Source organism: Lactococcus petauri (genome assembly GCF_002154895.1).
Classification (GTDB): Bacteria; Bacillota; Bacilli; order Lactobacillales; family Streptococcaceae; genus Lactococcus; species Lactococcus petauri.
Map to the genome: position 1 here is coordinate 1 of NZ_MUIZ01000007.1, position 55,089 is coordinate 55,089.

Annotated in this window: 60 protein-coding genes, 7 tRNA genes and 1 riboswitch; of the genes, 59 read left to right on the forward strand and 8 right to left on the reverse strand. The window is 38.2% G+C overall.

Features of this window, described 5'->3' with window-relative positions; genetic code table 11:
* Positions 1-53 precede the first annotated feature (53 nt).
* The 6 genes from BZZ03_RS09900 to BZZ03_RS09925 all read left to right on the forward strand — a co-directional run bounded on the left by BZZ03_RS09900 (position 54) and on the right by BZZ03_RS09925 (position 601).
* Positions 54-126 (forward strand) — tRNA-Val (locus BZZ03_RS09900).
* A 39-nt stretch (positions 127-165) separates the two neighbouring features.
* Positions 166-246: transfer RNA gene (locus tag BZZ03_RS09905), tRNA-Tyr, on the forward strand.
* A gap of 7 nt (positions 247-253) precedes the next feature.
* Positions 254-324, forward strand: a tRNA-Trp gene (locus BZZ03_RS09910).
* Between the two features lie 11 nt (positions 325-335).
* A tRNA-His gene (locus tag BZZ03_RS09915) sits at positions 336-408 on the forward strand.
* 7 nt (positions 409-415) lie between these two features.
* Positions 416-487 (forward strand) — tRNA-Gln (locus tag BZZ03_RS09920).
* Between the two features lie 30 nt (positions 488-517).
* Positions 518-601, forward strand: a tRNA-Leu gene (locus BZZ03_RS09925).
* A 92-nt stretch (positions 602-693) separates the two neighbouring features.
* On the opposite strand, the gene BZZ03_RS09930 is transcribed toward BZZ03_RS09925, so the two are convergent.
* On the reverse strand, positions 694-3,300 hold the full coding sequence (locus tag BZZ03_RS09930) for a cation-translocating P-type ATPase (protein ID WP_086583187.1): 2,607 nt from the start codon (positions 3,298-3,300) through the stop codon (positions 694-696).
* A gap of 128 nt (positions 3,301-3,428) precedes the next feature.
* Here BZZ03_RS09930 and BZZ03_RS09935 point away from each other — a divergent pair, with 128 nt between their 5' ends.
* From BZZ03_RS09935 to BZZ03_RS09960, 6 genes are all read left to right on the forward strand, one after another.
* Entirely contained in the window at positions 3,429-3,905 is a 477-nt protein-coding gene (locus BZZ03_RS09935; RefSeq protein WP_019291465.1) for a DUF536 domain-containing protein, read from the forward strand.
* Positions 3,906-4,121: 216 nt separating this feature from the next.
* The gene (gene gap / locus BZZ03_RS09940; protein ID WP_003133076.1) at positions 4,122-5,132 is read left to right on the forward strand and encodes a type I glyceraldehyde-3-phosphate dehydrogenase; all 1,011 of its coding nucleotides are present in this window, start codon (positions 4,122-4,124) and stop codon (positions 5,130-5,132) included.
* Between the two features lie 139 nt (positions 5,133-5,271).
* Positions 5,272-6,222 carry a DUF6287 domain-containing protein gene (locus BZZ03_RS09945; RefSeq protein ID WP_086583188.1) on the forward strand — a complete coding sequence of 317 codons (951 nt, stop codon included), beginning with the start codon at positions 5,272-5,274 and terminating at the stop codon, positions 6,220-6,222.
* 49 nt (positions 6,223-6,271) lie between these two features.
* Positions 6,272-6,613, forward strand: a complete 342-nt coding sequence (locus BZZ03_RS09950; protein ID WP_019335732.1) for a zinc ribbon domain-containing protein YjdM — start codon at positions 6,272-6,274, stop codon at positions 6,611-6,613.
* An 87-nt stretch (positions 6,614-6,700) separates the two neighbouring features.
* Positions 6,701-8,707, forward strand: coding sequence for an ATP-dependent DNA helicase RecG (gene recG / locus BZZ03_RS09955; protein ID WP_086583189.1), 2,007 nt, complete (start codon positions 6,701-6,703; stop codon positions 8,705-8,707).
* Between the two features lie 35 nt (positions 8,708-8,742).
* Complete coding sequence (locus tag BZZ03_RS09960) at positions 8,743-8,997, forward strand: hypothetical protein (RefSeq protein WP_086583190.1); 255 nt, start codon at positions 8,743-8,745, stop codon at positions 8,995-8,997.
* Between the two features lie 40 nt (positions 8,998-9,037).
* Here BZZ03_RS09960 and mnmE read toward each other — a convergent pair whose 3' ends face one another.
* Positions 9,038-10,402: a tRNA uridine-5-carboxymethylaminomethyl(34) synthesis GTPase MnmE gene (mnmE, locus tag BZZ03_RS09965; protein ID WP_019335735.1), complete on the reverse strand. Its 1,365-nt coding sequence runs from the start codon at positions 10,400-10,402 to the stop codon at positions 9,038-9,040.
* A 130-nt stretch (positions 10,403-10,532) separates the two neighbouring features.
* Here mnmE and BZZ03_RS09970 point away from each other — a divergent pair, with 130 nt between their 5' ends.
* From BZZ03_RS09970 to rpiA, 4 genes are all read left to right on the forward strand, one after another.
* Entirely contained in the window at positions 10,533-11,243 is a 711-nt protein-coding gene (locus BZZ03_RS09970) for a pseudouridine synthase (RefSeq protein WP_086583191.1), read from the forward strand.
* A gap of 2 nt (positions 11,244-11,245) precedes the next feature.
* Positions 11,246-11,971: an ABC transporter ATP-binding protein gene (locus BZZ03_RS09975; RefSeq protein WP_086583192.1), complete on the forward strand. Its 726-nt coding sequence runs from the start codon at positions 11,246-11,248 to the stop codon at positions 11,969-11,971.
* Positions 11,961-13,052 carry an ABC transporter permease gene (locus BZZ03_RS09980; RefSeq protein WP_086583193.1) on the forward strand — a complete coding sequence of 364 codons (1,092 nt, stop codon included), beginning with the start codon at positions 11,961-11,963 and terminating at the stop codon, positions 13,050-13,052. The genes BZZ03_RS09975 and BZZ03_RS09980 overlap by 11 nt, the downstream gene beginning before the upstream one ends.
* Before the next feature lie 76 nt (positions 13,053-13,128).
* Positions 13,129-13,800, forward strand: a complete 672-nt coding sequence (rpiA, locus tag BZZ03_RS09985; protein WP_061414897.1) for a ribose-5-phosphate isomerase RpiA — start codon at positions 13,129-13,131, stop codon at positions 13,798-13,800.
* Positions 13,801-13,824: 24 nt separating this feature from the next.
* On the opposite strand, the gene BZZ03_RS09990 is transcribed toward rpiA, so the two are convergent.
* On the reverse strand, positions 13,825-14,277 hold the full coding sequence (locus BZZ03_RS09990; protein ID WP_019291474.1) for an NUDIX domain-containing protein: 453 nt from the start codon (positions 14,275-14,277) through the stop codon (positions 13,825-13,827).
* 119 nt (positions 14,278-14,396) lie between these two features.
* On the opposite strand from BZZ03_RS09990, the gene mreC reads away from it, so the two are divergent.
* From mreC to BZZ03_RS10020, 6 genes are all read left to right on the forward strand, one after another.
* Positions 14,397-15,254: a rod shape-determining protein MreC gene (gene mreC, locus BZZ03_RS09995; RefSeq protein ID WP_019291475.1), complete on the forward strand. Its 858-nt coding sequence runs from the start codon at positions 14,397-14,399 to the stop codon at positions 15,252-15,254.
* Positions 15,255-15,256: 2 nt separating this feature from the next.
* Positions 15,257-15,763 carry a rod shape-determining protein MreD gene (mreD, locus tag BZZ03_RS10000; protein ID WP_019291476.1) on the forward strand — a complete coding sequence of 169 codons (507 nt, stop codon included), beginning with the start codon at positions 15,257-15,259 and terminating at the stop codon, positions 15,761-15,763.
* A gap of 141 nt (positions 15,764-15,904) precedes the next feature.
* On the forward strand, positions 15,905-17,275 hold the full coding sequence (locus tag BZZ03_RS10005) for a CHAP domain-containing protein (RefSeq protein WP_086583194.1): 1,371 nt from the start codon (positions 15,905-15,907) through the stop codon (positions 17,273-17,275).
* 180 nt (positions 17,276-17,455) lie between these two features.
* The gene (locus BZZ03_RS10010) at positions 17,456-18,685 is read left to right on the forward strand and encodes a coiled-coil domain-containing protein (protein ID WP_086583195.1); all 1,230 of its coding nucleotides are present in this window, start codon (positions 17,456-17,458) and stop codon (positions 18,683-18,685) included.
* A 211-nt stretch (positions 18,686-18,896) separates the two neighbouring features.
* Positions 18,897-20,027 carry a molecular chaperone DnaJ gene (gene dnaJ / locus BZZ03_RS10015; RefSeq protein ID WP_029343495.1) on the forward strand — a complete coding sequence of 377 codons (1,131 nt, stop codon included), beginning with the start codon at positions 18,897-18,899 and terminating at the stop codon, positions 20,025-20,027.
* A gap of 72 nt (positions 20,028-20,099) precedes the next feature.
* Positions 20,100-20,627: a YqeG family HAD IIIA-type phosphatase gene (locus BZZ03_RS10020; RefSeq protein ID WP_019291480.1), complete on the forward strand. Its 528-nt coding sequence runs from the start codon at positions 20,100-20,102 to the stop codon at positions 20,625-20,627.
* A 174-nt stretch (positions 20,628-20,801) separates the two neighbouring features.
* Here BZZ03_RS10020 and zwf read toward each other — a convergent pair whose 3' ends face one another.
* Together zwf and BZZ03_RS10030 are read right to left on the reverse strand one after the other, a co-directional pair.
* The gene (gene zwf / locus BZZ03_RS10025) at positions 20,802-22,289 is read right to left on the reverse strand and encodes a glucose-6-phosphate dehydrogenase (RefSeq protein WP_086583196.1); all 1,488 of its coding nucleotides are present in this window, start codon (positions 22,287-22,289) and stop codon (positions 20,802-20,804) included.
* 23 nt (positions 22,290-22,312) lie between these two features.
* Complete coding sequence (locus tag BZZ03_RS10030; protein WP_019291482.1) at positions 22,313-22,492, reverse strand: hypothetical protein; 180 nt, start codon at positions 22,490-22,492, stop codon at positions 22,313-22,315.
* 109 nt (positions 22,493-22,601) lie between these two features.
* Here BZZ03_RS10030 and BZZ03_RS10035 point away from each other — a divergent pair, with 109 nt between their 5' ends.
* From BZZ03_RS10035 to BZZ03_RS10055, 5 genes are all read left to right on the forward strand, one after another.
* Entirely contained in the window at positions 22,602-23,447 is an 846-nt protein-coding gene (locus BZZ03_RS10035; protein ID WP_019291483.1) for a sulfite exporter TauE/SafE family protein, read from the forward strand.
* The gene (locus tag BZZ03_RS10040) at positions 23,444-23,812 is read left to right on the forward strand and encodes a DUF1634 domain-containing protein (RefSeq protein ID WP_086583197.1); all 369 of its coding nucleotides are present in this window, start codon (positions 23,444-23,446) and stop codon (positions 23,810-23,812) included. The genes BZZ03_RS10035 and BZZ03_RS10040 overlap by 4 nt, the downstream gene beginning before the upstream one ends.
* Before the next feature lie 47 nt (positions 23,813-23,859).
* Positions 23,860-23,942, forward strand: a tRNA-Leu gene (locus BZZ03_RS10045).
* A gap of 52 nt (positions 23,943-23,994) precedes the next feature.
* Complete coding sequence (locus tag BZZ03_RS10050; protein WP_019291485.1) at positions 23,995-24,201, forward strand: hypothetical protein; 207 nt, start codon at positions 23,995-23,997, stop codon at positions 24,199-24,201.
* A 10-nt stretch (positions 24,202-24,211) separates the two neighbouring features.
* Positions 24,212-25,096: an NAD(P)-dependent oxidoreductase gene (locus BZZ03_RS10055; protein ID WP_086583198.1), complete on the forward strand. Its 885-nt coding sequence runs from the start codon at positions 24,212-24,214 to the stop codon at positions 25,094-25,096.
* A gap of 39 nt (positions 25,097-25,135) precedes the next feature.
* Here the strand turns inward: BZZ03_RS10055 and argS are convergent, their stop codons facing one another.
* Positions 25,136-26,824 (reverse strand): arginine--tRNA ligase, encoded by a 1,689-nt coding sequence (gene argS / locus BZZ03_RS10060; RefSeq protein WP_019291972.1) that lies wholly within the window; start codon positions 26,822-26,824, stop codon positions 25,136-25,138.
* Positions 26,825-27,198: 374 nt separating this feature from the next.
* Between argS and argR the strand changes: the two genes are divergently transcribed.
* The 12 genes from argR (at position 27,199) to BZZ03_RS10120 (ending at position 38,868) form a co-directional block, all read left to right on the forward strand.
* Entirely contained in the window at positions 27,199-27,645 is a 447-nt protein-coding gene (gene argR, locus BZZ03_RS10065) for an arginine repressor (RefSeq protein ID WP_086583199.1), read from the forward strand.
* A complete protein-coding gene (locus BZZ03_RS10070; protein WP_019293298.1) occupies positions 27,635-27,976 on the forward strand; it encodes a YlbF family regulator in 342 nt (113 codons plus the stop codon). Before argR ends, BZZ03_RS10070 begins: the two co-directional genes overlap by 11 nt.
* Positions 27,977-28,085: 109 nt before the next feature.
* Positions 28,086-30,593, forward strand: a complete 2,508-nt coding sequence (gene mutS / locus BZZ03_RS10075) for a DNA mismatch repair protein MutS (RefSeq protein ID WP_086583200.1) — start codon at positions 28,086-28,088, stop codon at positions 30,591-30,593.
* Between the two features lie 69 nt (positions 30,594-30,662).
* A complete protein-coding gene (locus tag BZZ03_RS10080) occupies positions 30,663-31,328 on the forward strand; it encodes a hypothetical protein (protein WP_086583201.1) in 666 nt (221 codons plus the stop codon).
* 170 nt (positions 31,329-31,498) lie between these two features.
* Positions 31,499-33,385, forward strand: a complete 1,887-nt coding sequence (gene mutL / locus BZZ03_RS10085) for a DNA mismatch repair endonuclease MutL (protein ID WP_086583202.1) — start codon at positions 31,499-31,501, stop codon at positions 33,383-33,385.
* Between the two features lie 19 nt (positions 33,386-33,404).
* Positions 33,405-34,367 carry a glycosyltransferase gene (locus BZZ03_RS10090; RefSeq protein ID WP_061414920.1) on the forward strand — a complete coding sequence of 321 codons (963 nt, stop codon included), beginning with the start codon at positions 33,405-33,407 and terminating at the stop codon, positions 34,365-34,367.
* Positions 34,367-34,957, forward strand: coding sequence for a Holliday junction branch migration protein RuvA (gene ruvA / locus BZZ03_RS10095; RefSeq protein ID WP_019335753.1), 591 nt, complete (start codon positions 34,367-34,369; stop codon positions 34,955-34,957). Before BZZ03_RS10090 ends, ruvA begins: the two co-directional genes overlap by 1 nt.
* 37 nt (positions 34,958-34,994) lie before the next feature.
* The gene (gene ruvB / locus BZZ03_RS10100) at positions 34,995-35,993 is read left to right on the forward strand and encodes a Holliday junction branch migration DNA helicase RuvB (protein ID WP_019291964.1); all 999 of its coding nucleotides are present in this window, start codon (positions 34,995-34,997) and stop codon (positions 35,991-35,993) included.
* A gap of 95 nt (positions 35,994-36,088) precedes the next feature.
* Positions 36,089-36,523 (forward strand): low molecular weight protein-tyrosine-phosphatase, encoded by a 435-nt coding sequence (locus BZZ03_RS10105; protein WP_019291963.1) that lies wholly within the window; start codon positions 36,089-36,091, stop codon positions 36,521-36,523.
* Between the two features lie 86 nt (positions 36,524-36,609).
* Positions 36,610-36,975 (forward strand): MerR family transcriptional regulator, encoded by a 366-nt coding sequence (locus tag BZZ03_RS10110; RefSeq protein WP_003133119.1) that lies wholly within the window; start codon positions 36,610-36,612, stop codon positions 36,973-36,975.
* A 56-nt stretch (positions 36,976-37,031) separates the two neighbouring features.
* A complete protein-coding gene (glnA, locus tag BZZ03_RS10115; RefSeq protein WP_019291962.1) occupies positions 37,032-38,372 on the forward strand; it encodes a type I glutamate--ammonia ligase in 1,341 nt (446 codons plus the stop codon).
* Between the two features lie 64 nt (positions 38,373-38,436).
* Positions 38,437-38,868 (forward strand): hypothetical protein, encoded by a 432-nt coding sequence (locus BZZ03_RS10120; RefSeq protein ID WP_086583203.1) that lies wholly within the window; start codon positions 38,437-38,439, stop codon positions 38,866-38,868.
* On the opposite strand, the gene BZZ03_RS10125 is transcribed toward BZZ03_RS10120, so the two are convergent.
* Entirely contained in the window at positions 38,861-39,130 is a 270-nt protein-coding gene (locus BZZ03_RS10125; protein WP_019293319.1) for a chorismate mutase, read from the reverse strand. The genes BZZ03_RS10120 and BZZ03_RS10125 overlap by 8 nt on opposite strands.
* Positions 39,131-39,269: 139 nt before the next feature.
* On the opposite strand from BZZ03_RS10125, the gene BZZ03_RS10130 reads away from it, so the two are divergent.
* From BZZ03_RS10130 to dnaX, 5 genes are read left to right on the forward strand one after another with little or no spacing between them, the layout of a single operon-like run.
* Positions 39,270-39,536 (forward strand): DUF2089 family protein, encoded by a 267-nt coding sequence (locus BZZ03_RS10130; RefSeq protein ID WP_019335757.1) that lies wholly within the window; start codon positions 39,270-39,272, stop codon positions 39,534-39,536.
* A gap of 1 nt (position 39,537) precedes the next feature.
* Positions 39,538-39,831, forward strand: a complete 294-nt coding sequence (locus BZZ03_RS10135; RefSeq protein WP_086583204.1) for a hypothetical protein — start codon at positions 39,538-39,540, stop codon at positions 39,829-39,831.
* A 56-nt stretch (positions 39,832-39,887) separates the two neighbouring features.
* Complete coding sequence (locus BZZ03_RS10140) at positions 39,888-40,367, forward strand: GAF domain-containing protein (protein WP_003133125.1); 480 nt, start codon at positions 39,888-39,890, stop codon at positions 40,365-40,367.
* Positions 40,368-40,379: 12 nt separating this feature from the next.
* Positions 40,380-41,000 carry a protein kinase family protein gene (locus BZZ03_RS10145; protein WP_086583205.1) on the forward strand — a complete coding sequence of 207 codons (621 nt, stop codon included), beginning with the start codon at positions 40,380-40,382 and terminating at the stop codon, positions 40,998-41,000.
* A 12-nt stretch (positions 41,001-41,012) separates the two neighbouring features.
* Positions 41,013-42,671 carry a DNA polymerase III subunit gamma/tau gene (gene dnaX / locus BZZ03_RS10150; protein ID WP_086583206.1) on the forward strand — a complete coding sequence of 553 codons (1,659 nt, stop codon included), beginning with the start codon at positions 41,013-41,015 and terminating at the stop codon, positions 42,669-42,671.
* Between the two features lie 32 nt (positions 42,672-42,703).
* On the opposite strand, the gene BZZ03_RS10155 is transcribed toward dnaX, so the two are convergent.
* Entirely contained in the window at positions 42,704-44,167 is a 1,464-nt protein-coding gene (locus tag BZZ03_RS10155) for an amino acid permease (protein ID WP_019291956.1), read from the reverse strand.
* A gap of 75 nt (positions 44,168-44,242) precedes the next feature.
* A riboswitch (Lysine riboswitch) is annotated at positions 44,243-44,419 on the reverse strand.
* Between the two features lie 214 nt (positions 44,420-44,633).
* On the opposite strand from BZZ03_RS10155, the gene BZZ03_RS10160 reads away from it, so the two are divergent.
* From BZZ03_RS10160 to BZZ03_RS10235, 15 genes are all read left to right on the forward strand, one after another.
* Positions 44,634-44,846 carry a hypothetical protein gene (locus tag BZZ03_RS10160; RefSeq protein WP_019291955.1) on the forward strand — a complete coding sequence of 71 codons (213 nt, stop codon included), beginning with the start codon at positions 44,634-44,636 and terminating at the stop codon, positions 44,844-44,846.
* Between the two features lie 185 nt (positions 44,847-45,031).
* Positions 45,032-45,325 (forward strand): 30S ribosomal protein S6, encoded by a 294-nt coding sequence (gene rpsF / locus BZZ03_RS10165; protein WP_003133129.1) that lies wholly within the window; start codon positions 45,032-45,034, stop codon positions 45,323-45,325.
* 37 nt (positions 45,326-45,362) lie between these two features.
* Positions 45,363-45,857, forward strand: a complete 495-nt coding sequence (gene ssb, locus BZZ03_RS10170) for a single-stranded DNA-binding protein (protein ID WP_017369521.1) — start codon at positions 45,363-45,365, stop codon at positions 45,855-45,857.
* A 119-nt stretch (positions 45,858-45,976) separates the two neighbouring features.
* A complete protein-coding gene (gene rpsR, locus BZZ03_RS10175; RefSeq protein WP_003133134.1) occupies positions 45,977-46,222 on the forward strand; it encodes a 30S ribosomal protein S18 in 246 nt (81 codons plus the stop codon).
* A 478-nt stretch (positions 46,223-46,700) separates the two neighbouring features.
* A complete protein-coding gene (locus BZZ03_RS10180) occupies positions 46,701-46,991 on the forward strand; it encodes a WXG100 family type VII secretion target (protein WP_086583207.1) in 291 nt (96 codons plus the stop codon).
* Between the two features lie 43 nt (positions 46,992-47,034).
* A complete protein-coding gene (locus BZZ03_RS10185) occupies positions 47,035-47,454 on the forward strand; it encodes a hypothetical protein (RefSeq protein WP_143466339.1) in 420 nt (139 codons plus the stop codon).
* Positions 47,451-48,686: an alpha/beta hydrolase family protein gene (locus tag BZZ03_RS10190; RefSeq protein WP_086583209.1), complete on the forward strand. Its 1,236-nt coding sequence runs from the start codon at positions 47,451-47,453 to the stop codon at positions 48,684-48,686. The genes BZZ03_RS10185 and BZZ03_RS10190 overlap by 4 nt, the downstream gene beginning before the upstream one ends.
* Positions 48,658-48,975: a hypothetical protein gene (locus BZZ03_RS10195; protein ID WP_086583210.1), complete on the forward strand. Its 318-nt coding sequence runs from the start codon at positions 48,658-48,660 to the stop codon at positions 48,973-48,975. The genes BZZ03_RS10190 and BZZ03_RS10195 overlap by 29 nt, the downstream gene beginning before the upstream one ends.
* A 2-nt stretch (positions 48,976-48,977) precedes the next feature.
* Positions 48,978-49,238: a hypothetical protein gene (locus BZZ03_RS10200; RefSeq protein WP_086583211.1), complete on the forward strand. Its 261-nt coding sequence runs from the start codon at positions 48,978-48,980 to the stop codon at positions 49,236-49,238.
* Positions 49,239-50,509: 1,271 nt separating this feature from the next.
* Positions 50,510-51,361, forward strand: coding sequence for an ACP S-malonyltransferase (locus tag BZZ03_RS10210; RefSeq protein ID WP_086583213.1), 852 nt, complete (start codon positions 50,510-50,512; stop codon positions 51,359-51,361).
* Positions 51,358-52,080 carry a 3-oxoacyl-ACP reductase FabG gene (fabG, locus tag BZZ03_RS10215; protein ID WP_086583214.1) on the forward strand — a complete coding sequence of 241 codons (723 nt, stop codon included), beginning with the start codon at positions 51,358-51,360 and terminating at the stop codon, positions 52,078-52,080. The genes BZZ03_RS10210 and fabG overlap by 4 nt, the downstream gene beginning before the upstream one ends.
* On the forward strand, positions 52,073-52,366 hold the full coding sequence (locus BZZ03_RS10220; RefSeq protein ID WP_086583215.1) for a phosphopantetheine-binding protein: 294 nt from the start codon (positions 52,073-52,075) through the stop codon (positions 52,364-52,366). Before fabG ends, BZZ03_RS10220 begins: the two co-directional genes overlap by 8 nt.
* Before the next feature lie 2 nt (positions 52,367-52,368).
* Positions 52,369-52,851 carry a 3-hydroxyacyl-ACP dehydratase FabZ gene (fabZ, locus tag BZZ03_RS10225; RefSeq protein WP_086583216.1) on the forward strand — a complete coding sequence of 161 codons (483 nt, stop codon included), beginning with the start codon at positions 52,369-52,371 and terminating at the stop codon, positions 52,849-52,851.
* Positions 52,848-53,753, forward strand: coding sequence for an ABC transporter ATP-binding protein (locus BZZ03_RS10230; protein WP_086583217.1), 906 nt, complete (start codon positions 52,848-52,850; stop codon positions 53,751-53,753). Before fabZ ends, BZZ03_RS10230 begins: the two co-directional genes overlap by 4 nt.
* Before the next feature lies 1 nt (position 53,754).
* A complete protein-coding gene (locus BZZ03_RS10235) occupies positions 53,755-54,642 on the forward strand; it encodes an ABC transporter permease (protein ID WP_086583218.1) in 888 nt (295 codons plus the stop codon).
* Positions 54,643-55,089: the final 447 nt, after the last annotated feature.

Here is a 55,089-nt window from a genome sequence, read left to right on the forward strand (position 1 = left end):
CCGGAAGTAGTTGGGGGTTGCCCCCTGCGAGATAGGGTAAATGCCAAGTGATTGGGAGTTTAGCTCAGCTGGGAGAGCATCTGCCTTACAAGCAGAGGGTCAGCGGTTCGATCCCGTTAACTCCCATTGAATATGTTATAATATATTCAATGACAATTAAATATCGGAAGGGTAGCGAAGAGGCTAAACGCGGCGGACTGTAAATCCGCTCCTTCGGGTTCGGGGGTTCGAATCCCTCCCCTTCCATAGTTTTACGGGCATAGTATAAAGGTAGTACAAAGGTCTCCAAAACCTTTGGTGTGGGTTCAATTCCTGCTGCCCGTGTTTGTATTATGGCGGATGTGGTGAAGTGGTTAACACACCAGCTTGTGGCGCTGGCACTCGCGGGTTCGATTCCCGTCATCCGCCCTTTTAATGGGGTATAGCCAAGCGGTAAGGCAAGGGACTTTGACTCCCTCATGCGTTGGTTCGAATCCAGCTACCCCAGTTCAAATATTTTATTTGAGAAAAGTCTGTTGCCGAAGTGGCGGAATAGGCAGACGCGCCAGACTCAAAATCTGGTTCCTTCACGGGAGTGCCGGTTCGACCCCGGCCTTCGGCATAAAATAAAAGATCTAAGTATTCTTAGGTCTTTTTTGTTTTTATCTAAATGTAAAAACCACTTTCACAAAAAGTAAAAGTGGTGTAATATGTTTAGGCAAGAAAAGTTTTGTTGAGTTTTTTGATAATGAACTTTTCAATTTCTATCACGATGAAAATCATGAGAGAGAGGAGTATAGCGATAAGCCAGTGTGTTGTTGTGAGAGGCACTACATCAATGAATGTTCGTAAGGGTGTAAGTGTGAAGACAAAGGTTATGATTAAGGATATAATGGTTGTCCAGAAAATTGTTTTATTTGAATATAAACCATCTTTAAATATAGAATCGTTACTCCGAGCATTAAAGATATGGTAGGTTGAAGCGAGGGCAAGAACGAGAAATGTCATCGATTGTCCGACTTGCATACTTGGAGTAGTTCCCGCTATCTCTACAAATCTACCAAGATAGAATCCGATAAGCGAAATAATGATAAAGGTTGTGGAGGATGTGAGAATACGTTGTGAAACACCTCTAGAGAAGAGACTTTCGTTTACATCGATTGGTGGTTTTTTCATAATATACTTATCAGAGGTTTCTCGACTTAAGCCAAATCCAGGAATACCATCTGCGAGAACATTAATATAGAGAAGCTGCATACCTGTAAGTGGCAGACCCCAACCAATAATAGCCCCAAATAGCATAATAAGGATTTCGGCAACATTGGCAGAAAGAAGATAATAAATTGTTCTTTTAATATTAATGTAAACACGGCGGCCTTCAGCAATTGCACTCACAATAGTTGCAAAGTTATCGTCGGCTAAGATGATGTCAGAGGCATTTTTTGCCACTTCTGTTCCGGCGATTCCCATTGCGGTTCCGACATCTGCTGCTCGTAGAGAGGGAGCATCATTGACACCGTCACCGGTCATGGCAACTATATGTTTTTTATCTTGCCATGCTTTCACAATCCGGAGCTTGTCTTCAGGCGAGACACGTGCATAGACTGAAATTTTTTCAATCTTTTCCTTGAGGTCCTCATCCGTCATGTTTGCCAAGGTAATGCCGTCTACGACCAAGTCTCCTTCACGATAAATATCAAGTTCCTGTGCGATTGCTTTAGCAGTTAAGGCATGATCCCCTGTAATCATTACAGGAATAATTCCAGCAGTACGGGCTTCGGCTACAGCATGTTTACTTTCGGGCCTTGGAGGATCAATCATTCCAATTATTCCTAAGAATGTTTGGTCTTCTTCCAAGCTTTGATGGTTTTCTGGAATCTCTTCAATTACTTTGTAGGAAAGTGCGAGGACACGCAAGGCATTTTCTGCAAAGGTGTCGTGAATATTATGTGCTTTGCTAAAGTGATTAGGGACAAGCCGATCAAAGGCTCCTTTTGTAATAACCAGGTAGCCCCCGCTTTCGTTAGGTACAACAACCGTCATTTTTTTTCTGGTCGAATCAAAAGGAAGTTCTAAGAGACGCGGGGGATTTTTATCAGGATGATAAGAGTTATGTGCGATAAGGAAGTTGATGATGGCTGTTTCTGTTGGATCGCCGTGTGTGACCCATTTCCCCTCGTCTTTTACGGCTGTTGCATTAGATACTAAACCAAACTTGTAAATTAAATCTTTTTCTTTATCAGAGAGTTGGTCCTTATGCCAAATATCTTCTCCCTGTACCCAGAGTCTTTGAATAGTCATCTGGTTTTGAGTAAGTGTTCCTGTTTTATCGGAAGCAATGACCGAAGCATTTCCCAGGGTTTCAACAGCAGGAATGTTACGAATAATGGCTTTTTTATATGCCATATTTTCTACACCATAAACGAGTGATAAGGTCACGATGACAGGAAGAGTTTCCGGCACGGCAGCAATACCAAGAATAACAGCCGTCATCATATTTTCACTGAAGGGAATGCCACCGTGCAATAAGTTGACAATAAAGATGATTGCCCCTGCACCAAAAGCAATTGCAGCAAGGCGTTTTGCCAGAGAATCAATACGTTTTTGTAAAGGTGTTTTCCCTTTAACCTGGTCTTCTAAAAGTTGGGCAATTTGTCCCATCTGACTTTTCATTCCTGTAGCTACAACAATTCCCTGAGCTGTACCGTTAAGCACATTTGTTCCCGAGAAAACCATGTTCACTTGGTCTCCCAAAGGCACATCTTCGAGGATCTCACGTGAAGCATCTTTTTCTATTGGTTCAGACTCTCCTGTTAGGGAGGATTCATCGACTTGTAAGCTATTTGCTGAAAGGAGACGAACATCAGCACCAACCTGTTCTCCAGCGCTCAGTTGAAGCAAATCACCGACAACCAATTGCTCAGAAGGAATTGTGCTGAGCTTCCCTTCACGTATAACCGTAGAATTTGGAGCCGATAATTTCTTGAGGGCGGATAAGGCGGTTTCGGCACGTTCCTCTTGCATGTGAGCAACGATAACATTGATGACCACGATTAACAGAATAACGATTGGTTTGGTGAAGTTTCCAGTATCCATCGATAGGTAAAAAGCAGGAACTGAGACAATGATTAAAACAAGATTCATTACCTCAAGTAGATGTTTCAAAAGCTTTTGAAAAATACTTTTTTCTTTGGCTTCTTGAAAAACATTGCTGCCGTATTTGGCTCGGTGAGCAGTAACTTGTTTTTTATTTAAACCCTCTGAAGCGCTTGTTTTATAGTACTCTTTAATCTTTTTTATATTACTTTTCTTATAATTCATAAATCCTCTATTCTACTTTTGTCATATTTATAAAATGTTTTATAATAGAATTATAATATTTTTATCATTTATTACAAAACGATTTAGCATTCAGAAAAAGCTGTATAAATAGCTAAAAATGTGGTATTATGGTAGATATGGAAACGAAAACAGTAAGTGAACTTGCAGAACTTTTTGGTGTGACTCGCCAAGCGATGAATAAACGCATCAAGCAGCTAGACGAGCAATATGTAGAGAAAAATGAAAAAAATGTTACTGTAATTAATGAAGGCGGTATTCATGAACTTGAACGCCTTTATGGCAAAGTTGTGACAGCGCAGGCGGAAGTTGTTGATGGTAAAGATGAAACACAAGAACTTTCAACAGCGCCAACGGACACAGCTGTTTTTGAGTTGGTTTCAAACCTGATGAAAGATAAGAATGCAGAAATTGACCGTCTAAATCAGCAATTGATGGCTAAAGATGCACAAATTGCAGAAAAAGATAAGCAAATCAACCGTCAACAAGAACTGATGGAAAAATCTTTGAGTGATAATAATCAGTTTTTACTTGAAATGAAGGCTGAGTCAGAAAAAGGCTTCTTTGCCAAACTTTTCGGAAAATAATAACAGTGGCAAAACTGTTATTTTTTATTAGAAATATAAGGAAGTAGACAAATGTAAACGTTTTCCTCTTCGTTCCCACGGTTGTGCCTATTTTCCGGCTTTTATGTTTGCAAAATCTCAAAAAAGTGTTAAAATGTAAGAGTAAGTTAAATGATTAACTTAGTGATAGAGAATTTCTCTATAAACAAAATTTTAAACCTATAAGGAGACTTACTCATGGTAGTTAAAGTTGGTATTAACGGTTTCGGACGTATCGGTCGTCTTGCTTTCCGTCGTATTCAAAACGTTGAAGGTGTTGAAGTAGTAGCAATCAACGACCTTACAGATCCAGCAATGCTTGCTCACTTGTTGAAATATGACACAACTCAAGGTCGTTTCGACGGTGAAGTTGAAGTTAAAGATGGTGGTTTCGAAGTTAACGGTAAATTTGTAAAAGTTACTGCAGAAGCTAACCCAGCTAACATCAACTGGGCTGAAGATGGTGCAGAAATCGTTCTTGAAGCAACTGGTTTCTTCGCAACTAAAGAAAAAGCTGAACAACACTTGCACGCTAACGGTGCTAAAAAAGTTGTTATCACAGCACCTGGTGGAAACGATGTTAAAACTATCGTTTTCAACACTAACCACGAAATCTTGACTGGTGAAGAAACAGTTATCTCTGGTGCATCATGTACTACTAACTGTCTCGCGCCAATGGCTGATGCTTTGAACAAAAACTTCGGTCTTAAAGTTGGTACAATGACAACTATCCACGGTTACACTGGTGACCAAATGACTCTTGATGGCCCACACCGTGGTGGTGACTTCCGTCGTGCACGTGCTGCAGCTGAAAACATCGTACCTAACTCAACAGGTGCTGCTAAAGCTATCGGTCTTGTATTGCCAGAATTGAATGGTAAACTTCAAGGTCACGCACAACGTGTACCAGTTCCAACTGGTTCATTGACAGAACTTGTATCAGTTCTTGATAAAGAAGTTACTGTTGAAGAAGTTAATGCAGCTATGAAAGCAGCATCTAACGAATCTTACGGTTACAACGAAGATGAAATCGTTTCATCTGATATCGTAGGTATCTCTAACTCTTCACTCTTTGACGCTACTCAAACTGAAGTTACTACAGCTGACGGCGTTCAATTGGTTAAAACAGTTGCTTGGTACGATAACGAAATGTCTTACACATCTAACCTCGTTCGTACACTTGAATACTTCGCTAAAATCGCTAAATAATTCTGTTATTTAACGTTAGAAACAGAGAAGCTTAGCTCCTCTGTTTTTTGTTGTCTTTATTTTTTAGAGCGTCTTTGAGATTTTTTTCATAATATAGTACACTATAGGGAGTAGTGGTTGAGAAAGCAGGAATTGGATTATGGATAAAAATTCGAAAAAGCGAAGAGTTATTTTTGGAAGTATCCTTACGGGTCTTTTACTTGTTGGCATAGCTATATTCCTGATTGTTGTTGTCTATTCAACACCTAAAAAAGATACCTCGCGGGCTTTAAATCATCATAAAACTTCAGAAAGTTCAATGATGAAGATGAGTTCAACTCAAGGGAGTAAATCAGATACGATACAGACAGCTTTAACGGAATGGAAGGGTTTAGCTCTTAACCAACAAATTGCTTTATTGGCTCAGTCCTATGCTAAATTAAATCCTCAGTCCACAATTTTATCATCGGACCATATGGCAATGACAGGGGATATTGATGATGGTACAATAGAGTGGTATGATTCAAACAAAATTATCCATAAGGTTAATGTGAAAATTAACCAAACGATGATTAAATATAACTACATCAATGCTGAAACATGGGAAACAGAAGAGCAAGTAACAAAGATAGATACGGTTCTTGCAGATTATTTTGAAACCCCCACAGCTAAACAAGTTACTGAAGAAATAGCTGCCAGGCTAATCGATTCTGCCAGATTGACAAGCTTAAATGCTGAGATGAATTTAGAACAAATTGCTCAAGGTGATTATTCAAGTGTGCAAGGCACTTGGAAAAATTTGGCAGGCAGCACACTAACTTTTGAAACTAATCAGTGTTACATAGTGGAGGGTGAACAGAAAACCAGACTTATTCTGACTACTCTATCAGCAGATAATCCGCAAAATCAAGGATTCCTTATGGTAAATAGCAATCCTGAAGGCTCTCTTGCTGGAGCGGGGCTCTCCTTTATTCCAACAGGTTATGATTGGGCAGATACAGACAAAGCGAAACTTCGTATTTGGTTGTCCAACACTTTTGGTCCAAGTGCGCACTTACCAGAGGGACAAAGATTAGGAATACAAAAAGCAATTTACTATAAAGTAGATTAAACACATAATAAACAATACCAACAATAAAAAAACAGAAAATGGAGAAATAATGGAAACACCTAAATGCCCAACTTGTTCAAGTGAATATACTTATGAACTCTCAGACACGACATTTGGATGCTCAGAATGCGGCAACGAATTTACACAAGCAGATTTAGAAGCAGATAAATTTGTTGTGCTTGACAGTGTCGGACAACCTTTAGCTGATGGGGATGCTGTAATTATCATACAAGATCTTCCAGTAAAGGGAATGCCAAAGTCCATTAAAAAAGGTACAAAAGTTAAAAACATACGTATCAATGAATTTGGGAAAAATGAACACTATATTGATTCAAAAATTGATGGTTTTGGGGCCATTGGATTGAAGGGATCTGTTGTCAAGAAAGCATAAGCAATAGAAAAATGACCTTCTGGTCGTTTTTTTTATTTGAGTATAAAGGAGAAGGTAGTAAAACAGCTTTTCTGCTATAATGAACTTATGAAACTAACAGACAGTATACAATACCTGAAAGGTGTCGGACCTAAATCTTTTGAAAATTATCAAAAGCTTGGCATTTCCACAATACAGGATTTATTGCTTTATTTTCCTTTCCGTTATGAAGATTTTGCTGGACGCTCCATTTTTGAGTTAGTAGATGGAGAAAAAGCAACGGTGATTGGTGAAGTGGTAACACCCGCTAATGTCCAGTATTATGGATTTAAACGCAACAGACTTACTTTTAAACTCAAACAAGGGGAAGCTGTAGTTGCTGTGAGCTTTTTTAATCAGCCCTATTTAGCGGATAAGATTGAGGTTGGAAAAGAGGTTGCGGTTTATGGCAAATGGGAACAAAAAAAGCAGCAACTGCTGGGCATGAAAATATTAACACAAGCAGAAGATGGCTTTTCCCCCGTGTATCATCTTACCGCAGGGATGAAGCAATCCAGCTTGGTGAAAACAATTCAAATGGCTTTTGAGAGTGGGCTTTTATCGGAATTAAACGAGAATCTGCCAGACTATTTATTGAAAAAGTACCGATTGATGCCTCGGCAGGAAGCGGTACGTGCCATGCATTTTCCAGATGATATGGAGATGCACAAGCAAGCTTTAAGGCGCGTGAAGTTTGAAGAACTCTTTTACTTTCAACTGAAGTTGCAGGCTTTGAAACATAAAGAGAAAGCACAACGCTTTGGACGAAGGGTTATTTTTGACCAGCGGTTGATGGAAGAAAAAATTAAAAATCTTCCTTTTGAACTGACAGGAGCCCAACAAAAATCCTTAGACGAAATTTTAGCAGATATGTCTTCAGCTTACCATATGAACCGTCTTTTACAAGGTGATGTCGGTTCAGGGAAAACAGTTGTTGCTAGTTTAGCAATGTATGCAGCAGTCTTATCTGGGCTTCAAGCTGCTATAATGGTTCCGACTGAAATTTTAGCGCGACAACATTTTGCTAACTTACAAAATCTTTTTCCTGAACTAAAAATTAGTCTTCTTGTTTCGGGATTAAAAGTTGCGGAGCGAAGAGCGATACTAGAAAGTTTAGCAAGTGGTCAGACACAAATGGTTGTGGGAACGCACGCTTTAATTCAGGAAGGGGTTGATTTTTATGATTTGGGGCTGGTCATTACCGATGAACAACATCGCTTTGGGGTTAACCAACGGAAAGTCTTACGCGAAAAGGGTCAAAATCCTGATGTACTTATGATGACTGCGACACCAATTCCTCGGACCTTGGCGATCACAGCTTTTGGTGATATGGATGTCTCCATTATCGACGAATTACCTAAAGGGCGGCAACCGATTACGACCAGATGGGTAAAACACGAGCAACTTCCAGAGGTCTTGAAATGGATAAAAGAAGAACTGGTACAGCAGGCACAAGTTTATTTTATTTCGCCACTTATTGAAGAATCAGAAGCTTTAGACTTAAAGAATGCTGTAGCTCTTTATGAAGAACTGAACCAGTATTTTGGCGAAGAAACAGGCATTGGTTTACTGCATGGTAAGATGAAAAATGAAGAAAAAGACCAGATTATGCAGACTTTTAAGGCAGGGGATTTGTCGGTTCTGGTTTCCACAACGGTTATTGAAGTTGGTGTGGATGTGCCAAATGCAACGATTATGGTGATTATGGATGCGGATCGTTTTGGGCTCTCTCAGTTGCATCAGTTAAGAGGCCGTGTAGGACGGGGGAGTAAGAAGTCCTATACGATTCTCGTTGCCAATCCCAAGACAGAATCAGGTAAAAACCGGATGAAGATAATGTGTCAAACGCAGAATGGTTTCCGTTTAGCTGAAGAAGACCTGAAGATGCGCGGATCCGGAGAAATATTTGGCGTACGTCAATCAGGTTTACCAGAATTTCTAGCAGCTGATATAATGAATGACTACAATATTTTAGAAGTGGCACGTCAAGAAGCGCAGGAAATTTTTAAAACACCTGACCGTCCAGAATATCAGATGATGCTTGCAGACTTGGATGTTGACGGTGGTTTTGATTAACGTTTCAATTATGAATTCAAGAAAGGATGATAAAAATGGGACTTTTCTTAGCATTTCTAGGTGGTGGACTTTCTTTGCTGAACTTTTCTGCCGAATGGCGGTTTCTTTCCTTGCAGCTTATTTTCACTCTCCTTTCCTTAAGTAGTATGTTCACCTATAAAGGAAAGCGCACAAGAAGATCCTATGAAGGAGATGGCACAAGTATCTTCACCTTTGGCTTTGCTTTGTGTTTCCTTTCATTTATCGGATCAGCATCGATTCTTCTGGCCTTATTCATGGGCTGGCAGTGAATAAAAAAACATAAGTGGAATATCTCCTACTTATGTTTTTTTATTTTCCTAAGCAGAACTGGCTGAAAAGCTGAGTAATCAGTTCATCCGGTGCAGCTTCTCCGGTTATTTCACCAAGCAATTGCCAACAGCGCGTGACATCCACTTGGATGAGGTCCACAGGAAGTCCCATCGCCAAGCCTCTATTTGCTTCCTTCAAGGCATCTAAAGCTTGTTCGACTAGGCCGATATGACGTGCATTGGAAAGAGTAGTTGCATCTTTTGTTTCAATTTCCCCAGAGAAAAATAGCGCGCGTATTTGTTTTTCGACGGCATCAAGATTTTCATTTTTTAAGGCAGAAATTCTGATAAAGTCTTTAGGGAGTTTTTCGAGCTCAATTTTTTCTGGTAGATCGGTCTTGTTCAACAAGACGATACGGTTTGTCGAAGAAGAAAGTTCCAACAATTCCAGATCTTTGGGAGTTAAAGGTGACGAAGCATCAAGCACAAGTAAGACCAAGTCGGCTTCTTCTAAGGCTTTTTGACTACGCTCAACACCGATCTTTTCGACGATATCCTCAGTTTCTCGTATACCAGCAGTATCAATTAACTCAAGGGGCACACCACCAATATTGGCAAACTCTGTGATAACATCACGTGTTGTTCCGGCTATGTCGGTAACAATGGCTTTTTCCTCACGTAAAAGTTGATTGAGCAAACTTGATTTACCAACATTTGGCCGGCCAATAATTGCTGTTCTCAAACCTTCACGCAGAATCTTACCGCGTTTAGCTGTGGCAAGAAGTGTTTCCAGAAGTTGTTCAAAATGGGCTGTTTTTTCCAGAAGCATTTGACTTGTCATCGTTTCAACGTCATCATATTCGGGATAATCAATATTGACTTCCACTTGCGCGAGCGATTCTAAAATTTCTTGACGAATATTGTTAATCAAGTTAGAGAGGCTTCCATCGAGCTGTTTTACAGCAATATTGGCTGCCTGATCTGTTTTAGCACGAATCAAATCCATTACGGATTCGGCTTGCGCCAAGTCAATACGTCCATTTAAAAATGCACGTTTAGTAAATTCACCTGGTTCAGCGAGGCGAGCGCCAGAGCGCAGCAGGAGTTGCAAAATTTCTTGGGTGACAGCAATTCCGCCGTGTGTGTTAATTTCCACAAGATCTTCACGCGTAAAGGTTTTTGGAGCTTTCATTACAGAGAGCATAACTTCATCAACGAGACGGTCCTCGTCAAAGATATGACCATAGTTGATGGTGTGTGAAGCAACTTTATCGAGATCTTTCCCTTGAAAGACCTTTTTAGCGATTGAGACAGCATCGCTACCAGACAATCGGACGATAGCAATTGCTCCTTCACCTAAAGGCGTGGAGATGGCTGCTATAGTATCAAATTCTTTTGTTATCATATTTTTATCCTAATTACTAATTTCAGTATGCCCTATTATATAACAAGTCGTCATAAAAATAAAGATTCGTTAACTCTTTCTTAAAGGTTTATCTTATCCATATTAAGCAAAATTCTAGTAAAATAAGAGTATGAGATTGGATAAATATTTGGCGGAAGCCGGGCTGGGATCACGTAAAGAAGTTAAGGTGATTCTCAAGACAGGAAAAGTGACAGTGAATGATCAGAAGGTGAAAGACGGCAAACTACATGTTGAGCCAGATAAAGATTCTATAAATTATGATGGGCAACCCATAGGCTATCAAGAATTTTATTATTACCTCCTTAATAAACCCGGTGGTGTTGTTTCGGCAACGAAGGATAATAAGGACAAAACAGTTGTCGAATTATTAAAGGGAAAAGATTTTCGCGAAGATCTTTTCCCTGTAGGGCGCTTAGATAAAGATACAGAAGGCCTTCTGTTGCTTACAAATGATGGGCCACTGAGCCATAATCTTCTGAGCCCTAAAAAACATGTAGAAAAAGAATATTTTGCTCAAATCCAAGGCCAGGTTACACAAGAGACTGTTCGAGAATTTGCAGCAGGTTTGACCTTGAAATCTGGAGAAAACGTCAAACCAGGTCAACTTTTTATTGAGAAATCAGAGGAGAATAAAAGTGAAATTCGCCTGATTATTCATGAAGGTAAATTTCATCAGGTCAAACGAATGTTTGAAGCTGTAGGGATGAAGGTAACTTATCTCAAACGGTTACGTATGGGAAGTTTAAGATTGGATCCGGAATTAACTAAGGGAGCATACCGTCCGCTCACAGAAGAGGAAATTTTAAAACTCAAGGAGTAGCTATGGAAGAAATAGTTTCTGTAAAAAATCTAAGTGTCCAATTTGAAAAAGAAGAGGTTTTAAAAAAACTATCTTTAAGTCTCTTTGCAGGAGAAATTGTTGGACTCATCGGTCCTTCAGGTTCGGGAAAGTCAACTTTTATGAATGCATTACTCGGGATTGTTGCTCCTAATAGTGGAGAAATCAAACTACTTGATATCTCGATTCTTAACCGCAAAGTGATGCGCAAAATTGGCTATATGGCACAGTCGGATGCCTTGTTTACAGAACTTACAGGGAAACAAAATATGGAATTTTTTGGAGCCCTGCAAGGAAAAATAAGTGAAGAGGAGCTGCTCAAAGCTGCTCAAACCGTTGGGTTAATATCAGCTTTGTCCAAGGCTGTTTCGAAATATTCTGGTGGAATGAAGCGTCGCTTATCTTTAGCAATTGCTCTCCAGACGGGTGCTCCTCTCTTATGCCTAGATGAGCCCACAGTTGGTATTGATCCAGAACTTCGACAGGAAATATGGACAGAGCTTAAGCGACAAGCAGAGATGGGCAAAGCTATTCTCTTGACGACACACGTAATGGAAGAGGCAGAGCGGTGTGATCGAGTTGTTTTATTAAGAGACGGGCACTTTGTGGCCCAAGGAAGTCCTGAAGCCCTTAAATCCCAGTTTCATGTTACTACTGTGGAAGAGGCATTTATTCAAGCAGCTCAAGCAGGTGATTATGATGAGAATTAAAGCAATTTTTAAACGTATACTGCTACAAAGGTTGAGAGATAAACGAAGCTTGGCTTTACTTTTCTTTGCTCCCCTTGGCATTATCAGTCTTTTATATTTTCTTCTTCAAGTTCCTTCGGATATAAAATATCGTGTGGGTCTACAAGAAAACCAACCTGTTTTAGCACAAGTTCTCAAGCAGAACGAAAAACTAAAAGTGATTGAAATAGAAGAAACGTTAAATACTCGAGAAACAGTAAATACTCACAATTTAGATGCTCTGATACAGCTGGTAGGAGATGAAATAGAAGTAACTTATGCAAATAGAGATACGTCAAAAACACAGGCACTTACTCAGATGATTGGACAAATTGCTCAAAAGATCCCAGCGAGTATGCGAGAAAACCAAGCAAAAAGTTCTGCAGAAAAAGTGCCGCAAGCCTCGTTAGAAACACTAGCTCTGAACATAAAAAGTCATTATCTTTATGGTGACAGTTCCCTGAGTATGTTTGATAATTTAGCGCCACTGCTGGTAAGTTTCTTCGTTTTCTTCTTTGTCTTTTTAATATCAGGCATTTCACTTGTTAATGAACGAAGCAGTGGTACAGTTATGCGAATGCTGGTTACACCTGTAAGACGTACTGAAATTGTGGCAGGTTATACTTTAGCCTATGGTTTCCTCGCACTACTTCAAACAAGCTTAATTGTACTTTGGACACGTTATGTTTTACAAATGCAGATTTTGGGGAACTTTATATTAGTCTTGTTGATTAATTTGTTGATTGCTCTGATTGCGCTGTTGATTGGACTTTTGTTGTCTGCCCTTGCGAAAACTGAATTTCAATTTATTCAGTTTGTTCCGATAGCTGTCGTACCACAATTCCTTTTTTCAGGTATTATTAATGTCGACACAATGGCAGCGCCCTTACGCTGGATTGCACATCTTATGCCTCTGTATTATGGCGTTGATGCACTTCAAAAAGTAGTGAAACAAGGCGAAGGTTTCTCTCAAATTGGAAACAACCTGTTTATTTTAGGAATGCTTGCTCTTGTATTTTATGTAGCTAATGTAGTGGCTTTGAAAGGTTTAAGAAAAACTTAGATATTCAAATAAAAAGCGAGTTATTTTCGCTTTTTTGTTATAATGATTGAGAAGAGTATTTGAAGGGATTTTACAAATGGAAAATTTAAAAAAACAAGTAGGTATAAAAGCAGCTGAGTACGTGAAGTCTGGTATGATTGTTGGATTGGGAACAGGTTCAACGGCAGCTTTCTTTGTGGAAGAATTGGGGCGCCGTGTTAAAGAAGAAGGTTTAGATATTGTTGGAGTAACGACGTCAAATGTAACCAGTCAGCAAGCTGCAAGTCTTAATATCCCTTTAAAATCAATTGATGAAGTGGATTATGTTGATTTGACAGTAGACGGTGCAGATGAAATTGATACAGCCCTTAATGGTATTAAAGGTGGTGGTGCGGCCTTGCTGATGGAAAAAATCGTTGCAACATATTCTAAAGATTATATTTGGATTGTTGATGAAAGTAAACTTTCAGAAAATCTTGGCAGTTTTAAAGTTCCTGTCGAAGTTATCCCTTACGGCTCAGAGCAGTTGTTCCGAAAATTTGCAGCGGCTGGTTATGCACCAACATGGCGGATGAATGCCCAAGACAAGCTCATCACTGATATGCAACATTATATTATTGATTTGCATATTGAGAAGATTACTGAGCCAGAAAAGCTGGCTGAAGAGCTTGATTTAACAGTGGGAGTTGTCGAACATGGTTTGTTTAATAACATGGTCAAAAAAGTTATTGTTGCAGGACAAGGCGGAGTTAAACTTATAGAAAAATAAAAAGAAGGAGTGTGCTCCTTCTTTTTATTTGTTCTTAAGCCATTGTTCTACGCCCCACTTATGAGAACCGCGCTTGAGTTTAACCAAAGCAGTCGGAACGTCAAACCAGAAAATTTTATTGAAATCCTCAAGAGGAGCCTGATCAAAATGAACTTCCAAAGTCTCGTAGATATAAGCAGGATTGCAAAAATATTTATCCCGATGTGAGCTATAAAAATATTCGTCGGCCTGTCCGAAATAACGTCCTAAAGTCGCAGTCGCACCTAACTCTTCCAGAAGTTCTCTTTCTAAGGCGCGAGCATGGTTTTCATCTGCTTCAATTTCTCCACCAGGGAGAAAAAAGGCTCCGTTTGGTGCTTGCACAAGACAGATTTGGCTCTTGTTTTCACGTGAAACAATACCATACACTCCATAGCGGTATTGGTAATCAACTCCGGCTATTTTTTCACCGAAGACTGGAATTTCTTGTTGTGTCATATTTACGGACCTCCGATATAATTTTATAGAAGAAAATTTAATTATATTCTATCAAAAAGTTGACAATTTTGATAAAATAAAGAGGCTAAACAAAGCTCTTGCGAAGGGAAATATGAACAGTGAAAAAATTCAATCTTAGTAAAATGATTATTATCGCCTTAATTATTGTTATTTCAGCATTTACAGCAATCTTCATCTCGGCTGATAATTTTAAAAATAATAAAAATCCATCAACGATGACACAAATTATTAATGATGGTACAGGAACCATAGACAGAATCATTGGTGCACCAATCCGCTTTGTTCAAGACAAAGCCAATCAAGTGGGCAATCTTTTTGATACATACAAGCAAAATCAGTCCCTAAAAACGCAGGTGGCAGACTTAAGTAGTTCAAAAAATAACCAAGAAAGTCTAGAAGTTGAAAATAAAGAATTAAAAGAAGCATTGAAGCTTCAAGAAACATTGACAGACTATAAGAGTATTTCTGCAAATGTGATTACCCGTAATCCGGCCAGTTGGGCAGATACGCTCGTAATTGATAGCGGCAGTAAACAAGGCATCAAAAACCGTCAACTCGTCATGGCTAATGGGGGTGTTATTGGGCGTGTAAGTCAGGTAAACGAAAATTCCTCTAAAGTTTCCTTGTTGAGCTCCGATAAAGGTATTGACGCTAAAATCCCCGTTCGCCTTGGTAGCCCGAGTGATCCAGTAAATGGACTTCTTGCGAGTTATGATGATGATCAGAATGCTTATGTTGTCACTTCTTTAGTAGGGGAAGGTAATATCGAAAAGGGAAGCCAAGTTGTTACTAGCGGTCTTGGAGGTGATTCGCCGCGTGGTCTCTTGCTTGGAACCGTAATTGATGTTAAAGAAACAGATCAAGGCTTGAACCGTAAAGTATATGTGAAACCTGCCAGCAATTTGTATGATATCCGGTTTGTCTTTGTGATTCAAGGCATGATTGGAGGCAACTAAATATGAGTCGTTTTAGCTTCCAGTTTTTTAGTCCCTTATTTCTTTTTTTCCTACTCTTGCTTGATGGGCAGCTGACGCATTTCTTTACGGCTTTGTCTGGTGGAAGTATTATGCCTGTAAGCCACTTGTTGCTCATTTTTATGGTATATACTGTGACACAGCACCGTCATAGCTATGTTCTTATCGTAGGTGTTCTTTTGGGAATTATCTATGACAGCTACTTTTTGGGAATTTTTGGTATTGCAAGTTTGATTTTACCTCTTATTGCTCTTTTCGTTTATCAAATCCAAACGGTTGTCTTTACCAATCGTTGGACACGTTTATTTACAGTGATTATCATTGTTTTTGCTTTTCAAGTTTTAAGTACGCTTATTGTTAACTTAGTCGGTGTTGTCAATGTCAATTTTGTCTCATTTATCGTTAGGCAACTTGCACCAACGTTAGCCCTAAATATTGCCTTTGCAATACTGCTGCAATGGCCTTTAGAAAAGATGTATCGCCTTCGGTGAACATCTTTTTGTAATCAAAGGGTAAAAAAAGTATTCTTAAAGAAATTAAATTGACTTGATTAAGTTATAAAAGAGTGTTATACTTGGGACTATCTTGGCGTTATATTTATAAATTATAGAAAACGGGAAGAAAAGAAAACTATGAAAAAGAAACTTATCACAGCATTGATGTTGTCGACAGTCATTTTATCTTCGGGTGCAAGCCTTGGAGCGGTAAAAGCGGACAGCACAGATGATCAAATCGCAAAGCAAGATGCAGCAATCAGCGCTGCTAAAAGTTCTTCTGCTGAAGCGCAAGCAAAAGTAGATGCGATTCAATCACAAGTAAATAGCTTACAATCTAAAAAAACTTCAACAGCAAATGAAGTAAATAAATTGATGAAGGAGCAAAAAGAACAATCAGCAGAGATTGCTCGTTTGCACAAAGACATCAAAGAACGTAACACAGCTCTTGAAGCACAAGCACGTAGCGCTCAAACAAGCGGTTCAGCGACAGACTATATGTCTACTATCTTGGATTCAAAATCTTTGACTGATGCAATTCAAAAAATGACAGCGATGGCAACCGTTTCTGGTGCCAACAAAGCCATGCTTGAAAAGCAACAAGAAGATGAAAAAGCTATTCAAGCTAAGTTGAAAGATAATGAAGCAAAATACGCTAAATCTACAAAACTTCAACAAGAGTTAGAAACACAAAGTAACGAGTTGGCAAGCCAAGAAGCCGCCCTCAAAGTTGCTCAGTTAAATTATCAAACAACAATTGCTAACTCTGAGAGTAAAAAACAAAGTTTGATTGATCAAAAAGTAGCTGCAGTAGCTGCCCAAGAAGCTGCAGCTAAAAAAGCTGCAGAAGTGGAAGCTCAACAAGCTAAAGCTGAACAAGCTGCTCAAGCTGCTCAAAAAGCACAAACAGAACAAGCTGCAGCATCTAAGAGCGAAAATAAATCAGATGCAAGTACAGTAAATACAGAAACAGTACCTGTTGTTACAGCACCTATTGAGACTACTCCAGCGGCTTCTGCACCAGCAGCATCAACACCAGCTGTAGAAGAAAGCAAACCAGCATCAAACAACAACACAACAACTACGAATACTGGTTCAAACTCAACTACAACTACTGATACTGGTTCAAATAATACTAATAATAATAATGTATCTGGTGGTTCAGGTTCATCAAGTACTCCAGGATCAAGCTTGAGCAATCCTTACCCTTGGGGACAATGTACTTGGGGAGTTTGGGAATACTTTGGAGGCAATATACCAACTTACGCAGGTAACGCAGCAGACTGGGCAACATATGCTAATAGTGGTCCTGCTGTCGGGACAATTGCAGTATTTCCACCAGGTAACCAAGGTGCAGGTGGTTTTGGTCACGTTGCTGTGGTCACAGCTGTAAATGGTGATAAACTTACTATCTCAGAAACAAACTTCTCAGGTCCTAATGGTGGAGGCCTCGGTATCCGCACAACTCGTGAAGTTTCAGCTGCAGGTGTAAGTTTCATCCGCCCATAAGAAATAATTCAAAACAAGTAATGAAATATTGCTTGTTTTTTTGTGCATTGATAAAAAACAGAAACCGACAGAAACAAACTTAAACGTAACTGTAATTGATTTGTTACAAAACGGGTGGAGGCACATGATACAATATACTATATTCACCGAACTAACCTAGGGAGGCAAATTTAAAATTTTATGAAGAAAAAACTTATTACAGCATTGATGCTCTCGACAGTCGTGCTTACGGCTGGCGCACCTTTTGCTGCCGTAAAGGCTGATTCAACAGATTCAAAAATTGCACAACAAGATTCAAAAATCGCTAATGCAAAGAATGAAGCTGCTAAAGCGCAATCACAAGTTGATTCAATTCAATCACAAGTAAGCACTTTAAAATCAAAGCAAACATCAATGACTAAAAAAGTTAATGAGTTGATGGCTCAACAAAAGGAACAATCACAACAGATTCAAAAGTTGAGTGAGAGTATCAAGGAGCGCAATACTGCCCTTGAAGCTCAAGCACGTAGTGCACAAACTGATGGTTCAGCAACAAACTATATGTCTGCTGTACTAGACTCAAAATCTTTAACAGATGCGATTCAAAAAATGACAGCAATGGCAACTGTTGCTGGCGCTAACAAGTCAATGATTGAGCAACAACAAGCTGACCAAAAAGCTATTCAAACGAAGTTAGCTGATAACCAAAAGAAATATGCTGAAGCAACAAAACTTCAACAAGAGTTAGACGCACAAGCTAATGAGTTGGCGACACAAGAAGCTGCTCTCAAAGTTGCTCAGTTAGACTACCAAGCTACAGTAACTACTGCAGAAGGCAAAAAACAAGATTTATTGAGCCAAAAAGCAGCAGCAGAAAAAGCAGCTCAAAAAGCAGCAGCAGCAGAAAAAGCAGCAGCAGCGAAGTCTGTAGTAGCTCAACAAGAAAAAGCTGTAGCTGCAGCACCTGCAGCTTCTAATCCAGCTCCAGCTTCTAATAATACTGCTGACAATAGCAATTCGTCTAATCCATCGACTGGAAATAATACAGGTGGCAATGGTAATTCTTCTAAACCAACGCCAACACCAGATCCAACTCCGATACCAACACCAGATCCAGACCCAGGACACAGTGGTACTAACCCTTATCCAGCTGGTCAATGTACTGCATTTGTTTGGGACTACTTTGGTGGTAACATGCCAACATACATGGGAAATGCTGGTGACTGGGTGGCTTATGCAAACAGTGGACCTGCAGCAGGTACAATTGCTGTATTCCCTCCAGGTAATCAAGGCGCAGGCGGCGTAGGACACGTTGCAGTTGTTCTTTCTGTATCTGGTTCAAAAATGACAGTTATTGAAGGAAACTTCAACGGCGGTTGGGGAACAACACGTGAATGTTCAACAGCTGGTGTAAGTTTCATTCGACCATAATTAAATAAAATTTAAATACAAACTACGGTTTGTATTTTTTATCTCTAGGATTTAGCACTCTTTATATAAGAGTGCTAATTTTTTTGCCAAAAGTCATAAAAAATGCTAAAATAGATTATGGTAGAAGTGAATATAGTCTACTTTTAGAGAGTAAGTGGTTGAAAAACCAAGTAAATCTCTAAAAATTCCATGTCAAGAAGGTTTAAATCATATGAATAACACAGAATTTTACGAACGCCTAGGTGTGGATAAAAATGCCAGCCAAGACGAAATTAAAAAAGCTTATCGAAAGATGTCTAAAAAGTATCACCCAGATATTAATAAAGACCCGGGTGCAGAAGACAAGTACAAAGAGGTTCAAGAAGCTTATGAAACTTTAAGTGATGAACAAAAACGTGCCAGCTACGATCAATATGGTGCTGCAGGTGCTAATGGTGGTTTTGGCGGAGGTCAAGGTGGTTTCTCTGGCTTTGACGGTTTCCAAAGTGCAGGCGGCTTTGGCGGTTTTGAGGATATTTTCTCAAGCTTCTTTGGTGGAGGCGGTGGCCAAGCTGATCCAAATGCACCACGCCAAGGAGATGACCTACAATATCGTATCAATTTGACGTTTGAAGAAGCTATTTTTGGTGTTGAGAAAGAAATCAAATACCATCGCGAAGAGCTTTGTCACACTTGTGCAGGTTCAGGTGCCAAACCAGGTACTCATGCTGAAACATGTCATAAATGTCATGGACGAGGACAAACACAAGTTATTCGAGACACTCCATTAGGGCGTATGTCAACAAATGTCGTCTGTGATGTTTGTCATGGTACAGGTAAGGAAATCAAATCTCCTTGTCCAACATGTCACGGTACAGGTCACGAAAAATTGGCACACACAGTTAAGGTAAAAGTACCGGCTGGTGTGGAATCAGGTCAACAAATGCGCCTCCAAGGTCAAGGTGATGCTGGGACAAACGGTGGCCCTTACGGTGATCTCTATGTCCGTTTCCAAGTTGCTGCAAGTGATAAGTTTGAACGTGATGGTAGCGAAATTTATTACAAGATGCCATTGAACTTTGTTCAGGCAGCCTTAGGGGATGAGATTGAAGTTCCAACTGTTCACGGTAATGTGAAGTTGAAGATTCCTGCTGGTACGCAAACAGGTACTAATTTCCGACTTAAAGGTAAAGGTGCACCTAAATTACGTGGTAGTGGTCAAGGTGATCAACACGTTGTGATTAATATTGTAACACCAGAAAAATTGAATGATGCTCAACGTGATGCTTTGCGTGAGTTTGCAAAAGCTAGCGGACAAAATGTATCAGAACAGAAAAAAGGATTTTTCGATAAATTTAAATAAAAAAGCTGTCGTTAGACAGTTTTTTTTGTTTATCAATTAGGTAAATGCTGCTGTATTTGGTATAATGTTTTTATGAAACTTGTGAATTATAAACCAGACTATCTTCTAGAAGCTGTGTATAACTTGGATGTGGAAAACTTAAAAAAGCGAGACATTCGAGGAATTATGGTGGACTTAGATAATACACTTATTGCTTGGAATAATCCCGATGGAACACCCGAATTGCATCAATGGCTACAAACAATGCGTACAAATGGTATAAAGGTTATTGTTGTCTCAAATAATAAACATGACCGTGTCAAACGTGCGGTAGCTAAGTTTGATGTTGATTTTGTTTCGCGTGCGATGAAACCTTTTGCTTGGGGAATAAATAAAGCCTTAGTTAAACTTAACGAACGACCGGACCATGTCATTATGGTTGGTGACCAATTAATGACAGATATTCGAGCTGCACACCGTGCTGGGGTTCGCAGTATTCTTGTGAAACAATTGGTAGAGTCTGATGGTTGGAGTACCAAGTTTAACCGCTGGCGTGAACGCCGTGTGTGGAAAAAGTTGATTCGGAAATACGGCTATCCTAAATGGAATACAAGATTATAACTCTGCAGAGGCAGAGTTATTTTCTATTATTGGGCTTTTCCCGAGGTTTTCCACTGTATTTTTCTACTTATCCCAAGTTTTCCACAGTTTTACACACCTTATTCACAAAAATGTGGAAAACTGTGAATAAATGTGTGGAAAAAAAGAAACCTCAATGAAGTTTCTTTTTTTTATTTACATTAAACCACGTTCTTTATACCATTGATCAGGTTGCCAAATCCACTGTCTTCCATCTTTTTTGAGAAGTTCAAAGGCTTCTTGTGGTCCCATGCTTGCTGCTGGGTATTTCGGAAGATCTTGATGCGCTTCATCCCATGCTTGGCGAATAACATCAATAAGTTCCCAAGAACGGGAAACTTCTTCCCAGTGGGAGAAGTTAGTGCCATCACCATGTAAAACGTCAAGCAAGAGTTTTTCATATGCTTCAGGAGAATTTCCTAAAATTGCTGCATCATGACGGTAGCCCAATTTGATAGGCGCGATATTGAATCCTTGGCCAACTTCTTTCCCATTAATTGTAAGGGAGAAGCCTTCAGTAGGCTGGATATAAATGGTAAGGATGTTTTCCCCAAGATCTGTATCAAAAATATTATTAGGGTCCTGTTTGAAAACAATGTTAATTCGTGTTCCTTTTTCTGTCAGACGTTTTCCACTACGTACGTAGAAAGGAACACCAGCCCAACGGTCATTATCAATAAGGAATTTTCCAGCGACAAAAGTTTCTGTGTTAGAATCTGGCGCTACAGAGGGTTCAGAACGATAATCTACAAAGTCCTTACCGTCAATCTTACCCTCAATATATTGTCCAGGGATGAAAGCTTCAAGCGCTTCTTGTTTGGAATATTTACGAATGCTATGAAGGGCCTTAACCTTTTCGTTCAAAATATTTTTTTGTGTAAAAGTTTGAGGCTTTTCCATAGCCAGTAAAGCCAAAACTTGAAGCACATGATTTTGAATCATATCCTTGAGTGCGCCGCTCGTTTCGTAATAACCACCGCGATCTTCAACGCCAATACTTTCAGCAAAAGTAATCTGTATATTATCGATGTGGTCCTTGTCCCAGATGGATTCAAACATTTGGTTGGCAAAGCGGATAGCCGAAACGGATTGAATCATTTCTTTTCCGAGATAGTGGTCAATACGGAAGGTTTGATCTTCCGAAAAGACATCTTTAAGTGCAGTATTCAGTTCTTGAGCTGTTTCCAAATCACTTCCGAAAGGCTTTTCAATAATCACACGTTCAAAGCCTTTACCTGTCAGAATCTTTTCTGATTTGAGATGGTTAGCAATGATTGAGAAAAATTGTGGCGCCATAGCCAGATAGAAAACTTGGTTGCAAGCAGTATTATACTTTTCTCGGAGCTCATCTCCGAGCTCCTTGAGGGCATGATAGTGACTGCTGTCATTTACATCATGGCTTTGATAGTAGAAGTGGCTCGAGAAGTCATTGAGTTCTTCTTGGTCACTGCTTAAACCAGCTAAAGATTCCATAACGATTTGGCGATAATACTCATCGGTCCATGGGCGACGAGCAGTACCAATCACTGCAAAATTTTCTGCAATTTCGCCTTTTTTATAAAGTTGGAAAAGGGCGGGATAAAGTTTCCGTTTTGCGAGGTCACCAGTAGCCCCGAACATGGTAAAAAGTACTTGTTTACTCATTAGTCTCTTCTTTCTATTGATTATCAAACATCATTTTCAGCATAGTCGATATAAGTATCAACATAATCCAGATAGTCTTTATTTAACTGGGTCTTTATATCTTGATACTCAGCTTCAGTATAATCACGCTCAGCAATTTTAGCACGATAAAAAGGTAAGTTTAATTCTTTTTGAAGTCTCTCTTCAAGCTCTTTACGATTCATAATGATTTCCTTATATGAGAAAAATTTACTACTAAGAAAATTATATCACAAAAATATCTTTGCGCCCTCCAACTGAGATTCTTTCGAATGAAAGTGATAGAATAGGAATATGTCTTTATTAACTTTTACACTTTGCATGCTCATACTTGGCGTTGTTGCCGGTATTGTAGGAAGCATTTTAGGTCTCGGTGGTGGAATTATCATCACACCGATTATTACCTCTTTTTTTGGGGTTGATATAAAATATGCAATCGGTGCAAGTATTGTCGCTGTTATTGCAACGAGTTCAGGTGCTGCCATTTCTTATTTGAAAGATGATCTGGTCAATGTTCGGGTCGCCATGTTTTTAGAAATTTTTACCACAATTGGTGGATTACTAGGAGCGATTTTGGCCGGACTGTTTAATGCTGCGGTATTAAATATACTTTTTGCTTGTTTATTGATTTTTCAAGCCTATAATATGTGGCGTAAGCTACATCAAGGTGAAAAAGTCTTGCAAAATGTTACCTCAGACAAATGGGCAGAAAAGATGAAGCTTAATTCTTCTTACTTTGATAAGCAAACAGGAAAAGAGGTCGCTTATCAAGTGGAAAAAGTCCCAGCTGGTGCATCGATTATGTTTGGTGCAGGAATAGCTTCAGGACTTTTAGGAATAGGTTCGGGGGCATTTAAGGTTTTAGCTATGGATACAACGATGAAAATGCCATTAAAACCGTCAACCGCAACCTCAAATCTCATGATTGGGGTAACTGCAGCAGCTTCAGCGACGGTCTACTTCTTTAACGGCTATGTTGATCCGTCCTTAGCAGGACCTTTAGCGATAGGAATTGTAGCTGGCGCAGCTATTGGTTCGCGTATTATGCCACATTTGCCTGCTCGGACGATTCGCTTGATATTTATTCCTGTAATTGGTCTTATGGCTTTACAAATGATACTTAAAGGACTTGGTTTATGACGGAAGAAAAAGAAAAATTACTTGAAATTGAACTCAGAATAGGAAAAATTTTAAGAGCGGGTGTGTTTATTAGCTCGGCAATTATCATTATTGGTTTAATTATGTTTGTTTTCACGGGGCATTCTGGTTACCCAGGGACGACTTATCCTCGAGGCTTGTCGGAAATTGCAGAGGGGCTTGTTGCTTTTAAAGCCTTCGCTTGGCTTATGACTGGTCTGTTTCTTTTGATTTTAACACCTGTCCTTCGGGTAGTTGCTTCTATTTTTGCCTTTGCAAAAGAAGGTGATAAAATGTATGTCATTATTACGATGATGGTACTCGCTATATTGATTATAGCTATCCTTTTAGGGCATACAGGTGCGTAAGCTATTTCTTGCAAAACACTATTGAAACTGGTATTATAGGTAGTGCTGGGGGAGTGGTGGAATGGCAGACACGCATGCTTCAGGTGCATGTGCTCGTAAGGGCGTGGGGGTTCAAATCCCCTCTCCCCCATAACCAGTTACAATCTCGCTTAGGCGGGATTTTTTATTTAAGAGGTGAATATATGGCAAGAAGATTGACAAAAGAAGAGCTACAGGAGCGTATAGATGAAAATCCCCTCCGTGCTCTAGCAAGTATAGGAGAGGAAGTAGGTTTAACACGTGTTGGGATTGAAAAATTACTGAAAAGCTATAAGTTAGAAGATTATCGTAATCAAAAGATTAAAGCCTTACGTCGAACAGTAGCAAGGCAAAGAAGATTGAACAAATAAAGGAGAAATCATGGCAAAAATCGGATTTATCGGTACAGGAGTAATGGGCGCAGCAATGGCAGGTCATCTACTTGATGCAGGCAATGAACTGTATGTTTATAATAGAACAAAAGCAAAAACTGATTCTTTAGTAGCGCGTGGAGCAACTTACTGCGCGACACCGCAAGAAATTGCAGAAGTAACGGATATTGTTTTTTCTATTGTAGGCTATCCCAAAGATGTTCGCGAAATTTATTTCGGCGAAAAAGGTGTATTTAAGGCAGATGTACAAGGCACGTTTTTGGTGGATATGACGACATCAGAGCCGGCTTTGGCTCAAGAGATTTATCAGGCTGCAAAAGAAGCAGGAGCTTCGGCTTTAGATGCTCCAGTATCGGGAGGTGACATTGGGGCAAAGAATGCCAGCTTAACAATTATGGTAGGTGGTGAGAAAGAAGCCTATGAACATCTCTTGCCTTACTTTGAAGCTATCGGCAAAACGATTACACGTCAAGGAGCAGCAGGAGCGGGTCAACATACCAAAATGGCCAACCAAATTGCTATTGCAGGAACGATGACTGCAATGACAGAGCTGATGGTTTACGCAGATAAAGCTGGTTTAGATGTGGAAAAAGTTCTTCAAACAGTAGGAGGAGGCTCGGCAGCCACTTGGTCAATGACTAATTATGCACCGCGTATTTTACGTGAGGACTTTAGTGCGGGTTTCTTCGTTAAACATTTTATTAAAGATTTAGGAATTGCTTTAGCTGAGGCTGAAAAAATGGGGATTGAACTTCCTGCCACAGCAGGAGCGAAAAAACTTTATGATCGTTTAGCAGAAGAAGGATATGAAAATGATGGCACTCAGGCGCTGATTAAACTTTGGTGGCCAGAAGGCGTGAGACCGAATAAATAAAAAAAATAGACCATGTGGTCTATTTTTTTATTTGAAAACTTACATTTCCTCTGGTGCTTCTACACCAAGCAGACGCAATGCTTCTTTTAAGACAAGAGAAGTTGCATTAGCAAGTGCTAAACGTGCTTGAAGCCCTTCGTTGTCCTCAAGGATACGTACATGTGCATAATATTTGTTAAAAGCTTGTGCTAAGGAAATTGAGTATTTCGCAATGATAGAAGGTTCATACTTATCGGCAGCACGTTTAACAATGTTACCAAAGTCTTGGAGTAGCTTCACAATTTCCCAAGCTTCAGCTGGTGTTTCTTCAACATTGACTGGCTGCGGTACATAGTTTGCTTTACGTAAGATTGAACGGATACGTGCATACGCATATTGTACGTAAGGGCCAGTCTCACCTTCAAATGAAACCATCTCTTCAAGGTTGAAGTCATAACCATTGTTACGGTCGGTTTTTAAGTCGTAGAACTTCACGGCACCAACCCCAACTTGTTGTGCAACACGCTCTTTGTTTGGCAAGTCAGGATTTTTATCGTTGATTTGCTTCAGAGCACGTTCTACCGCTTCGTCAAGTGTTGTTTCTAACTTAACAACGTGACCTTTACGTGTTGAGAATTTTTTCCCGCCTTGCGTTACCATACCGAAGGACACGTGTGTCATGTTGTCTGACCAGTCGTAACCGGCTTCCTTGAGTACTGCCTTCAATTGTTTGAAGTGGTTTTGTTGCTCGCCACCAACAACATAAAGTGATTTTACAAAATCAAAAGTTGCTTTACGGTACATTGCTGTTGCTAAGTCACGTGTAATGTATAATGTTGCACCGTCAGTTTTTTTAATCAAGGCTGGGTTGAGGTTGTATTTTTCGAGGTCTACAACCATCGCACCTTTAGATTCGTGCATTAAGCCTTTAGATTCTAGGTCTTCAACAACGGCATCCATCTTATCAGAGTAGAAAGATTCACCTGTAAAGTGATCAAACTCAATGCCTAATTTACCGTAAATACGGTTAAATTCAATCAAGCTGACATCAGAGAACCATTTCCAGATGCGAAGGGCTTCCTCGTCACCTTGTTCCATTTTAAGGAACCAAGCGCGACCTTCTTCGTCTACCGCGGGATCTTCTTTAGCTTCGGCATTGATTTGTACATAAAGCTTCAATAACTCATCGATTGGATTGGCAGTAATTGTCGCTTCATCACCGTATTTTTTATAAGCAGTGATCAAGAGACCAAACTGTTTGCCCCAATCTCCCAAGTGATTGATTTTGATTGTATTGTAACCAATCTTTTCATAAATTTTTGAAAGCGAGTCTCCGATAACAGTTGAGCGCAAATGACCAATAGAAAAAGGCTTGGCAATATTTGGAGCCGACATGTCAATAGGAACATTAGCACCATGACCGATATTTTGGTCGCCATAGTCTTCTTTTTCAGTGATAACTTCGTTGATAACTGCTGTGGCAACAGCTTTTTTGTCAAGGAAGAAATTCACGTAAGGACCAGTAGCAACTACTTTATCAAAGCCAGTAGCATCAATGTTCTCAGCGATTTCACCAGCGATGATTTGTGGGGCTTTGCGCAAAGTCTTGGCTAAACTGAAAGCTGGAAATGCGATATCGCCCATTTCTGATGATTTTGGTTTTTCAAGCAAATTTTCGATTTGTTCGAGTTCAAGCGCACCATCGAGTACGGCGAACAAAGATTTTGCTGCTAATAGTTTTTCATTCATGGAATAATTATACCATAATAGAAATAAAAAAGTATAGTGCTTATTGTGTTAAATTTTAAGCTTTATGAGTGAAGTGAGCCAAATAACTTATAGGATAAGGAGTATTCTTTTTCAGAGATGTTTTTTTGTGTGATGTGTTGAATTTACGGACTGAAAAAATTATAAAAGATATATTTTGTATTTTTATACATTTTTGATTAGAAGGTGGAATGGTTGAAGCAAGGAAGAGGTCTCTTTATTCATTGGTATTATGAGGATAGGTGCATATATTTTTATCCTAAGAGGTAAAATGTGTATAAATAATAACTTAAAATAATGACAAATGTACCTTCATTCTTGTATTTTGTTGAGTATTTTTATGCTATAATGAGACTATGAAAAGAGAAGAACGATTAAATTTAATTAAACAAATTATCTCTGAAAATAAGATTGCGACACAGGAAGAGCTTCAAAGTGTCCTAGAATCTAGAGGGGTAAAGATTACGCAGGCGAGTCTGTCACGTGATATTCGTGAGCTGCATATTATTAAAAAGCGTGAAGACGGCAAGAGCTTTTATGTTTTTTTGACAGAGCTTAACTCGCCTTCACAATCTTTGCTGCAACAATATCTGACTAACTTTGTACTGAAAGTTGATGTTGCCAGTGTTAATGTAGTTGTACACACGCATCTGGGTGAGGCAGATCTTTTGGCGAATGCTTTTGATGATGAGCAACGCCCGGAAATTTTAGGGACTTTGGCTGGTGCAGATACTTTACTACTCATTTGTAAGGATGAAGCGGCTGCAGAAAGCTTAGCCTTGGAGATTAAAGATGCCTTATAATGCAAGTAAAGAAAAATTGATTGCGCATATTCTTGATTTGGATTATGTTAAGGCTTTTCAAAAAGCAGAAAACACCTTACAGGAAGAAAAAGAGCTGTTTGAGCAACAAAGTAAAATGAAGGAGCTGCAGAAGGAAGCTGTTCTCTATCAAAAAATAGGTAAAATACAGGCCTTTAAAGAAACATCTAATGCAGCACAAAAGATACACAAGTCTTTAAAAAATGATCCCTTAGTTGAGGATTATCTTTTAAAAATGCAGCCTGTTGATGCTCTTTTGAATCATGTGACAGGTGAAATTGAAAGTAAAGTTAATGAAGCCTTAGGACATTAGGTCGCTAGGAGAAGGACCTTGTGTCCTTTTTGTTTTTACCTACAAGCTTAAGCTGGCTTTTTGTATGTTATAATAGAAGCAAACAATTTTCAAAAGAAAGAAGAATTATATGTCTGAAAAAATTTCACCAGGAATGCAGCAATATCTTGATATCAAAGCTGATTATCCGGATGCTTTCTTGCTCTTTCGTATGGGAGATTTTTACGAGCTTTTTTATGAAGATGCGGTGAATGCAGCCCAAATTTTAGAATTGTCTCTGACTTCGCGCAATAAGAATGCAGAAAATCCGATTCCAATGGCAGGTGTTCCTCACCATTCAGCAGATCAATATATCGAGCAGCTTGTGAATCTGGGCCATAAAGTTGCCGTGGCAGAGCAAATGGAAGACCCTAAAACAGCTGTCGGTATTGTCAAACGTGCCGTCACTCAAGTTATCACACCAGGAACAGCTGTTGATGTGGGTTTAACAACGGAAAATAACTTTTTGGTGGCCTTGGATAAAGCTTCTGAAACATTTTCCTTGGCTTATATGGATCTATCAACAGGCGAATTTAAAGCAACACAGTTCTCTGATTTTTCAGCAGCCCTCAGTGAGATATCATCTCTAAAAGCACGTGAGATTGTCGTCGGTTATGAGCTATCAGATGATGACAGGCAAGTCTTTGAAAAACAGTTGAACGTGATGGTTTCAGAGCAATACGAGTATGAAGACGTTGCTTCCACACTTACTCCTTTGGAAAATCAAGTGGCTTCAAAGCTCTTGGCCTATGTTAATCGCACTCAATTGCGGGATTTGAGTCACTTACAGGAAGTGGAACACTATGAAATAAAAGACTTTCTGCAAATGGACTTTGCAACAAAATCTTCTCTAGAGTTAACCGCAAATAAACGCGAAGGAAAAAAACATGGGACACTCTATTGGTTGCTTGATGAAACCAAAACAGCTATGGGCACACGTTTACTCCGTAACTGGGTAGATCGTCCGTTGATTTCTGCCAGCGCAATCAATAAACGTGCGGATATTGTACAACTTTTCGTGGACAATTTCTTTGAACGGGCAGATTTGATTGAGGCTCTAAAGGGAGTTTACGACCTTGAGCGCTTGGCTTCCCGTGTGTCCTTCGGTAAAGTTCTTCCCGTGGATTATTTACAGTTAGAAAATTCTTTATCTAATGTCCCAGGCATTAAAAATGTTTTACTGACCATGAACAATCCAGCCTTGGAACCCTTGATCTCTCAACTGGATGAAATTCCAGAGCTTATCTCCTTGATACGTCAGGCAATTGACGAATCGGCGCAACGTGTCATCACTGAAGGGGGTGTCATTAAGTCAGGTTATAATGAGCAACTGGACAAGTATCGCGAAGCTTTAACAAATGGTACCTCGTGGATAGCAGAGTTGGAAGCGAAAGAAAAAGCCAACACCGGAATCTCGTCATTAAGAATTGATTTTAACCGCAAAGATGGTTATTATTTCCATATTACGCAGAGTCAGCTTGGTAGTGTTCCTGACCACTTTTATCGTAAGGCAACGTTGAAAAATTCAGAGCGTTTTGGCTCAAAAGAGTTGGCTGAAATCGAAGAAATTATGCTTGAGGCACGTGAAAAATCAAGTATTTTAGAATATGATCTTTTTGCGCAAGTACGTACAGAAACTGAACAATATATATCGCGCCTGCAGAAATTAGCAAAAGCAATTGCCAGTATCGACTGTTTGCAAAGCTTAGCGACTGTTGCCGAAAAATATCAGTATATCCGTCCAATTTTTACTCCAGAACGTAAGGTTAACATTATAAAAGGGCGTCATCCTGTGGTTGAGAGCGTTCTTGGGGCACAAGAATATGTACCCAATGACATTAAGCTACCGGACCAAACTGCAATTCAACTCATAACTGGACCAAATATGTCTGGTAAATCAACTTACATGCGTCAATTTGCGATGATTGTTATTATGGCACAGCTAGGTTCTTTCGTACCAGCTGAGGTTGCTGAACTTCCAATATTTGATGCTATTTTTACACGTATTGGTGCAAGTGATAATCTAATCTCAGGAGAGTCGACCTTTATGGTAGAAATGATGGAAGCCAATCATGCTATCCAACATGCTACGCCGCATTCTTTAATTATTTTTGATGAACTTGGACGAGGCACTGCAACCTATGATGGAATGGCTTTGGCGCAGTCGATTATTGAGTATATTCATGATAATATTCATGCTAAAACACTCTTTGCGACGCATTATCATGAGTTGACGGAGTTGGCAGATAATCTTAAGGAGTTAGAAAATGTTCACGTTGCCACCTTAGAAAAAGGCGGTGATGTGACTTTCCTGCATAAGATTACGGAAGGTCCAGCAGACAAATCCTATGGTATTCATGTGGCTAAAATTGCAGGATTGCCAACAAAATTACTTGAACGTGCCGATATTATTTTACAAAAGTTGGAGAATAAGCCTGTGATGAGCAAGGCACATGAAGTTGAAAAAGAGCAATTGAGCCTTTTCACTTTTGAAGATAACCATCAAGAGTTGATTGAGATGCTAAAAGAAACGAATGTCGATAATATGACAGCACGCGAAGCTTTGAACTTTTTGTGGGATCTCAAAGACAGGCTGTAAGATTTGGTTTTTAATGGTAAAATTGTTAGAATAAAGTGAATAAATATAGAAGTGTTAAAAGGAGAGTGTATGGCGGAAGATAAAGATAAAATCGTAGAAACACCTGAAGTCCCCGAAGTTGAAACTATGGAAGAAGATGGTGTTGGCGTAACTCCTGCAGGTAAACAGGAAGAAACTCTTATAGTATCAGAAACAGAGCGCTCTGTCTCGCCTGTTTCGGAGCCTGTGGAAATTGTGGAAACTACAACTGAAGAAGAGGTTACAGCTCCCGATGTAGCATCCAAAGACGAGATTCTTCCTGAAAAAGAAGAAACTGAAGCACCTCAAGTTTCTCCATTTGATTATGCAGATGAGCCATTTTTGGCAGACAACCGTGTCAAATCAGGAATAACTCCAAAATGGAACTGGGGTGCAATGGCTATGCCCGTCTTCTTTGGTGTAGCTAATCGCTCTTATCTCGGTTTGCTCAGTTTACTTGTATGTATTCCTTGGCTTGGCTGGATTTTTGGTATTGTTTGGGCTATTGTTTTCGGTATTAATGGAGAACGTTGGGCTCTACAAAATCCAGACAATCGCTACCGTGATGAAGAAGAGTTTCGTAAGGTTATGGACGGTTGGAATCGTGCCGGATTAGTTGCCTTTATCATTGGTGCAGTAGTTATCGTACTTCTCTTGCTTTTCTTTATGATTCTTGGCGCAGCTATATTCAGTAACATGGATCAGCTTCAGTATTAAAATAGATTAATGAAGTGATAATATGAGAGACCTCTCCGGTGTATTTCAGGAGAGGTTCTCTTTGTTGTCAAGAAGCTCTTCAGCTTTCAAATTTCTCTCTTTAAAATATGCTATAATAAGTACTGACTATGAAAAAGAGAAACAATCGCTTGATGCGGAGGTCTGAATAAGTGGGAAAAATAATCGAACTTGATGAAGCACTTGCTAATCAGATAGCAGCTGGTGAAGTGGTAGAACGGCCTGCTAGCGTTGTAAAAGAATTAGTAGAAAACTCAATTGATGCCGGTGCAACGCGTATCATTGTGAAAATTCAAGAGAGTGGCTTACGACTCATTGAAGTGATTGACAATGGAACGGGGATTGAAAAAGAAGATGTTGCTAAGTCTTTGAAGCGGCACGCAACCAGTAAAATCAAAAATAAAGCGGATTTGTTTAAAATCCGTACTCTTGGATTTCGGGGAGAAGCGATGCCTTCAATTGCTTCAGTCAGTGAATTTTCTATTGAGACAAGTGTGACAGATGAAGAGTCAGGTACACGCTTGATTAGTCATGGTGGAAAAGTGGACACATTAGAAGCAACTGCCCAAAGAGAAGGGACCAAGGTTACTGTACAAAATCTTTTCTACAATACGCCGGCACGCTTAAAATATATTCGCTCCTTGCAAGCAGAACTTAGCCATATTACGGATGTCATTAATCGTCAAAGTATGGCTCATCCCGAGATTTCTTTCACACTGATCAATGAAGGCAGAGAATTGATGAAAACGGCGGGAAATGGTGATCTACGTCAGGTTATCGCCAGTGTTTACGGCCTTTCAACTGCCAAAAAAATGTTAAAAGTAGAAGCGGAAGATTTAGATTTTACGATTTCGGGATACGTGAGTTTGCCTGAGCTGACACGTGCTAACCGTAATTACATTACCTTGATGATAAATGGCCGATTCATCAAAAATTTCTTGCTAAACCGTGCAATCCTTGAAGGATACGGTAATCGTTTGATGGTGGGGCGTTTTCCTATCGTTGTGCTTTCTATTGAGATTGATCCGCAATTAGCTGATGTCAATGTGCACCCGACAAAACAAGAAGTACGCTTATCAAAAGAGCGTGAACTAATGCGTTTGATTACAGAAGCTATTCAAAGTGTTTTTGTAGAGCAAACTTTAATTCCTGATGCATTGGAAAACCTTAATTCACGGCGGGCGAAAGTAGAGGAACAACCAGAAGTTACAAATGAGAGCAAATCAACAAACCTTTATTATGATAAGGTAAGTCAGGATTTCTTTGTGAATAAGACTCAGGTACATGAGGAGTACAGCATGCCTCAGGAGAAGGTTGTTCCTCCAGATGAAGCCCGCACACCTTCTATTTTCGAAGAAACTGTGGTCGAAGAAAAACAACTGGCTGAAAGCTCAGAGAAAATAGAAGAAAAAACGGCCTTTCCTGATTTGGAATACCTGGCACAACTGCATGCTACTTACCTGCTTTGCCAAGCGCAAGATGGACTTTATATTATTGATCAACATGCCGCCCAAGAGCGGATAAAATATGAATATTGGCGTGATAAAATTGGTGAAGTAAGCATGGATCAACAAATTTTACTGGCCCCTTACATTTTTAGTCTACCTAAGAATGATTTTTTGATGTTTTTAGATCGAAAATCTATTTTGGAAGAAGCAGGATTGTTCCTTGAAGAATATGGAGAAAATCAATTAATTCTCCGTGAGCATCCCACTTGGCTTCAAGAAAATGACTTAGAAGAAACAGTTTATGAGATGATTGATGAAATCCTTTTGACAAAAGAATTCTCAGTCAAAAAATATCGACATGATTTAGCAACAATGGTGGCATGTAAGAGTTCGATTAAGGCAAATCATCCGCTTGATGTAGAATCAGCGCGGGCATTAGTCAAAGAACTTGCTACTTGTGAGAATCCTTACTCTTGTGCGCATGGACGTCCAACAATTGTCCATTTTAATGGCGGAGATTTAGAAAAAATGTTCCGACGCCGTCAAGAAACACATCTTTCCAAAGCCGCAAGTTGGAAGAATATAAATTAAAAATAGGAAAAGAAGAAAAATGACAACTTTATACATGGTAGTCCCTTGTTACAACGAAGAATTGGTACTTGATGAAACATCACGCCGCCTTGAAGAGAAATATGCAGCTTTGAAGCAAGCTGGCAAGATTGATGAAAAAAGCCGTGTTGTTTATGTTAATGATGGTTCGCGAGACAGTACCTGGGAAAAAATTCAAGAAAAACATGCGGCCAATCCGATGTTTAGTGGTATCAATCTCTCACGCAACAGAGGGCATCAAAATGCGCTCTTGGCAGGTTTGATGCAAGTTAAAGACTTAGCAGATGCCGTTATTTCAATGGATGCGGACTTACAGGACGATATCAATGCGATTGATGCGATGCTTGAAGAGTACGAAAAAGGTTACGAAGTAGTTTATGGCGTACGTGATAATCGTGACACAGATACGGCATTTAAACGTCGTACAGCTATGGCTTTTTATGGCTTGATGAAGAAACTAGGCAGTGAATCTGTGCCCAATTCGGCAGACTTTCGCCTGATGAGCAGTCGCGCCTTAAATGGTTTAGCTGAGTATGAGGAAGTAAATCTCTTTTTACGTGGAATGGTCCCTCTTGTGGGATATAAATCAACAAATGTTTACTATAAACGTGGGGAACGTTTTGCAGGGGAAAGTAAATATCCTCTCAAAAAGATGGTGAGTTTTGCGATTGATGGTATTACTTCAACTTCAGCAACACCGATGCGCTTTATTTTTTGGACTGGATTGACAATGTTCCTTCTTGCTTTTGTAGCTGGAATTTATGTTGTAGCGCGTCATTTCATCGGAGGCTTTCCGACGACTGGTTGGGCCTCAATCATGGTTGCTATTATTGGGCTAGGTGGAATACAACTCTTGGCTCTTGGGATTATTGGTGAGTATATTGGTAAGATCTTCCTCGAAGTTAAAGCACGCCCACGTTTTATTATCCAAGACTTTATTAACACAGAAGGTGATGAGGGCTAATGTACGAATACTTCCAAGGCAAGTTAGTTAAAATTACACCAACATATATCGTTGTTGATGTCGCAAGTGTTGGCTATCTCATCAATGTAGCAAATCCTTATGCTTGGTCGCATATGATGAACCAAGAGATTAAAATATATGTACACCAAGTGATTCGGGAAGATGCACATAGCTTATATGGCTTTATGGATGATGCAGAGAAAGCTTTGTTTTTACGTTTGATTAGTGTATCGGGCATTGGACCAAAATCTGCCTTAGCAATCATCGCTGCAGATGATAATGTGGGTCTTGTTCATGCGATTGACAACAGCGATATCAAGTATTTGACGAAATTTCCAGGTGTCGGGAAAAAGACAGCGATGCAGATGGTTCTGGATTTAGCTGGTAAGTTTGATGCTACGACTTCAGCTGAAATGGTCAAAACTACGGCTAAAAATGAAAATCTAGCTCTTATTGAAGCGATTGAAGCTTTGCAAGCCCTAGGCTATAAAGCAACCGAGCTTAAGAAAATTCAGAAGAAACTTGAAGTTGAATCTGGATTGACCAGTGAAGAGTATATCAAAGCCGCTCTTAAATTAATGATGAAATAAAATCCGTACAATACGGATTTTTGTTATAATAAAAACAATGAACGAAAACTTATCACCAACACCACTTGAAGATGAAATGATGGTTGAGAAGTCTTTAAGGCCTCAATTTTTCAATCAATACATCGGTCAAGACAAGGTTAAAGAACAACTTGAAATATTTATCAAAGCAGCAAGACTACGTGAAGAAGTACTGGATCACGTGCTTCTTTTTGGCCCCCCTGGATTAGGTAAAACAACCATGGCCTTTGTTATTTCGAATGAGCTGGGGGTGAATATCAAACAAACATCGGGACCAGCAATTGAAAAACCAGGTGACTTGGTCGCTATCTTAAACGAACTTGAGCCAGGAGATGTCCTTTTTATTGATGAAATCCACCGTATGCCTATGCAAGTAGAAGAGGTTCTTTACTCTGCCATGGAAGACTTCTATATTGATATCATGCTCGGATCTGGCGATGGCAGTCGCTCAGTTCACTTGGATTTGCCGCCTTTTACATTAGTGGGGGCAACAACGCGAGCTGGGATGCTTTCCAATCCTCTGCGTGCGCGTTTTGGAATTTCGGCACATATGGAATATTACACTGAACGTGACTTGGAGGAAATTGTCAAACGGACAGCGGATATATTTGAAGTGGAGATTGTGGACCAAGGTGCGCTTGAGATTGCATTGCGAAGCCGAGGCACACCACGTATCGCAAACCGCCTGCTGAAGCGCGTTCGAGATTTTGCACAAATTATGGGTGACGGTCGCGTAGATAAAGAAATCACAGATAAAGCACTTCAGATTTTAGATGTGGATAATGCGGGACTTGATTATATTGACCAAAAAATCTTACGCACAATGATCGAAATGTATAATGGAGGTCCTGTAGGTTTAGGAACGCTAGCGGTTAATATAGCAGAAGACCAAGAGACTGTTGAAGATATGTATGAGCCTTATCTGATTCAAAAAGGGTTTATCATGAGAACTAAGCAAGGACGTAAAGCGACACCCAAAGCTTATGAACATTTGGGCTACCCTTATCAAGAGAAATAAAAAATACTCCGTATGGAGTATTTTTATATGTCTTACTTAAGTAAATTTCCATTATATGATATTTTTTATGCTCATAGCTGTGCTATAATGAAGATATGGAAAAAATAGTATTTGTCTGCTTAGGTAATATTTGTCGAAGTCCCATGGCTGAGTTTGTCATGAAGGACTTAGTTGAAAAAGAGGGGAAAAATTTCGAGGTGGAAAGTAGAGCCACATCGAGCTGGGAACACGGGAATCCCATCCATCCAGGGACACGTTCTCTTTTAACTACGTATGGCATCCCATTTGATGCTGCCAAAGGGAGCCAACAGATCTCACGGGAAGATTTTCAATATTTTGATCAAATTATTGCAATGGATGAATCTAACAAAGAAAATTTAGAGAAAATGGCTCCTGCAGACCAAAAATATAAAATAAAAATGCTTTTGAATAAATCAGTCCCAGATCCTTGGTATACGGGAGATTTTGAGGAAACTTATCGCTTGGTAAAAGAGGGTTGTTTAAATATTTTAGAAAATAATGGCAATTGATGTTATATGATATGACATAAACCTTTGACAAGAGATAAAACTAGGTTTATAATATGGCCATAGAGTTGAAGTTGAGGAGATGACGGGTGAAAGAACGTGAATTGAGACACTCCCTAGCAGTGCTACCTATTGGTACTGTTATGAAACTAACAGGATTGAGTGCAAGACAAATTCGCTATTATGAGGAACAAGGTTTACTTTTTCCAGAGCGTAACGAAGGTAACCGTCGGATGTACTCTCTTAATGATATTGAGATTGTTTTTGATATTGCTGATTTACTGTCGGAAGGCAATAATATCGCTGATATTAAGCGTATCTATGCTCAAAGACAGAAAAAAGCTATGAAAAATCTCTCTATCAGTGAAGTACATCTTGCTTTAGAACGTGAATTTGCACAGCAAGGACGCTTCGGACATCCAACATCAACTCATTTTAACCAGCCGCGTATGTAAGAAAAACTTACATCAAAGAAATTGAAGCATCGTTTATTCTTAAAAGGAGCCGTATTATGGGAATCACAGCAGCAAACATCCGTCGCGATGTCAAAGAAAAAAATATTAAGTTTCTACGTCTAATGTTTACCGATATTTTAGGAACACTTAAAAACGTAGAAGTTCCAGCAACTGATGAACAGTTAGACAAACTTTTTGACAACAAGATGATGTTTGATGGCAGTTCAATTGAAGGCTTTGTCCGCATCAATGAATCAGATATGTACCTCTATCCAGATTGGGACACATGGATTATCTTCCCTTGGGGAGATGAGTATGGAAAAGTAGCTGGCGTTATCTGTGATGTTTATACAGCAGAAGGACAACCTTTCCCAGGAGATCCACGTGGCGTATTGAAACGTAATCTTAAAAATATGGAAAAATTAGGCTTTAAAAAATTCAATCTTGGTCCAGAACCTGAATTTTTCCTCTTCAAGCTTGATGAAAATCAAGAACCAACACTGGAAGTAAACGATAAAGGTGGATATTTTGATCTCGCACCGACCGACTTGGCAGGAAATACACGTCGCGAAATCGTAAATGTCCTTACTGACCTTGGTTTTGAAGTAGAAGCAAGCCACCATGAAGTAGCTGTTGGGCAACACGAGATTGACTTCAAGTATGCCGATGCATTGAAAGCTTGTGACAATATTCAAATCTTTAAACTTGTGGTAAAAACAATCGCACGTAAACATGGTTTACACGCAACCTTTATGGCCAAACCTAAGTTTGGTATTAATGGATCTGGTATGCACTGCAACATGTCGCTCTTCACAGAAGATGGGCAAAATGCTTTCTATGATGAAGCAGGTGATATGGGACTTTCGGAAGCTGCAAACTACTTTATTGGCGGTTTGCTCAAGCACGCTTATAACTATACAGCCATCACTAACCCAACAGTTAACAGCTACAAACGTTTAGTGCCCGGATATGAAGCACCAGTTTACATTGCCTGGGCTGGTCGTAACCGCTCACCGCTAATTCGCGTACCAGCATCCCGTGGTATGTCTACACGTGTCGAGCTTCGTTCAGTAGATCCATCAGCCAATCCTTACTTGACAATGGCTGTTCTCCTTGCCTCTGGTCTTGATGGGATTGAAAATAAAATCGCCGCACCAGAAGCTGTTGAAGCGAATATTTATGTAATGACCGAAAGTGAACGTAAAGCACATGGTATTACAGACTTGCCGTCGACTTTACACAATGCTGTGAAGGCACTACGTGAAGATGAAGTAGTAACAGCTGCCTTAGGTGAGCATGTTTTGGTTAACTTTGTGGAAGCTAAAAAAATCGAATGGGCGAGCTATGCACAATTTGTAAGTCAATGGGAAATCGATAACTATTTGGAACTTTACTAAAAGAGATAAGCATCCTTGAGATGCTTTTTTTGAATTTTTATACTAAAAAGACTAAACTATACATATGGATATAAAAGAAAATTTAAAAAATATTATAGATAAACTAGACTATGGACAGGTTGCAAAACTTGCAATGTTGGAGAGAGGAGCTTATGCAGTATCTGGACCGCAGGAAGCAGCTGCTGATGGTGACCTGTTTGAGGACTTTGCATCCAAATACTTGTCGGAGAATGAAGATTTGACGGTTGTTAATCGCAAAGACCCAGAAGTTGCACTTCAACCAGAAGATTTTGAGGTATTGCTTGATCAACTGAAAGCTCCTCAACATATCATTTTCGTAGAATGTCTTGAATTAGGTACAACTGAAATTAAGGGCTTTTTGAATGCCTTACTCTCGGCTGGTTTAATCGAAAGTAGCAAGGTAGTTCTCTTGGATTTGCCACAATTAGAATATATGGCATTACGTTCAAGTATGAAAGGAAAAATCGCTATTTAAAGCGATTTTTTTCTTGATATTCTCGGGAACGTTTCATAATTTCTTTATAGATAGAGTGGATAGCTGGCTCGTATTGGAGTTTCTCTGTCCTTTTTTTTATCTTTTCGAGAATAAAGTATTCTCGATCCGCATCGTAGACATTTTTATTTTCTTCTGCCTTAGCTGTGATTACCTCGTCAACCAAGGACATGCGTCTTTCTAAAAGCGCAATAATTTGGTCGTCTAGTGCATCAATTTCTTTACGGGTTTTTTCTAAAGTCATATTTTTATTATGACACAAAAGCTTCTGGAGGACAATTTTTAAATAAAAAAAGCAATCTACATTTATTAAAATGAAAAATTTTGCTTTTTTACTTCAATAATGTTAAGCTTCAATAAATAATATTAAGGTTGGAGAAATTATGGATTGGTTTTTTAATCTGGAAGATGAAGAACAAGAATTTATCAAACAATTTATTTTTGCATCGGGTTCTTTGAAAGAGTTGGCCAGGTATTATGGGGTGAGCTATCCTACTGTGCGGTTGCGTATAGACCGTTTAATTGAGAAAATTGCTCTGAATGACACTAAAAAGGATTCCTTTGAAGTGAGTATTATGCAAATGGTTATTGATGAAAAAGTGAGTCTGAGCAGTGCAAAAGAGATTATAAGAAAACATAGGGAGATTTGAGATGAATCATTTAATGGATATAGCAATAATTGGAGTCATTATCGCATTTCAGACATTTGCGGGATATAGGGAAAATAAGTACTTGGGTGCCATACTTCCGCTTGCTTTCTTGGCCGCTGCAGGTGTTTTCTTATACAGAGGTGCTCTTGGTTTTAATTTTAAAGATATTGTGATGCCCTTCATTGGACTCTTTGTCTTAATCATGCTGTATCAAGGAGGAAAAGAGTCAAGAAAAAGCAAGATAAATAAAGAGTTAGAGAAAATGAAAGCCAAAGATATTTCAAAAAGAAAATAAGGGATAATTTAATCGCAAGTATTGACTCTATTGTGGGTTAAGTTTATAATTATAAGATGAATAAAAGCGAAAAAATTGAAGGATATGAACTCCTTAACCTACAATTGAAAGGTTTACTTTCAACACAAAACTATACATTGTCAAATCTCTCCAACGCATCAGCTCTTCTTAATGACTTCTTGCCTAATCAAGTCTTTGCAGGGTTTTATTTGTACAACGGCGAACAACTTATTTTAGGCCCTTTTCAAGGTGGGGTTTCTTGTGTCGAAATAAAGTTAGGCGCTGGAGTATGTGGTGAAGCCGCAGAAAAACGCCAAACATTGATTGTTGACAATGTTAAAGAACATAAAAACTATATTTCTTGTGACAGCCGAGCACTGTCAGAAATTGTAGTACCGATTATTAAAGACGGCGAATTAAAAGGAGTTTTAGATTTGGATGCTTCAGAAACTTCCTTTTATGATGATGTCGATCAAAAATATCTTGAAGAATTTTGCCACATTTTGTCAGATATGACTGATTGGAAATTTTTTTGAGCGAGGTAAACAATGAAGGAAACAGTAAATAACTTTATAGCAGATAAATTTGGTTCCAGTGAGGTGAAGCCTGTAGGTTTTAATGCTTTGGCTCAACCTAAAGCATTTGCTCAAGATTTGGGTAACTTTGTGTATCAGTTGCACCAATTAGAAGCAACGGGAGCCGAAAGCCCAGCCTTAATGTTGCCGGTCATCGAAGCTGAATTTTTGACACTGTTGGATCAAATGAAAAGAATTGCACCTGTAGAAGGTCTGCGCTTGTATTGGGATAAAGCTTCTAAAAATCCATGGACTAAGCCGGCGGTCGTGTTACATGGGGATTTGAACTTAGATACCGTGTGGAAGATGGCCGACAAATTTTCGGGAGTGGCTGAAACAACAGCTTCCATAGTTGGCGATCCAGCCTATGATTTAACTATTGCATGGGAAATATTTGATGAGAAACAAAGAAAGATATTTTTCTCCGCTGCTGAAGCCGATAAGGCAACAGTCATCCGCGCTCGCGTTTGGGCTATTTACAAGGCAATGAAAAATTATAACGCTGCCGATATTGATCAGTCTATACTGGCGCGTGATGTTCTTTTCCGAATCAATGAAGAGCTCGGTCTTGGCGCAGAGCCAGACCTTTATTAGAAGGAATGAAAAATGGCTTACCAAGCTTTATATAGAAAATACCGTAGTCAAAGATTTGATGAGATGGTTGGCCAAGAAGTGGTGGCCACAACCTTAAAGAATGCTATCGTTAATGGGCAGATTTCCCACGCTTATCTTTTTAGTGGTCCACGTGGGACAGGAAAAACTTCCGCGGCAAAAATTTTTGCCAAAGCAATTAACTGCCCTAATCAGAAAGAGGGAGAGCCTTGTAACACTTGTGATATTTGTCAAGCTATTACCGAAGGCAGTCTTGAAGATGTGATTGAACTTGATGCTGCTTCGAATAATGGGGTTGACGAAATCCGTGAGATTCGAGATAAATCAACCTATGCAGCCAGTCGCGCCACTTATAAGGTTTATATTATCGATGAGGTTCATATGCTTTCAACGGGAGCATTCAACGCTTTACTGAAAACCTTGGAAGAGCCTACAGATAATGTTGTCTTTGTTTTAGCAACAACCGAGCTTCAAAAAATTCCGGCAACAATTATTAGTCGTGTGCAAAGATTTGCTTTTAAAGCCATTACAACGCATGATATTCGTCAGCACTTAGCAGAAGTTTTAGCTGATGAGAAGATTGAGTTTGAAGATGCGGCACTTGATGTCATTGCAAAATCTGCCGAGGGAGGAATGCGTGATGCCTTGAGTTTATTGGATCAGGCCTTAAGTTTTTCTGATGGCAAGCTTGCAGAGAAGGATGCTCTTTTAGTGACAGGCTCCATTGCCAATGAAGCGCTTGTCTCTTATGTTGCAGCATTGACCGCTTCAGATGGACCAACTGCACTTGATGCTTTGGAGAAAATCTTTCTTGAAGGTAAAAATATGTTGCGTTTTACGGAAGATCTCTTAACTTATTTCCGTGATTTGCTTTTGCGGGAAAATAATGAAATCCCACGACCTCGTCTTTACCAATGGATCAACATTGCGATTGAGTCTCTGAAAATTATTAAAGAAACAACACAGAGCAAAATTGCTGCTGATGTGATGACGATGCGTCTTGTAGACGCAGGTGCTTATTCTTCTGCGGAAGATAAGGAAGTTCCAGAAAGTTTGAGCCATGAGCTTCAGGCTTTAAAAGCAGAAGTTGCAGAGCTAAAAGCTAAATTGGCAGAAACGGGCAGCCAAACGGTGGTATCCACTGTCAGTCAAGAAGTTCAAATTAAGCAGCAAGTGAAAACGAAAACAGTCACCGAAAAGTACACTGTAAATCAAGATTTGGTTTTTAAAGCTTTAAAGGAAGCGACCAACGAAGCTCGTCAAGCAGTTTTTGGTGCATGGCCTGAAATTGTTTCCAGCTTTACCAAACCTTCAGACCGTGCCTTAATCAATAATACTGCCCCCGTGGCAGCCTCAAGTAATTTTGTGGTAGTTACTTTTCCTCATGGTAATTTAGCAAAGCGTGTTACGGAAAATGAAAACCTACAATTAACTTTTGGCAATTTAATGTCATCAATATTGGGATTTTCGCCTGAGATTATTGCTTTAGCAGAGCAAGATTGGCAGTCTGTACGTCAAGAGTATGTCTTAAGCCTTAAAAAAGGGGAGCAGCATGTTACAAAAGATACGGAATCTGAGCCAGAAGCAGAAGAAGTTCTTGTAAGTAAGGCTAAAGAATTTTTTGGCGAAAAAGTGAAGATAATCAACGACTAAAAAAACGCCTTATGGCGTTTTTTTTAGTTGTTTTAATCAATATCACGGCTTAAATCAACTTCTTCAAGCGGAATAAGTTTTGTTTTCTTCACGATTTTGTAAGAGAAATATAAAATCAAGAAGAGAGGTAAAGCAAGGTAGGTCGTAATGATGCTTTGCGCATTCATCGTTACGGTAGTAATTTGCCCGATAACGATAATGATTGAAAGAATAAGAGCGATGATTGGTCCAATAGGGAACCATTTAGCATGGTAGCCTAACTCAGAAAGTTTATGACCTTGTTTAATAAAAGCACGGCGGAAGCGGAAATGGCAGATAGCAATTCCAATCCAAGCCAAGAAACCAGACAAACCGGAAGCAGCGACCAAATAGAAATAAATTTCAGTTCCGAAGATACTTGTTAAGAAGGCCAAAAGACCGATGGCAACAGTCGCTAAAATTGCATAAATTGGTACGCCGTTACTTGTATTTGTTTTAGCGAAGATTTTTGGTGCATGCCCCTCTTTTGCCATACCAAAAAGCATGCGAGAAGCAGCATATAACCAAGAGTTGGCAGATGAAATAACCGAGGTTAAGATGACAGCATTCATAACGGATGCAGCAGCAGCTAAGCCAGCACGTTCAAATACCAAGGTAAATGGAGAAACGGTAATGTCGCTTTGGGTTGCTGCACGGAGAAGACTAGGGTCTTTATAGTAAACCAAGGCACCGATTACGAATATTGAGAGGAAATAGAAAATAATAATCCGCCAAAAGACTTGTTTAATCGCTGAGGGTACATTTTTCTCAGGGTTTTCTGACTCGCCGGCTGCGATACCAACGATTTCTGTACCTTGGAAAGAGAAGCCTGCAATCATGAAGACAGCAATCATACCTCCAATACCACCGACAAAACCATGATTTCCTCCAGCAGAAAGATTGCGTGCCACATCTGGCTTATAACTCATAACTCCAAAAATTGTTGCGAGACCAATCACGATAAAGGCGATAACAGCGATGACTTTAATTGTCGCCATCCAAAATTCTGCTTCACCATAAGCTTTAGCTGAAATGAGGTTAACCAAGAGGATGAGCGCAATCACAATAGTCGACCATATCCATGTGGGCACATGGGGCAACCAGAACTGCATAATAACACCAACTGTAGCTGCCTCAACCGCTACAGTAATTGCTGAGTTAAACCAATAGTTCCATCCCATAGCGAAGCCGAAAGCTTTATCTACATAACGGTCAGCGAAAGAAGCAAAAGAGCCTGATACTGGAAGATAGGAAGCCATTTCACCTAAAGACGTCATAAGGAAGAAAACCATGAGCCCAATGGCGACATAGGCAACTAACGCGCCTAAAGGTCCAGCTTGAGAAATCGTTGCGCCTGATGCAACAAATAGCCCGGTGCCAATAGTTCCTCCTAAGGCAATCATTGTTAAGTGACGATGTTTAAGGCCACGTTTAACTTGCGTGGATGGCGTGGCCTCATTATTTGAAGTATTATCCATTACTTCTCTCCTAAATTTATAAATATTAATACAAAAAGCAATCCCTAGAGATTGCTAAACGTCAGAAAGATCTTTCATCCGAATAGCGCATCATAGTCATAGTTAGACCACGACAGTTTAACAGGTATTTCCCGCTAAACCAAGAAAAGTCGGTGAGCATAACTTCTCTTTCGGCAACCGCTCCTGGGCTAAACTTCTCAGCATGCTCTAGCTCTGCTTAGCTTATTATTGGTTGCGACCTCTATCGTTTATTAAGTATTTATGAATATTTTAGATTAATTTGAGAGGGATGTCAAGGACGAGCCTGCTAGATTTGAATAATTATACACATTGTTGTTTAAAAATACAGATTTTTTAATGTTTAGCCATTAAAAATCTAGACATTTGTTTTAGAGATTAAAAAGAGTTATAATATAAGAAGAGATGATTGCGTTTTCATCTCAATTATATCTGGAGGTGGTTTTCAATGACGTTTACCCCAAAATATGTATCTCCAACTTACGCGGGAGAAAAAATAGTATGCGTAACCCGTAGCCAGGAAGGGGAAATCTCCCATTTATACCAGCGCTTTGATAGCCGTTGCAAGTTGCATTTTATCGTGAAAAAGCTTGGCTATTATCAATCGAAAGAAGGTGAGTATCGCTACATTCCAGCGAATGTGCTTGATGTAGTCGCTTAATAATAAAAAATGATGAGAAATCTTCTGCAGAGGCAGAGGGTTATTTTTTATTTTATAATAGAATAAATAAGATAAATCAACTTGCAAAATGTAGCTAAATTTGATAGAATATATACTTGTGAGTAAAAACTCATAACTTACACAGGCTCCAACCTGTGTCATTAGTCCAAAAGGAGGAAAAATCAATGACAAAATACGAAATTCTTTATATTATTCGTCCAAACATTGAAGAAGAAGCAAAGAAAGCCCTCGTTGAACGTTTCGATAGTATCTTGACTGACAACGGTGCTGCTAATCTTGAGTCTAAAGACTGGGAAACACGCAAACTCGCTTACGAAATTCAAGACTTCCGCGAAGGTATCTACCACATCGTAACTCTTGAAGCTGCTACTGATTCAGAAGCTTTGAGCGAATTTGACCGTCTTGCTAAGATTAACGGCGACATTCTTCGTCACATGATCACTAAAGTAGAAGCTTAATTCTAGTTTAGCTGGACAAATTTAAAGGAGAAGCATCATGATTAATAATGTTGTTTTGGTCGGACGCGTTGTGCGTGACCCTGAACTGCGATACACACCGCAAAATACTGCGGTTGCTACATTTACGATTGCTGTTAACCGTCGTTTTAAAAACGCGCAAGGCGAACGTGAAGCTGATTTCATTAACTGTGTCATCTGGCGTCAATCTGCTGAAAACTTGGCAAATTGGGCTAAAAAAGGTGCCTTGATTGGTGTAACAGGTAGTATTCAAGTGCGAAATTATGAAAACAAAGAAGGTCAACGTGTTTACGTGACCGAAGTATTGGCTGATAACTTCCAAATGCTTGAAAGTCGTGCCGCACGTGAAGGTGGCTCTGGTTCATATTCTGCACCACAGCAACAACAATCACAAAATCGTCCTTTTGCTGGCTCTAACAGCTCAGCAGGAAATTCAACACCTGATTTTGGTCGTGATGCAGATCCATTTGGTGGCTCACCAATGGAAATCTCAGATGATGATCTTCCATTCTAATAAGTAAGGCAGCTGTACAAGGCAGTCTATCTGAGCCCTATACGTTGAGTATAAAAGCGGTATCCGTATTGACTTTTCTACTCAACAACATCATACAATAATATAAGGAGAAACACACTATGGCTTTTCAAAAACGTGGTGGCTTCAAACGCCGTAAAAAAGTTGACTTTATCGCAGCTAACAAAATCGAAGTTGTTGATTACAAAGACACTGAACTCTTGAAACGTTTTATCTCAGAACGTGGTAAAATCTTGCCACGTCGCGTAACTGGTACTTCAGCTAAAAACCAACGTAAAGTGGTTACAGCTATCAAACGCGCACGTGTTATGGCTCTCTTGCCATTCGTAGCTTCAGACGAAAACTAAGAAATAACTAGGCACCTTCGGGTGTTTTTTTGTTACGTGCTTTGATACAATAGGGAGCGTGAATCTCATTATGAAGAATAAAAAATCTGAATATGGTAAAATAAAGCTTTATCTTAAACCTTGTATTTGATGTAGTAAATACAGATTTTGAAAAATGAAAATTTAAAACTAACCAAAAAACTAACCAAGCAATTATAGAAGTGTGTGTATTAAATTTTATAAAATAAAGAGCTGCTGAAGAGTAATTATTAGTAGCTTTTTACTTTGTATATTTTGAGAAGTACTTTGAAGAAAAAGTGATAGTATTTATTGACAATGAACAATTAGCTTGTTAGAATGAAGATGTAAAAAAATTAAATTGTTGTTTCATATGCTTTACATACTTTAATATACCAATTGAGACTAAATGTAGTTGTTGACAATTAGAAGTGACAATCTGTTTGATAATTAATATATAATTTATAAAGGAGCCCTAGACATGGCAGCAATCAGCGTAACACCCGAAGAACTCAAGCAACAGGCACAAGTCTACATTCAATCAAAGGAACAAATTGAGCAAGCGATCCAACGTGTAAACTCAATGAATTCAACGATTGCGGAAGAATGGAAAGGCCAAGCCTTTCAAGCTTACTTGGAGCAATATAATCAACTTGAGCAAAATGTTCGTAAGTTTGAAGAGCTTCTTGAAAGTATTAACCAACAACTCAATAAATATGCGGATACTGTGGCGGAACGTGACGCACAAGATGCACAAAGTTTTGGGTTCTAAAGCGGAGTAGCCTTGAGGGCTACTTTTTTTAAAGGATAATTAAATGAAAAAACGAAAAAAAGGACTAGTGATTGGACTATTATCTGTTGTAATAATTATATTAATCATGGTCATCGGAGGAAAATTGTATATGGATAATCAAGAAAGTAAACAAGATGAAAGTTTGTCTAATCAACGATTGGCTGCAATTGCACTAAAAAAAGAAAAACCCTATGTGACAAAAGTAGAATTTAAGGGGAATGGGTCCCGTCCAGGTTTGGGAGCACCATGGGTTATTGGTGCAAAAGCTACTATGGATGGAGAGGTATTTGATATTTCTCTTGAAACAGAAGGAAATACGGCAGTTCATTTTCAAGGTAATGAAGATAAAAGAAAGAGATATGAAGAAATAAGCAAAGAAGGTATTAATAAGCACCCATTAGAGGTAATTTATAGTAATGGAGAACGTGAGGTATTAAAATGACTCCAGAAGATTTCAAAGTGATAGCTGGTGAGTCTTATCGAGTGGATGGTAAAATAAAAGATAAAGTACCTCTTTATCCCAAAGATATAATTGAGGTCAATGGACAAGAATGGCAAGTTCTCAAAACCAAGGATAATAAATGGACAGGCTTTCAAGCTATGGCTGTAGCTCCAGTAACTGATGGAACTCACCCAAGTAATGTGGTGATTGCTTATGCAGGAACCAATCCTTTTCAGTTTGGAGACCTTTATTCAGATGTTGCGAATGTTGTATTGTCTAATGGTGGCGGGCAAATGTGGGAAGCAAAGCGATTTGCGGATCAAGTGGCTCGAGATTATTCGGATGCGTCCATCTCAGTGACGGGACATTCTCTTGGTGGTTATCTTGCTTTAGCACAAGGGGCGGAACATCATTGGCAGACGGTAACCTTTAATGGTCCGGATCCTTATGAAAATTTATCTGGACAAGCGAAAAAATGGGTAAAAGAAAATGCTGAATTTTTAACAAATTTTGTGAATTACAAAGATATTGTCACCTATGGTGGCGGAAGTCTTACTCAAAGTGCGGGAAATTTGAAAACGACAGGAAAACGTGTTTGGATTGATAATGGATTACTCGTTCATAGTATTGATAAATGGAAATTTGATGACAAAGGGAATGTTGTCGATGGCAACGGAAAGAGTTATAGTCTTCCAAGTCCAACAGAGCTTGATGCAAGCATGACCACACTTCAAAATTCTTTTAAAGCACAAATGAAAGAATTAGGGAGTTTAAAAAAACGATTAAGTGCAAGTGGTGGAGGTTTATCTTCTGGAGAGAAAATCTATCTGGATTCTGCTCAAGCTCTTGCCATAGTTTCAACAGCTGGTGCAGAATTTAATTTGGCTATGGTTAACGTGATGAAAATTTATCATGATGGTATAAGAGAAGCAGAGGAACTTTGGCAAAAAAACTTGTCTGATGCAATGTCTATTGGTCATCAATTAGAACGTTGGGAAATATATGATGCGCTGGAAAGTGTAGGCTGTACAGAATATAATATTGTGGGAGTACCTTCCCAACAATACCAAATGAAGATTGATAAAATCCGAGAAATGAGTGAGCAATTTACAAGCCTTGAAAATCAAATCAAGGCAAAGATTTCAGAAATCGTGGCTCGTGATTCAGAATTGGCACAACAGTTGAGAGGCGAAGGGGATTATTTTGCTTACAGAAGAAGAATTAAAACGTGACTATAATTTGAAAAGAGCGCAATTGGAAGAGCAGGAGGACACGATTAGACGTGGAGAACAGAGCTTTAACCAAATGCTTGAACAAACGTCTCAAAACGTCTCTCGCATCCTTCAAGAGGCAGAGGGAGATGTTTCAGAGGCTTCACAGTTTTCACGTCATCGTCTCCAACAATTGTCTGAAGAATATGGCGAGAAGTTTCAAGAAGAAAAAAGACATGTTCAAATGCAGTTGGAAGAAGCAGAACGTGAATTTAATCAAAACTATAAGGCACTCAAAACAAAGGACTAACCATGGATATTATTGATAAACTTATAAAAAAAGCACAGAAAGAAATGCAAAAGGTACAAATTCAAACGAAAGGTCTGATTAATGTCGTAAAGAGTAGCGAAAAGCGAACGCAGGTACAAAAAGACTCTCAACAAGAAGTGGTTCAAGCCAAGCAATCTCTTTTGAAAAACTCATCAGAGTTGAAAGCATCTCTTAAAGGGAGCTTTGCCAACAAAGTCTCAGAAACGTTTGAAAAACAAAAAGAGGCGTTGGGAGATATTTAACCTTTTTTTAAAATTTATAAAATAAAGAGCCATTAGAAAAATTTCTAATGACTTTTTACTTTGTGGGTTTTATTTGATAGAATATAAAGCTTTACTTTAAGATTTATTTTTAGCCCAGTAAATATAGTATTATAAAAAATTAGTATAAAACTAACCAAAAAACTAACCAAGGAATGAAAATGTGTGGAGTAAAATATTTAAAATAAAGGGCTGCTGATTAAAACTTTTCAGTAGCTTTTTACTTTGAAAATTTTTCAAGTAGACAATTCAGAACCAATAGTAACCTGCTGTATAAAGGACATATATTACAGAGCTCCTGATTTGAATTAATAAAAACTAATCATAGAAAGAAAAATTATACAATAAAGAGTTACTGAAATAGCTTTTATCATTAGCTTTTTGTTTTGGAATTTTATTATGAGAAATAAGTTGATAATATTTTATGAGTAATAAATCACAATATTGTAAAATAAACTTTTTTCTTTCCATATTGAAAGACATAATATTCCCAACATCTGTGATAATAGTTATCGTTAGACAAAGGGTTGAATGGGAAATCAATTGTGTTACAAGTAGACAAAGTGGAAATGGAAGACAATCTCAACCTAATGGGGTAATCATTGCGATTGAGGATTATCTTATTAGTTTGGATAATAAGTATAATTCCAATAATACAACGCAATTAATTGAAAGCAAAGCAAGTTCATATATTTGTAGAGTAAGTAGTTTGCTAAAGAATCTTTCAGAAGCTATTAGCTAATTGTGTTCAATTTATATGATCATTTTATTATAATATTATGGTATTCTGTTCTTTATAGGTAATCCCTACTTCGGTGGGGATTTTTACTATAATAGGCCTATGTCGTAAAGAATAGTTTCTTCGTAGTAGTCATAAGTTGCTGAAAAGGGAAATTTGAAATTAACAAAGCAAATAAAAATAGTATGTATATTGTAAAAAGGGTTACTGTTTATATCCTCCATAACCGTTATTTACGCCCCCTACTTACCATGGTGTTAAGATTTAGACACAATCAGAATATTTGAATGATTTAACGCACCACAAAACACACTAAAGTGAAAATGTTTGGTATATGAATAAAATGAATTTTATCATATATAGGTGCTGGAAAATTTTTTTATTACTTGACAAGTTAAAATGAAAGCGCTATACTTATGCTGTGATTTAAGGCACAGGATCTAATGAGGGAGGAGAATAATTTATATTAGTAATGTGTAAGAACAAAATTTAGATATCTAGAAAGGAAAGGATAGTGTCAAAAATTATCTTATATGGTGGACAAGGGAATATTAAATTACAGGATTTAATAAAGTTATCAAAAACCAACATGGGTAAAAAAATTATTTCAAAATTAAGAGATACTAATTATGAATCATTTTTATATTTTAAAAAAATGTTAAAGGGGGAAGTACCACTTTCAGAGAGCCATGCTTCAATGTTGGGGACGTTTATCTATAATTTATGGAAAACCCAAGATATTGACTTATCTGAAATTTCTTATTTTTCTTCACATAGCGCTGGAATTTTTAATGTATTAATGGCAAGTGGCTCGTCAAGTTTTGATAAAATACTTATATTTATTGAAAAAAGGGCAGAATTAGTAGGAAATCTAAAAAGAAAAGAGGAAATGTGGTTTACCGTGACAACATCTATCGAAAAGTTACGGCCAATTATTAAAAAGTTAAATGATGTAGAATTCGCAATAACAACTAATCCAACTACGTGTGTTCTGGCATTTTCAGAAGAAAAGAAAGATGAACTCATGGAAGTAATACAAACGTCAGGCTTGGAAATTAGAATTAAGAAATTGAATCTTAAAGTTCCTTATCATACAAAATTTCTTAACTCATTAGAAGAGAAATATAGACAACTTGTAAAGGAACTTGATATTCAGCAGAATGATGAGTTCAACTATATATATAGTTTGGATAATCTTGAAGATGAAATAATAAATCAATTGACAAATGAATTCAATTGGTATGGGATATTAGAAGAGATTATAAATAAAAAATTAATAACTTACGATTTAACTTCAAACGGGTTTATTCAAAAGCAAATTAGAGGATTATATAAGCAAATTAATGATAATAAGGAGAAAATGTGAAAGTAGCAATTGTAACAGGTGGAACACGAGGGATTGGTCGTGCCATAAGTATAGAACTTTCCAAAGAAGGTTACAAAGTTATTGCAATTTATCAAGGGAATGATACCGCTGCTCAATCATTAGTTGATGATTATCCAAGCATCGATATTCAAAAATGTGATATTTCAGATGAGAAATTGATAGAGAAAACTATAAAGTCAATATTTGAAACATATGGCCAGATTGATTGCTTAGTGAATAACGCAGGAATAACAAAAGATGGTTATTTTTTAATGATGTCTTCAGAAAAATGGGAAAATATCATAAATATCAATATATTAGGTATGGTAAATGTTTCTAAAGCTGTTTTAAGATACATGAAGATTAAAAAAAATGGAGGAAAAATTATTAATATTTCTTCAACTAGTGGGGTTGCAGGACAGGTTGGACAAACAAACTATTCAGCAACAAAAGGGGCAATTATCTCTTTGAGCAAGTCATTAGCTAAGGAATTTGCACCGGATAATATTAATGTAAATTGTGTTAGTCCAGGATTTATCGATACAGATATGACTAGTGGGATAAAAAATAAGCAACAGATTATGGAAAATTTAATTCCGCTTCACCGATTTGGAAAGCCTGAAGAGGTCGCATGGCTAGTTGCATTTTTAAGCAGTGAAAAATCAAATTATATTACAGGAAAGAACTTCGTAATTGATGGAGGAATGATTAATGATTGATTGGAAAATTGAAAAAAAGAATATTGAAAAACGCTTGGTTATTGAAGATAAAATTAAAAGAATCATAATTGATTCTTTAATGCTAGATTTGGATAAAAGGCTTATCCAAAATGATCAACCTTTATTTGGTAGAGGGTTAGAATTAGACTCAATAGATGCTTTAGAATTATCTATTGGTATCTCAACGGAATTTGGCATTACATTATCAGATGATGATATGTCTATTTTTTCATCTATTAATAAATTAACAGACTATATTATGGAAAATCAAACTGAAGAGGTATAAACATGGAAGGACTAAACGCTACGCAGATTATGAAGCTTCTTCCTCATTCGTATCCTTTTTTATTAATTGATACTGTTGATGTGTACAGAAAAGGGAGTATTATATGTAAAAAAAATGTAACTATCAATGAGCCGTTTTTTCAAGGCCATTTTCCGACTGAGCCAATTATGCCAGGAGTATTACTTGTGGAATGTGGGGCTCAAGCTGCGGCTTTAATGTATATCTTAGATGGCTTTCCAGAAAAAAGTATCAATAATTCGAATTTTCAAGATTTTTTATTTGATGAAAATTTATCGGGTAAGGTTGGTTATTTGGCGAGCATAAAGAATTTTAAGTTAAAAAATTTGGTTATGCCGGGAAATATTCTAAGTATTAGATGTAAGAAACTTAATACACTAGGTAAATTATCAGAGGTTGAAGTTAAAATTACAAATGAATTACACAAGGAAATAGCTTCAGGAAGGATTTTGGTTTCACAAAAATGAAAATAATTTTAAAAGATATTGAAAAAAAATATGGAAATTTTGAAGCTCTTAAGGGTATATCCACTGAATTTGAAGAAGGAAAGTTCTATGGGTTGCTAGGGCCGAATGGGGCAGGAAAAACTACATTATTTAATATTTTGATTCAAGCGATTAAAAAAACTTCTGGAAGTATCGAGTGGCAAATTGAAGGGGAAAAGGTAAAGGCAGATAGATTTTATAATCATATAGGAATTGTTTTTCAGTCAAGCCGATTAGATGAAAGTTTGACAGTGGAAGAAAATCTTATTACTCGTGGTGCATTATACGGAATGAATAAAAAAGAAGTACTTTATAATTTAGAAAAAATTGAAAAGTACTTATCAATAGGAGAGTTGAATAAGCGCCGTTATGGTATGCTTTCGGGTGGACAAAAAAGAAAAGTTGATATTGCAAGGGCACTATTACATAATCCATCTATTCTCTTACTTGATGAGCCGACAACTGGCTTAGATCCAAAATCAAGGAATGATTTATGGAAAGCTATCTATGAACTTAACAAAAAAGAAAAAATGACAGTGGTTTTAATTACTCATTATTTGGAGGAAATGATATTTTGTGACCAACTAAATGTTTTAGTTCAAGGATCTCTTCATTATTCTGGGACAATAGAAGAGTTTATTCAAAAAAATTCTTCTACAAATTTGAAAATAGTATTAAAAAATATAAATGATATTTTATCTAATCAAATTGCTAGAATTCCTGAACATGTAAAAGATAAAATTTACATTTATCGAAATATAACAATGGAGGAAATATTAAATATCCTTTCTGAAAATCAATATATTATTGAAAATTTTGAAGTTCAAAGTGCAACGTTAGAAGCAGCTTATTTGAATTTATTAAAGGAAACGCAGGGAGTGTAAGATGGTAACTTTAGTAAGAAGAAATATTCTTGTATATACGCGAGATAAGATGGCATTTTTTATGTCATTCCTTTCAGTACTTATTCTATTGGTTTTGTATCAAGTGTTTTTAGGGCAAATTCAATTAGATGCTATAAAAGAAGCAATGGGTACAGCCTCAGTTTCTTCGAATGTGATTAATATGGTAAATTTATGGTTAATTGCTGGACTTACAACTGTTGTATCTTTGACAAGTACGTTAGGAGCTTTTAGTGTTATGGTTTCTGATAAAGAAAAAAAATTGAACGAAGATTTTGAAATTAGTGGACTATCTAATTGGAAGCTTGAATTATCTTATATTGTTGCCTCAGTTATGTTAGGTACACTGATCACAATTCTCAGTTTTTTCTTTGGAATCTTAATCTTTAATGGATTTAGTTTTCTACAAATATTTCATTTTATGGATGTTATAAAAATATTAGGTTTAATAATAATGAGCTGTTTATTATCAGCCACCCTTGTTCTTCCTTTTTTATCTTTTATAAAAAGTAGCTCAGCTTTTAGCACCATGAGTACCATTATTGGTACATTAATTGGTTTTTTGTCGGGAGTTTATATTTCTATTGGTTCTGTTGGTAAAGTATTAGCTCAAATTATGACATGGTTTCCTATGACTCAGATGAATGCACTATTAAAAAATGTGATGATGTCACATAGCTTGAAAGAAGTATTTGCAGAAGCACCAAAGTCAGCTGAAGCTAATTATAAAATCTCGTATGGAGTGACTTTGGAAACAGTAAATAATCATATTATTACCAACAATGAGATGTTTTTATACATTATCTTTTGTATGTTTACATTATTATTTATTTACTTAGCTATTAAAAAGGGTATAAAACATGGGAAGTGATTCTGATTATAGAATAAGAGAACTAAAAGAAGAAGATGTCCCAAAAGTAGTAGATCTATTTAATAGAAACAAGGTTTATCAATTTAAAAATGGAGAATTATTGACAGCGGAGGATTTTCATTTAACAAAATCAATTAAGGAAATAACTCATTTTTATATTCTCGAAAAAAATAATAAAATAGTTGGAACTACTGCTTTTTTTAAATTTATTACTTTTGGGGCATTGCCTGAACCAGAAACTTATAGTGGATTCCTTTTAATTGATTCAGAATATCGAACCGGTACAGCAATTTCGTTGCTTCATAAAGAAGTTTTATTAGAGATTATCAATTCTGGGTTTCATACTCATTATACGGAAATTAGTAAATATAATAGAGCCTCATTGAATCTTTCTAAAAGAAATGGATTTTCAAAATTTGAGGATAGTTATGAGGATATATATCATTG

Excerpts from the sequence above, each read along its gene's own strand:
- BZZ03_RS09930 (WP_086583187.1), bottom strand. The coding sequence starts at position 3,300 with ATGAATTATAAGAAAAGTAATATAAAAAAGATTAAAGAGTACTATAAA.
- BZZ03_RS09935 (WP_019291465.1), top strand. The coding sequence starts at position 3,429 with ATGGTAGATATGGAAACGAAAACAGTAAGTGAACTTGCAGAACTTTTT.
- gap (WP_003133076.1), top strand. The coding sequence starts at position 4,122 with ATGGTAGTTAAAGTTGGTATTAACGGTTTCGGACGTATCGGTCGTCTT.
- BZZ03_RS09945 (WP_086583188.1), top strand. The coding sequence starts at position 5,272 with ATGGATAAAAATTCGAAAAAGCGAAGAGTTATTTTTGGAAGTATCCTT.
- BZZ03_RS09950 (WP_019335732.1), top strand. The coding sequence starts at position 6,272 with ATGGAAACACCTAAATGCCCAACTTGTTCAAGTGAATATACTTATGAA.
- recG (WP_086583189.1), top strand. The coding sequence starts at position 6,701 with ATGAAACTAACAGACAGTATACAATACCTGAAAGGTGTCGGACCTAAA.
- BZZ03_RS09960 (WP_086583190.1), top strand. The coding sequence starts at position 8,743 with ATGGGACTTTTCTTAGCATTTCTAGGTGGTGGACTTTCTTTGCTGAAC.
- mnmE (WP_019335735.1), bottom strand. The coding sequence starts at position 10,402 with ATGATAACAAAAGAATTTGATACTATAGCAGCCATCTCCACGCCTTTA.
- BZZ03_RS09970 (WP_086583191.1), top strand. The coding sequence starts at position 10,533 with ATGAGATTGGATAAATATTTGGCGGAAGCCGGGCTGGGATCACGTAAA.
- BZZ03_RS09975 (WP_086583192.1), top strand. The coding sequence starts at position 11,246 with ATGGAAGAAATAGTTTCTGTAAAAAATCTAAGTGTCCAATTTGAAAAA.
- BZZ03_RS09980 (WP_086583193.1), top strand. The coding sequence starts at position 11,961 with ATGAGAATTAAAGCAATTTTTAAACGTATACTGCTACAAAGGTTGAGA.
- rpiA (WP_061414897.1), top strand. The coding sequence starts at position 13,129 with ATGGAAAATTTAAAAAAACAAGTAGGTATAAAAGCAGCTGAGTACGTG.
- BZZ03_RS09990 (WP_019291474.1), bottom strand. The coding sequence starts at position 14,277 with ATGACACAACAAGAAATTCCAGTCTTCGGTGAAAAAATAGCCGGAGTT.
- mreD (WP_019291476.1), top strand. The coding sequence starts at position 15,257 with ATGAGTCGTTTTAGCTTCCAGTTTTTTAGTCCCTTATTTCTTTTTTTC.
- BZZ03_RS10005 (WP_086583194.1), top strand. The coding sequence starts at position 15,905 with ATGAAAAAGAAACTTATCACAGCATTGATGTTGTCGACAGTCATTTTA.
- BZZ03_RS10010 (WP_086583195.1), top strand. The coding sequence starts at position 17,456 with ATGAAGAAAAAACTTATTACAGCATTGATGCTCTCGACAGTCGTGCTT.
- dnaJ (WP_029343495.1), top strand. The coding sequence starts at position 18,897 with ATGAATAACACAGAATTTTACGAACGCCTAGGTGTGGATAAAAATGCC.
- BZZ03_RS10020 (WP_019291480.1), top strand. The coding sequence starts at position 20,100 with ATGAAACTTGTGAATTATAAACCAGACTATCTTCTAGAAGCTGTGTAT.
- zwf (WP_086583196.1), bottom strand. The coding sequence starts at position 22,289 with ATGAGTAAACAAGTACTTTTTACCATGTTCGGGGCTACTGGTGACCTC.
- BZZ03_RS10030 (WP_019291482.1), bottom strand. The coding sequence starts at position 22,492 with ATGAATCGTAAAGAGCTTGAAGAGAGACTTCAAAAAGAATTAAACTTA.
- BZZ03_RS10035 (WP_019291483.1), top strand. The coding sequence starts at position 22,602 with ATGTCTTTATTAACTTTTACACTTTGCATGCTCATACTTGGCGTTGTT.
- BZZ03_RS10040 (WP_086583197.1), top strand. The coding sequence starts at position 23,444 with ATGACGGAAGAAAAAGAAAAATTACTTGAAATTGAACTCAGAATAGGA.
- BZZ03_RS10050 (WP_019291485.1), top strand. The coding sequence starts at position 23,995 with ATGGCAAGAAGATTGACAAAAGAAGAGCTACAGGAGCGTATAGATGAA.
- BZZ03_RS10055 (WP_086583198.1), top strand. The coding sequence starts at position 24,212 with ATGGCAAAAATCGGATTTATCGGTACAGGAGTAATGGGCGCAGCAATG.
- argS (WP_019291972.1), bottom strand. The coding sequence starts at position 26,824 with ATGAATGAAAAACTATTAGCAGCAAAATCTTTGTTCGCCGTACTCGAT.
- argR (WP_086583199.1), top strand. The coding sequence starts at position 27,199 with ATGAAAAGAGAAGAACGATTAAATTTAATTAAACAAATTATCTCTGAA.
- BZZ03_RS10070 (WP_019293298.1), top strand. The coding sequence starts at position 27,635 with ATGCCTTATAATGCAAGTAAAGAAAAATTGATTGCGCATATTCTTGAT.
- mutS (WP_086583200.1), top strand. The coding sequence starts at position 28,086 with ATGTCTGAAAAAATTTCACCAGGAATGCAGCAATATCTTGATATCAAA.
- BZZ03_RS10080 (WP_086583201.1), top strand. The coding sequence starts at position 30,663 with ATGGCGGAAGATAAAGATAAAATCGTAGAAACACCTGAAGTCCCCGAA.
- BZZ03_RS10090 (WP_061414920.1), top strand. The coding sequence starts at position 33,405 with ATGACAACTTTATACATGGTAGTCCCTTGTTACAACGAAGAATTGGTA.
- ruvA (WP_019335753.1), top strand. The coding sequence starts at position 34,367 with ATGTACGAATACTTCCAAGGCAAGTTAGTTAAAATTACACCAACATAT.
- ruvB (WP_019291964.1), top strand. The coding sequence starts at position 34,995 with ATGAACGAAAACTTATCACCAACACCACTTGAAGATGAAATGATGGTT.
- BZZ03_RS10105 (WP_019291963.1), top strand. The coding sequence starts at position 36,089 with ATGGAAAAAATAGTATTTGTCTGCTTAGGTAATATTTGTCGAAGTCCC.
- glnA (WP_019291962.1), top strand. The coding sequence starts at position 37,032 with ATGGGAATCACAGCAGCAAACATCCGTCGCGATGTCAAAGAAAAAAAT.
- BZZ03_RS10120 (WP_086583203.1), top strand. The coding sequence starts at position 38,437 with ATGGATATAAAAGAAAATTTAAAAAATATTATAGATAAACTAGACTAT.
- BZZ03_RS10125 (WP_019293319.1), bottom strand. The coding sequence starts at position 39,130 with ATGACTTTAGAAAAAACCCGTAAAGAAATTGATGCACTAGACGACCAA.
- BZZ03_RS10130 (WP_019335757.1), top strand. The coding sequence starts at position 39,270 with ATGGATTGGTTTTTTAATCTGGAAGATGAAGAACAAGAATTTATCAAA.
- BZZ03_RS10135 (WP_086583204.1), top strand. The coding sequence starts at position 39,538 with ATGAATCATTTAATGGATATAGCAATAATTGGAGTCATTATCGCATTT.
- BZZ03_RS10140 (WP_003133125.1), top strand. The coding sequence starts at position 39,888 with ATGAATAAAAGCGAAAAAATTGAAGGATATGAACTCCTTAACCTACAA.
- BZZ03_RS10145 (WP_086583205.1), top strand. The coding sequence starts at position 40,380 with ATGAAGGAAACAGTAAATAACTTTATAGCAGATAAATTTGGTTCCAGT.
- dnaX (WP_086583206.1), top strand. The coding sequence starts at position 41,013 with ATGGCTTACCAAGCTTTATATAGAAAATACCGTAGTCAAAGATTTGAT.
- BZZ03_RS10155 (WP_019291956.1), bottom strand. The coding sequence starts at position 44,167 with ATGGATAATACTTCAAATAATGAGGCCACGCCATCCACGCAAGTTAAA.
- BZZ03_RS10160 (WP_019291955.1), top strand. The coding sequence starts at position 44,634 with ATGACGTTTACCCCAAAATATGTATCTCCAACTTACGCGGGAGAAAAA.
- rpsF (WP_003133129.1), top strand. The coding sequence starts at position 45,032 with ATGACAAAATACGAAATTCTTTATATTATTCGTCCAAACATTGAAGAA.
- ssb (WP_017369521.1), top strand. The coding sequence starts at position 45,363 with ATGATTAATAATGTTGTTTTGGTCGGACGCGTTGTGCGTGACCCTGAA.
- rpsR (WP_003133134.1), top strand. The coding sequence starts at position 45,977 with ATGGCTTTTCAAAAACGTGGTGGCTTCAAACGCCGTAAAAAAGTTGAC.
- BZZ03_RS10180 (WP_086583207.1), top strand. The coding sequence starts at position 46,701 with ATGGCAGCAATCAGCGTAACACCCGAAGAACTCAAGCAACAGGCACAA.
- BZZ03_RS10185 (WP_143466339.1), top strand. The coding sequence starts at position 47,035 with ATGAAAAAACGAAAAAAAGGACTAGTGATTGGACTATTATCTGTTGTA.
- BZZ03_RS10190 (WP_086583209.1), top strand. The coding sequence starts at position 47,451 with ATGACTCCAGAAGATTTCAAAGTGATAGCTGGTGAGTCTTATCGAGTG.
- BZZ03_RS10200 (WP_086583211.1), top strand. The coding sequence starts at position 48,978 with ATGGATATTATTGATAAACTTATAAAAAAAGCACAGAAAGAAATGCAA.
- BZZ03_RS10220 (WP_086583215.1), top strand. The coding sequence starts at position 52,073 with ATGATTGATTGGAAAATTGAAAAAAAGAATATTGAAAAACGCTTGGTT.
- fabZ (WP_086583216.1), top strand. The coding sequence starts at position 52,369 with ATGGAAGGACTAAACGCTACGCAGATTATGAAGCTTCTTCCTCATTCG.
- BZZ03_RS10230 (WP_086583217.1), top strand. The coding sequence starts at position 52,848 with ATGAAAATAATTTTAAAAGATATTGAAAAAAAATATGGAAATTTTGAA.
- BZZ03_RS10235 (WP_086583218.1), top strand. The coding sequence starts at position 53,755 with ATGGTAACTTTAGTAAGAAGAAATATTCTTGTATATACGCGAGATAAG.